Origin of the sequence: Cellulomonas sp. HD19AZ1, assembly GCF_004535805.1 — a bacterium.
In the GTDB taxonomy this organism is placed as follows: domain Bacteria; phylum Actinomycetota; class Actinomycetes; order Actinomycetales; family Cellulomonadaceae; genus Cellulomonas; species Cellulomonas iranensis.
This window is the reverse complement of record NZ_SPHX01000001.1, coordinates 343456-401126: the sequence shown is the minus strand read 5'-3', so window position 1 is coordinate 401126 and position 57671 is coordinate 343456. Positions and strand designations below refer to the sequence as shown.

General features: G+C 76.0%; 53 protein-coding genes and 2 tRNA genes (2 of these 55 only partly in view). 24 read left to right on the top strand and 31 right to left on the bottom strand.

Annotated elements, in window-relative coordinates; translation table 11 throughout:
• Positions 1-77, top strand: partial view of a PLP-dependent aspartate aminotransferase family protein gene (locus tag E4A51_RS01820; protein WP_233421183.1) — the 3' portion only. The gene continues 1162 nt to the left of window position 1, outside the view; 77 of the gene's 1239 nt are visible here — the last part of the coding sequence; the start codon falls outside the window, past its left edge; the stop codon is at positions 75-77.
• A gap of 54 nt (positions 78-131) precedes the next feature.
• On the opposite strand, the gene E4A51_RS01815 is transcribed toward E4A51_RS01820, so the two are convergent.
• From E4A51_RS01815 to leuC, 5 genes are all read right to left on the bottom strand, one after another.
• Complete coding sequence (locus tag E4A51_RS01815; protein ID WP_233421185.1) at positions 132-1151, bottom strand: NAD(P)H-dependent glycerol-3-phosphate dehydrogenase; 1020 nt, start codon at positions 1149-1151, stop codon at positions 132-134.
• Positions 1148-1897 (bottom strand): 1-acyl-sn-glycerol-3-phosphate acyltransferase, encoded by a 750-nt coding sequence (locus tag E4A51_RS01810; protein WP_070320337.1) that lies wholly within the window; start codon positions 1895-1897, stop codon positions 1148-1150. The genes E4A51_RS01815 and E4A51_RS01810 overlap by 4 nt, the downstream gene beginning before the upstream one ends.
• A 47-nt stretch (positions 1898-1944) precedes the next feature.
• Positions 1945-3276 carry a UDP-N-acetylglucosamine 1-carboxyvinyltransferase gene (gene murA, locus E4A51_RS01805; protein ID WP_046528734.1) on the bottom strand — a complete coding sequence of 444 codons (1332 nt, stop codon included), beginning with the start codon at positions 3274-3276 and terminating at the stop codon, positions 1945-1947.
• A gap of 158 nt (positions 3277-3434) precedes the next feature.
• Complete coding sequence (gene leuD, locus E4A51_RS01800; protein ID WP_134850717.1) at positions 3435-4103, bottom strand: 3-isopropylmalate dehydratase small subunit; 669 nt, start codon at positions 4101-4103, stop codon at positions 3435-3437.
• A gap of 33 nt (positions 4104-4136) precedes the next feature.
• Complete coding sequence (leuC, locus tag E4A51_RS01795) at positions 4137-5600, bottom strand: 3-isopropylmalate dehydratase large subunit (protein WP_046528736.1); 1464 nt, start codon at positions 5598-5600, stop codon at positions 4137-4139.
• 119 nt (positions 5601-5719) lie between these two features.
• Here leuC and E4A51_RS01790 point away from each other — a divergent pair, with 119 nt between their 5' ends.
• Positions 5720-6439: an IclR family transcriptional regulator gene (locus E4A51_RS01790; protein WP_013117541.1), complete on the top strand. Its 720-nt coding sequence runs from the start codon at positions 5720-5722 to the stop codon at positions 6437-6439.
• A gap of 239 nt (positions 6440-6678) precedes the next feature.
• Here the strand turns inward: E4A51_RS01790 and E4A51_RS01785 are convergent.
• From E4A51_RS01785 to E4A51_RS01765, 5 genes are all read right to left on the bottom strand, one after another.
• Positions 6679-6751, bottom strand: a tRNA-Glu gene (locus tag E4A51_RS01785).
• Between the two features lie 144 nt (positions 6752-6895).
• Positions 6896-6967 (bottom strand) — tRNA-Gln (locus tag E4A51_RS01780).
• A 165-nt stretch (positions 6968-7132) separates the two neighbouring features.
• The gene (locus E4A51_RS01775) at positions 7133-7591 is read right to left on the bottom strand and encodes a hypothetical protein (RefSeq protein WP_134850716.1); all 459 of its coding nucleotides are present in this window, start codon (positions 7589-7591) and stop codon (positions 7133-7135) included.
• 25 nt (positions 7592-7616) lie between these two features.
• Positions 7617-8834 (bottom strand): hypothetical protein, encoded by a 1218-nt coding sequence (locus tag E4A51_RS01770; protein WP_233421186.1) that lies wholly within the window; start codon positions 8832-8834, stop codon positions 7617-7619.
• 25 nt (positions 8835-8859) lie between these two features.
• Positions 8860-9510 (bottom strand): hypothetical protein, encoded by a 651-nt coding sequence (locus E4A51_RS01765; RefSeq protein WP_070320341.1) that lies wholly within the window; start codon positions 9508-9510, stop codon positions 8860-8862.
• 180 nt (positions 9511-9690) lie between these two features.
• On the opposite strand from E4A51_RS01765, the gene E4A51_RS01760 reads away from it, so the two are divergent.
• On the top strand, positions 9691-9915 hold the full coding sequence (locus tag E4A51_RS01760; protein ID WP_046528740.1) for a helix-turn-helix domain-containing protein: 225 nt from the start codon (positions 9691-9693) through the stop codon (positions 9913-9915).
• Positions 9916-9995: 80 nt separating this feature from the next.
• Here E4A51_RS01760 and E4A51_RS01755 read toward each other — a convergent pair whose 3' ends face one another.
• A complete protein-coding gene (locus E4A51_RS01755) occupies positions 9996-10553 on the bottom strand; it encodes a hypothetical protein (RefSeq protein WP_240696337.1) in 558 nt (185 codons plus the stop codon).
• A 100-nt stretch (positions 10554-10653) separates the two neighbouring features.
• Here E4A51_RS01755 and E4A51_RS01750 point away from each other — a divergent pair, with 100 nt between their 5' ends.
• The gene (locus E4A51_RS01750; protein WP_070320343.1) at positions 10654-11595 is read left to right on the top strand and encodes a LysM peptidoglycan-binding domain-containing protein; all 942 of its coding nucleotides are present in this window, start codon (positions 10654-10656) and stop codon (positions 11593-11595) included.
• On the top strand, positions 11592-12236 hold the full coding sequence (locus E4A51_RS01745) for an Rv3235 family protein (protein ID WP_134850715.1): 645 nt from the start codon (positions 11592-11594) through the stop codon (positions 12234-12236). The genes E4A51_RS01750 and E4A51_RS01745 overlap by 4 nt, the downstream gene beginning before the upstream one ends.
• A 59-nt stretch (positions 12237-12295) precedes the next feature.
• Here E4A51_RS01745 and secA read toward each other — a convergent pair whose 3' ends face one another.
• The 7 genes from secA to mtrA all read right to left on the bottom strand — a co-directional run bounded on the left by secA (position 12296) and on the right by mtrA (position 22581).
• Positions 12296-15109 (bottom strand): preprotein translocase subunit SecA, encoded by a 2814-nt coding sequence (secA, locus tag E4A51_RS01740; protein ID WP_134850714.1) that lies wholly within the window; start codon positions 15107-15109, stop codon positions 12296-12298.
• 121 nt (positions 15110-15230) lie between these two features.
• Positions 15231-16520, bottom strand: coding sequence for a winged helix-turn-helix domain-containing protein (locus E4A51_RS01735; RefSeq protein ID WP_134850713.1), 1290 nt, complete (start codon positions 16518-16520; stop codon positions 15231-15233).
• A 94-nt stretch (positions 16521-16614) separates the two neighbouring features.
• The gene (gene hpf, locus E4A51_RS01730) at positions 16615-17247 is read right to left on the bottom strand and encodes a ribosome hibernation-promoting factor, HPF/YfiA family (RefSeq protein WP_046528745.1); all 633 of its coding nucleotides are present in this window, start codon (positions 17245-17247) and stop codon (positions 16615-16617) included.
• A 160-nt stretch (positions 17248-17407) separates the two neighbouring features.
• Positions 17408-18331: a ComF family protein gene (locus E4A51_RS01725; protein ID WP_240696336.1), complete on the bottom strand. Its 924-nt coding sequence runs from the start codon at positions 18329-18331 to the stop codon at positions 17408-17410.
• A 112-nt stretch (positions 18332-18443) separates the two neighbouring features.
• A complete protein-coding gene (locus tag E4A51_RS01720) occupies positions 18444-20117 on the bottom strand; it encodes an LpqB family beta-propeller domain-containing protein (protein WP_070320948.1) in 1674 nt (557 codons plus the stop codon).
• Positions 20114-21901: an MtrAB system histidine kinase MtrB gene (gene mtrB / locus E4A51_RS01715; RefSeq protein WP_082740345.1), complete on the bottom strand. Its 1788-nt coding sequence runs from the start codon at positions 21899-21901 to the stop codon at positions 20114-20116. The genes E4A51_RS01720 and mtrB overlap by 4 nt, the downstream gene beginning before the upstream one ends.
• Positions 21898-22581, bottom strand: a complete 684-nt coding sequence (gene mtrA / locus E4A51_RS01710; protein ID WP_046528747.1) for an MtrAB system response regulator MtrA — start codon at positions 22579-22581, stop codon at positions 21898-21900. The genes mtrB and mtrA overlap by 4 nt, the downstream gene beginning before the upstream one ends.
• 224 nt (positions 22582-22805) lie before the next feature.
• On the opposite strand from mtrA, the gene E4A51_RS01705 reads away from it, so the two are divergent.
• Genes E4A51_RS01705 through E4A51_RS01680 form a run of 6 tightly spaced genes read left to right on the top strand, consistent with a single transcriptional unit; the run spans position 22806 to position 29648 of the window.
• Positions 22806-24059 (top strand): hypothetical protein, encoded by a 1254-nt coding sequence (locus E4A51_RS01705; RefSeq protein WP_134850712.1) that lies wholly within the window; start codon positions 22806-22808, stop codon positions 24057-24059.
• Between the two features lie 43 nt (positions 24060-24102).
• Positions 24103-24720 (top strand): DUF4129 domain-containing protein, encoded by a 618-nt coding sequence (locus E4A51_RS01700; RefSeq protein WP_046528749.1) that lies wholly within the window; start codon positions 24103-24105, stop codon positions 24718-24720.
• Complete coding sequence (locus E4A51_RS01695) at positions 24717-25925, top strand: DUF4350 domain-containing protein (protein WP_134850711.1); 1209 nt, start codon at positions 24717-24719, stop codon at positions 25923-25925. Before E4A51_RS01700 ends, E4A51_RS01695 begins: the two co-directional genes overlap by 4 nt.
• Positions 25922-27127, top strand: a complete 1206-nt coding sequence (locus E4A51_RS01690; protein WP_134850710.1) for a MoxR family ATPase — start codon at positions 25922-25924, stop codon at positions 27125-27127. The genes E4A51_RS01695 and E4A51_RS01690 overlap by 4 nt, the downstream gene beginning before the upstream one ends.
• Before the next feature lie 3 nt (positions 27128-27130).
• Entirely contained in the window at positions 27131-28447 is a 1317-nt protein-coding gene (locus tag E4A51_RS01685; protein WP_046528751.1) for a DUF58 domain-containing protein, read from the top strand.
• A 34-nt stretch (positions 28448-28481) separates the two neighbouring features.
• Positions 28482-29648, top strand: a complete 1167-nt coding sequence (locus tag E4A51_RS01680) for a winged helix DNA-binding domain-containing protein (protein WP_134850709.1) — start codon at positions 28482-28484, stop codon at positions 29646-29648.
• Between the two features lie 46 nt (positions 29649-29694).
• On the opposite strand, the gene E4A51_RS01675 is transcribed toward E4A51_RS01680, so the two are convergent.
• On the bottom strand, positions 29695-30684 hold the full coding sequence (locus E4A51_RS01675) for a stage II sporulation protein M (RefSeq protein ID WP_134850708.1): 990 nt from the start codon (positions 30682-30684) through the stop codon (positions 29695-29697).
• A gap of 63 nt (positions 30685-30747) precedes the next feature.
• Here E4A51_RS01675 and E4A51_RS01670 point away from each other — a divergent pair, with 63 nt between their 5' ends.
• The 4 genes from E4A51_RS01670 to E4A51_RS01655 all read left to right on the top strand — a co-directional run bounded on the left by E4A51_RS01670 (position 30748) and on the right by E4A51_RS01655 (position 35201).
• Positions 30748-31593 (top strand): RDD family protein, encoded by an 846-nt coding sequence (locus tag E4A51_RS01670; RefSeq protein WP_233421220.1) that lies wholly within the window; start codon positions 30748-30750, stop codon positions 31591-31593.
• 430 nt (positions 31594-32023) lie between these two features.
• Entirely contained in the window at positions 32024-33319 is a 1296-nt protein-coding gene (locus E4A51_RS01665) for a glycine betaine/L-proline ABC transporter ATP-binding protein (protein WP_134850707.1), read from the top strand.
• Complete coding sequence (locus tag E4A51_RS01660) at positions 33316-34185, top strand: proline/glycine betaine ABC transporter permease (RefSeq protein WP_070320681.1); 870 nt, start codon at positions 33316-33318, stop codon at positions 34183-34185. Before E4A51_RS01665 ends, E4A51_RS01660 begins: the two co-directional genes overlap by 4 nt.
• A 74-nt stretch (positions 34186-34259) precedes the next feature.
• Positions 34260-35201, top strand: a complete 942-nt coding sequence (locus E4A51_RS01655; protein ID WP_134850706.1) for a glycine betaine ABC transporter substrate-binding protein — start codon at positions 34260-34262, stop codon at positions 35199-35201.
• A 74-nt stretch (positions 35202-35275) separates the two neighbouring features.
• Here the strand turns inward: E4A51_RS01655 and E4A51_RS01650 are convergent, their stop codons facing one another.
• Positions 35276-35482, bottom strand: coding sequence for a Trm112 family protein (locus tag E4A51_RS01650; protein ID WP_070320683.1), 207 nt, complete (start codon positions 35480-35482; stop codon positions 35276-35278).
• A 97-nt stretch (positions 35483-35579) separates the two neighbouring features.
• Here E4A51_RS01650 and galE point away from each other — a divergent pair, with 97 nt between their 5' ends.
• Entirely contained in the window at positions 35580-36578 is a 999-nt protein-coding gene (gene galE, locus E4A51_RS01645; RefSeq protein WP_070320686.1) for a UDP-glucose 4-epimerase GalE, read from the top strand.
• A 49-nt stretch (positions 36579-36627) separates the two neighbouring features.
• Here galE and E4A51_RS01640 read toward each other — a convergent pair whose 3' ends face one another.
• Both E4A51_RS01640 and E4A51_RS01635 read right to left on the bottom strand, forming a co-directional pair.
• Complete coding sequence (locus E4A51_RS01640; protein WP_070320684.1) at positions 36628-36879, bottom strand: hypothetical protein; 252 nt, start codon at positions 36877-36879, stop codon at positions 36628-36630.
• Positions 36876-37265: a DUF3499 domain-containing protein gene (locus E4A51_RS01635; protein WP_070320687.1), complete on the bottom strand. Its 390-nt coding sequence runs from the start codon at positions 37263-37265 to the stop codon at positions 36876-36878. The genes E4A51_RS01640 and E4A51_RS01635 overlap by 4 nt, the downstream gene beginning before the upstream one ends.
• Positions 37266-37399: 134 nt before the next feature.
• Between E4A51_RS01635 and E4A51_RS01630 the strand changes: the two genes are divergently transcribed.
• Together E4A51_RS01630 and E4A51_RS01625 are read left to right on the top strand one after the other, a co-directional pair.
• Positions 37400-37927, top strand: coding sequence for a metallopeptidase family protein (locus E4A51_RS01630; protein ID WP_167748796.1), 528 nt, complete (start codon positions 37400-37402; stop codon positions 37925-37927).
• A gap of 26 nt (positions 37928-37953) precedes the next feature.
• Positions 37954-38850, top strand: coding sequence for a glycosyltransferase family 2 protein (locus tag E4A51_RS01625; RefSeq protein WP_070320685.1), 897 nt, complete (start codon positions 37954-37956; stop codon positions 38848-38850).
• 43 nt (positions 38851-38893) lie between these two features.
• Here the strand turns inward: E4A51_RS01625 and E4A51_RS01620 are convergent, their stop codons facing one another.
• From E4A51_RS01620 to E4A51_RS01610, 3 genes are all read right to left on the bottom strand, one after another.
• A complete protein-coding gene (locus E4A51_RS01620) occupies positions 38894-40483 on the bottom strand; it encodes a DUF5719 family protein (RefSeq protein ID WP_134850705.1) in 1590 nt (529 codons plus the stop codon).
• Complete coding sequence (locus E4A51_RS18905; RefSeq protein WP_134850704.1) at positions 40480-44148, bottom strand: glycosyltransferase; 3669 nt, start codon at positions 44146-44148, stop codon at positions 40480-40482. The genes E4A51_RS01620 and E4A51_RS18905 overlap by 4 nt, the downstream gene beginning before the upstream one ends.
• Before the next feature lie 82 nt (positions 44149-44230).
• The gene (locus E4A51_RS01610) at positions 44231-44560 is read right to left on the bottom strand and encodes a WhiB family transcriptional regulator (RefSeq protein ID WP_046528761.1); all 330 of its coding nucleotides are present in this window, start codon (positions 44558-44560) and stop codon (positions 44231-44233) included.
• Between the two features lie 259 nt (positions 44561-44819).
• Here E4A51_RS01610 and E4A51_RS01605 point away from each other — a divergent pair, with 259 nt between their 5' ends.
• Entirely contained in the window at positions 44820-45536 is a 717-nt protein-coding gene (locus E4A51_RS01605; protein WP_134850703.1) for a TIGR03089 family protein, read from the top strand.
• A gap of 84 nt (positions 45537-45620) precedes the next feature.
• Positions 45621-46493 carry a glucose-1-phosphate thymidylyltransferase RfbA gene (gene rfbA, locus E4A51_RS01600; RefSeq protein WP_134850702.1) on the top strand — a complete coding sequence of 291 codons (873 nt, stop codon included), beginning with the start codon at positions 45621-45623 and terminating at the stop codon, positions 46491-46493.
• Between the two features lie 69 nt (positions 46494-46562).
• Here rfbA and E4A51_RS01595 read toward each other — a convergent pair whose 3' ends face one another.
• From E4A51_RS01595 to E4A51_RS01580, 4 genes are all read right to left on the bottom strand, one after another.
• Positions 46563-48626 carry a DUF2142 domain-containing protein gene (locus tag E4A51_RS01595; RefSeq protein WP_134850701.1) on the bottom strand — a complete coding sequence of 688 codons (2064 nt, stop codon included), beginning with the start codon at positions 48624-48626 and terminating at the stop codon, positions 46563-46565.
• Positions 48627-48767: 141 nt separating this feature from the next.
• Positions 48768-50318 (bottom strand): DUF2142 domain-containing protein, encoded by a 1551-nt coding sequence (locus E4A51_RS01590; RefSeq protein ID WP_070319450.1) that lies wholly within the window; start codon positions 50316-50318, stop codon positions 48768-48770.
• A gap of 88 nt (positions 50319-50406) precedes the next feature.
• A complete protein-coding gene (locus tag E4A51_RS01585; RefSeq protein WP_070319451.1) occupies positions 50407-50790 on the bottom strand; it encodes a DUF2304 domain-containing protein in 384 nt (127 codons plus the stop codon).
• 4 nt (positions 50791-50794) lie between these two features.
• On the bottom strand, positions 50795-51475 hold the full coding sequence (locus E4A51_RS01580) for a glycosyltransferase family 2 protein (RefSeq protein ID WP_070319452.1): 681 nt from the start codon (positions 51473-51475) through the stop codon (positions 50795-50797).
• An 83-nt stretch (positions 51476-51558) separates the two neighbouring features.
• Here E4A51_RS01580 and E4A51_RS01575 point away from each other — a divergent pair, with 83 nt between their 5' ends.
• Positions 51559-52587: a hypothetical protein gene (locus E4A51_RS01575; RefSeq protein WP_134850700.1), complete on the top strand. Its 1029-nt coding sequence runs from the start codon at positions 51559-51561 to the stop codon at positions 52585-52587.
• 19 nt (positions 52588-52606) lie between these two features.
• Here the strand turns inward: E4A51_RS01575 and E4A51_RS18510 are convergent, their stop codons facing one another.
• A complete protein-coding gene (locus E4A51_RS18510) occupies positions 52607-53395 on the bottom strand; it encodes a GNAT family N-acetyltransferase (RefSeq protein ID WP_070319454.1) in 789 nt (262 codons plus the stop codon).
• A gap of 3 nt (positions 53396-53398) precedes the next feature.
• Positions 53399-54547 (bottom strand): dTDP-4-amino-4,6-dideoxygalactose transaminase, encoded by a 1149-nt coding sequence (gene rffA / locus E4A51_RS01565; protein WP_134850699.1) that lies wholly within the window; start codon positions 54545-54547, stop codon positions 53399-53401.
• A 94-nt stretch (positions 54548-54641) separates the two neighbouring features.
• On the opposite strand from rffA, the gene E4A51_RS01560 reads away from it, so the two are divergent.
• The 3 genes in view from E4A51_RS01560 to E4A51_RS01550 are tightly spaced (at most 35 nt apart) and all read left to right on the top strand, a layout consistent with a single transcriptional unit that may run on beyond the window.
• A complete protein-coding gene (locus E4A51_RS01560) occupies positions 54642-55052 on the top strand; it encodes a GtrA family protein (RefSeq protein WP_070319456.1) in 411 nt (136 codons plus the stop codon).
• Positions 55053-55087: 35 nt separating this feature from the next.
• Positions 55088-56053 carry a glycosyltransferase family 2 protein gene (locus E4A51_RS01555; protein WP_070319457.1) on the top strand — a complete coding sequence of 322 codons (966 nt, stop codon included), beginning with the start codon at positions 55088-55090 and terminating at the stop codon, positions 56051-56053.
• On the top strand, positions 56050-57671 hold the 5' portion of the coding sequence (locus E4A51_RS01550) for a hypothetical protein (protein WP_134850698.1). The gene runs 742 nt beyond the window's last position; only the first 1622 of its 2364 coding nucleotides appear in the window; the start codon lies at positions 56050-56052; its stop codon lies beyond the right edge, outside the window. Before E4A51_RS01555 ends, E4A51_RS01550 begins: the two co-directional genes overlap by 4 nt.

Here is a 57671-nt window from a genome sequence, read left to right as displayed (position 1 = left end):
TCGGCGTCGAGGACGTCGAGGACCTGTGGCGCGACCTCGACGCCGCGCTCGCGGCGGCGGTGCCGTCGGCCGGCTGAGCCTCCCGGCCGGACGGCCCGGGCGCGCCCTGCCGAGCGGCCGTCGGCCGGCCGCTAGACGCCCTCGGCCCGGTGCGGGCGCGCCAGCAGCAGCCCGGCGAGCTCGTCGACCGGCAGGCCCTGGTGCAGCACCTGCACGACCGCCGACGTGATGGGCATCTCGACGCCCAGCGACGTCGCGAGCTCGAGCACCGACCGGCACGACTTCACGCCCTCGGCGGTGCCGCCGGTCGCGACGACCGCGTCGTCGAGGGACATGCCACGGCCGATGTGCACGCCGAGCGTGTGGTTGCGCGAGTCGGGCGACGCGCACGTCGCCATGAGGTCGCCCATGCCCGCGAGGCCCGGGAAGGTCTCGGCGTCGGCACCGAGCGCCAGGCCGAGCCGCGTGATCTCCACGAGCCCGCGCGTGATGACCGTGGCCATCGTGTTGTAGCCCATGCCGCGGCCCTGCGAGATGCCGACCGCGAGCGCGATGACGTTCTTCACGGCGCCGCACAGCTCGACGCCCACGACGTCGGGGTTGGTGTACGGCCGGAAGTACGACGACGCGCACGCGCGCGCCACGAGCTGCGCGGTGTCGGCGCTCGTCGAGGCGACGACCGTCGCCGTCGGCTGGCGCAGCGCGATCTCGCGCGCGAGGTTGGGCCCCGACAGCACGGCCACGCGGGCGGGGTCGATCGTGAGGCTCTGCGCGACGACCTGGCTCATGCGCTGGTCGGTGTCGAGCTCGACGCCCTTCATGAGCGACACGACCACCGCGGCGTCGGGCAGCGCGTCGGCGAGCGGCGCGAGCACGTCGCGCGCCCGCTGCGACGGCACGGCGACCGCGACGACGTCCGCGCCGGCGACCGCGGCGCGCGGGTCCGTGGTCGCGGACACGCCCGCGGGGAGCTCGACACCCGGCAGGTACCGCGAGTTGCGGTGCTCGTGCGTGATCTCCTCGACGGTCGCGGCGTCGCGGCCCCACACCGTGACCGCGCAGCCCGCGTCGGCGAGCACGGCGGCGAAGGTCGTGCCCCAGCTGCCGGAGCCGAGCACGGCGGCCCGCAGGGGTGCGGCCGGCGGCGTCACGCCGCACTCCCCTCGTCGTGCGCGCCGCCGCCCGGAGCGGGCCGCCGGTGCATGTCGTGCCGCTCGGCGGGCGGCTCCTCGCCGCGGATGTCGGCGAGCATCGTCGTGATCGCCGCCATGAGGCGCTCGGTGGCCTCGCGCAGCGTCGCGGCGTCCTGGGGGCGGTCGTACAGGTCCGACAGGTCGACGGGCGGCCCGGCGACGACCGTGACCTTCTTGCGCGGGAACGGGCGCAGCAGCTTGCCGTAGCGCGGCAGCAGGTCCTGCGGCCCCCACTGGGCGACCGGGACCAGCGGGACGCGCGTCGTGAGCGCGAGCCGCGCGGCACCCGTGCGCGCCTTCATGGGCCACAGGTCGGGGTCGCGCGTGAGCGTGCCCTCGGGGAAGACCGCGACGCACTCGCCCGCCTCGAGGGCCGTGACCGCGGACCGCAGCGAGTCGCCCGCCGCGGCCGTGTCGCGGTGCACCGGGATCTGGCCCGTCGCGCGCAGGACCGGGCCGACCACGGGCACCGAGAACAGCGACGCCTTGGCGAGCACGCGCGGCACGTGGCCGTTGTCCCACAGGTAGTGGGCGAACGTCAGCGGGTCGACCTCGGTCATGTGGTTCGCGGCCGCGACGAACCCGCCCTCGACGGGCAGGTGCTCGGCACCGTGCCAGTCGGGTCGGGTCGTCGCGAACAGGAACGTGCGCACGACACGGGCGACGTTGCGGTAGGCGCGGTTGGAGCGCGACGGCGACGGCACGGGAACCGATGGTAGCCGCGTGCCGCCGCGCCCCGGACGGGCGTCCGTCAGCGGCGGACGTCGGCCTCCCGGCTGAACTGCGCGCCGAGCGCGTCGAGCTTCTCGGTGAAGTGCTCGTAGCCGCGGTCGATGAGGCTGATGCCGCGCACCGCGGACTGGCCCTTGGCCGCGAGCGCGGCGATGAGGTGGCTGAAGCCGCCGCGCAGGTCCGGCACCTCGATGTCGGCCGCGGACAGCGGCGTCGGGCCCGAGATGACGGCCGAGTGGTAGAAGTTGCGCTGCCCGAACCGGCACGGCCGCCCGCCCAGGCACTCCTTGTAGACCTGGATGGTCGCGCCCATGCCGCGCAGCGCGTCGACGAACCCGAAGCGGTTCTCGTACACGGTCTCGTGGACGATCGACAGCCCGCGCGCCTGCGTGAGCGCGACGACGAGCGGCTGCTGCCAGTCGGTCATGAAGCCCGGGTGCACGTCGGTCTCGAGCTGGATCGAGTTGAGGTCGCCGCCGGGGTGGAAGAACCGGATGCCCTCGTCGTCGATCGTGAACTCGCCGCCGACCTTGCGGAACGTGTTGAGGAACGTCGTCATCTCGGGCTGCGTCGCACCGCGCACGTAGACGTCGCCGCCGGTCGCGAGCGCGGCCGCGGCCCACGACGCGGCCTCGATGCGGTCGGACAGCGCGGTGTGCTGGAACCCGACGAGCCGGTCGACGCCCTCGATGCGGATCACGCGGTCGGTCGCGACCGAGATGATCGCGCCCATCTTCTGCAGGACGTTGATGAGGTCCATGATCTCGGGCTCGATGGCCGCGTTGGACAGCTCGGTGATGCCCTCGGCACGCACGGCGGTGAGCAGCAGTTGCTCGGTCGCCCCGACGCTCGGGTACGGCAGGGCGATCTTGGTGCCCTGCAGGCGGTGCGGGGCACGGATGTGGATGCCGTTGTGCGTCTTGTCCACGACCGCGCCGAACTGCCGCAGGATGTCGAGGTGGTAGTTGATCGGCCGGTCGCCGATCCGGCAGCCGCCGAGGTCGGGGATGAACGCCTCGCCGAGCCGGTGCAGCAGCGGGCCGCAGAACAGGATCGGGATGCGGCTCGAGCCGGCGTGCGCGTCGATGTCCGCGACGTGCGCGGACTCGACGTCCGTCGGGTCGAGCCGCAGCGTGCCGGCGTCGTCGTCGATGTCGACGCTCACGCCGTGCAGGCGCAGCAGCCCGGAGACCACGGCGACGTCACGGATCTGGGGGACGTTGCGCAGCTCGCTCGGCGTCTCGCCGAGGAGCGCGGCGACCATCGCCTTGGAGACGAAGTTCTTGGCGCCCCGGACGGTGATCTCACCGCGCAGCGGGTTGCCGCCGTCGACGTACAGCAGGTCGGTCATGTGCACATCGTCCCTCACGCGCGGGCGTGGCGACGCCATCGCGCCCCCTCGCGTCCAGCGTCCACCCAGAACCCTCACATCGCACCTCGGCGGGCGCACGGTCGTCCGTGCGCCCGCCGAGGGGTCGGGCCGCTGGTCACGCGGCCCCGGGGGCCGTGTCAGGCCGTCTGCGTGGGACCCAGGCCGAGCGGCACGACCGGGCGCGCGGGACGCACCGGCACCGGCGGCAGGTGCTTGGCCGGCAGGGTCGCCGGGCGCCACGCCTCGCGGCGCTGCTCGAACTGCGTGATCTCGTCGGCGTGCTGCAGCGTCAGGCCGATGTCGTCGAGCCCCTCCATGAGGCGCCACCGCGTGTAGTCGTCCACCTGGAACGGCACGACGACGTCGTCGCACGTGACCGTCCGCGCGTCGAGGTCGACCGTCACCTCGGTGCCCGGACGCGTCTCGAGGACCTTCCACAGCAGCTCGACGTCCTCCTGCGCGACCTGCGCCGCGAGGAGCCCCTGCTTGCCCGAGTTGCCGCGGAAGATGTCCGCGAACCGCGAGGAGATCACGACGCGGAAGCCGTAGTCCTTGAGCGCCCACACGGCGTGCTCGCGCGACGAGCCGGTGCCGAAGTCGGGGCCGGCCACGAGGACCGACGCCGACCGGTAGGCGTCCTGGTTGAGGACGAACTCCGGGTCGCCGCGCCACGCCGCGAACAGCGCGTCCTCGAACCCCGTGCGCGTGACGCGCTTGAGGTAGACGGCCGGGATGATCTGGTCGGTGTCGACGTTGCTGCGGCGCAGCGGGACGCCGACCCCGGTGTGCTGGGTGAACTTCTCCATGATGAGCCTGCCTGTCGGGGGGTCGCGGGGGCGTCAGACGGTCTGCAGCGTGGCGTCGGGCGCCAGCGGGCTGCCGTCGGGCACGGGCACGTCGTCGCCGAGGTCGGCGACCGAGGACAGCGTGCCGCGGATCGCGGTGGCGGCCGCGACGAGCGGCGACACGAGGTGCGTGCGCCCGCCCTTGCCCTGCCGGCCCTCGAAGTTGCGGTTCGACGTCGACGCCGAGCGCTCCCCCGGTGCGAGCTGGTCGGGGTTCATGCCCAGGCACATCGAGCAGCCGGCGTTGCGCCACTCGGCACCGAAGTCGAGGAAGATCTTGTCGAGCCCCTCGGCCTCGGCCTGCAGCCGCACGCGCGCCGACGCGGGCACGACCAGCACGCGGACGTCCTCGTGCTTGGTGCGGTCCTTGACGAGCTTGGCGACGGCCCGCAGGTCCTCGATGCGCCCGTTGGTGCACGAGCCGATGAAGACCGTGTCGACCTTGATGTCACGCAGCGGCTGCCCGGGCGTCAGGCCCATGTACTCGATCGCGCGCTCGGCGGCGACGCGCTCGTTGGCGTCGGCGATCTCCTCGGGCACGGGCACGCGTCCCGACAGCGGCAGGCCCTGGCCGGGGTTGGTGCCCCACGTGACGAACGGCTCGAGGTCGGCGGCCTCGAGCACGACCTCGGCGTCGAACTGCGCGTCGTCGTCGGTGCGCAGCGTGCGCCAGTACTCGACCGCGGCGTCCCAGTCGGCGCCCTCGGGCGCGTGCGGGCGGCCCTGGAGGTACTCGAACGTGGTCTCGTCGGGCGCGATCATGCCCGCGCGCGCACCGGCCTCGATGGACATGTTGCAGACCGTCATGCGGCCCTCCATCGACAGGCTGCGGATCGCCTCGCCGCGGTACTCCAGGACGTACCCCTGCCCGCCACCGGTCCCGATCTTCGCGATGACGGCGAGGATGATGTCCTTGGCCGTCGCGCCGATGGGCAGCGCGCCGTTCACGGTGATCGCCATGGTCTTGAACGGCGCGAGCGGCAGCGTCTGCGTCGCGAGCACGTGCTCGACCTCGGACGTGCCGATGCCGAACGCGAGCGCGCCGAACGCGCCGTGCGTCGACGTGTGGGAGTCGCCGCAGACGACCGTGAGGCCGGGCTGCGTGAGCCCGAGCTGCGGGCCGACCTGGTGCACGATGCCCTGGTCCGCGTCGCCGAGCGAGTGGATGCGCACGCCGAACTCGGCGGCGTTGGCGCGCAGCGTCTCGATCTGCGTGCGGCTCGTCGCGTCGGCGATGGGCCGGTCGATGTCGAGCGTGGGCGTGTTGTGGTCCTCGGTCGCGAGCGTGAGGTCGGGGCGCCGCACGGGACGACCCGCGAGCCGCAGACCCTCGAACGCCTGCGGGCTCGTGACCTCGTGCACGAGGTGCAGGTCGATGTACAGCAGGTCGGGTGCGCCGTCCGTGCCGCGCCGCACGACGTGCGCGTCCCAGACCTTCTCCGCGAGCGTGCGGGCCATGTCAGTTCGTTTCCTCTCGTCCGGGGCGGGGGCCTCCCGGTGTGGCTGTCGACCTCGTCGCCGGGGGGTGTGTCGCCCTCCGGCTTGCATCTCAGCCTGCGAGACGCCAATATCGACCTATGGACAACTCTAGCGGAGTCGGCGTCCTGGACAAGGCCGCGTCGGTGCTGAGCGCTCTGGAGGCCGGACCCGCGACCCTCGCACAGCTGGTCGCCGCCACCCATCTTGCCCGCCCGACGGCCCACCGGCTGGCCGTCGCGCTCGAGCACCACCGCCTGGTCGCCCGCGACCTGCAGGGTCGGTTCGTGCTCGGGCCCCGTCTCTCCGAGCTCGCGACCGCCGCGGGCGAGGACCGGCTGCTCGCGGCCGCGGGCCCCGTGCTCACGCTCCTGCGCGATCACACGGGCGAGAGCGCGCAGCTCTACCGCCGCCAGGGCGACCAGCGCATCTGCGTCGCCGCCGCCGAGCGGCCGATCGGGCTGCGCGACTCGATCCCCGTGGGCGCGACGCTCACGATGCAGGCCGGGTCGGCCGCGCAGGTCCTGCTCGCGTGGGAGGAGCCCGACCGGCTGCACCGCGGCCTGCAGGGCGCCAAGTTCACCGCGACGATCCTGTCGGGTGTGCGGCGCCGCGGCTGGGCGCAGTCGGTGTCGGAGCGCGAGGTGGGCGTCGCGTCGGTCTCGGCGCCCGTGCGCGGCCCGTCGGGGCGCGTCGTCGCCGCCGTGTCCGTGTCGGGCCCCCTCGAGCGCCTGTCGCGCCAGCCGGGCCGGCTCCACGCCGCCGCGGTCGTCTCGGCCGCCAACCGCCTCACCGAGGTGCTGCGGCGCACCGCCGACTGAGCACGTCGCTACCGGCCCCGTCGCGGGCGTCCCGACCACGGTCGGAGCGCCCTCGGCGGGGCCGGTCCGTCCTCGGGCGGCCCGGACGTGGGACACGACGCGTCGCACCCCGCGGGAGAGGCACGCCCCCGGGGTGCGACGTCACGGGACACGACGCCCCGAGGGCGCGCAGCACCCGGCACGCAGTGAAGCGGACACGAAGAAGACCCGGTCACCTGTGGTGACCGGGCCTTCGACCGTACCCCCGACCGGATTCGAACCGGCGCTACCGCCGTGAGAGGGCGGCGTGCTAGGCCGCTACACAACGGGGGCCTTGCTCACGTCCCGAAGGCCGTGTGCCGAGTGAGCACTCTACCCGATGACCTCGCCGAGTCGAAACTCGCCGTGGCCCACGGACCCACCACCAGGATGGACGCGCTCGTGCAGCACGAAGAGCCGAAGCTCTCCGTGCAAACGCTGGGGTACCAGGACTCGAACCTAGACTAACTGAACCAGAATCAGTCGTGCTGCCAATTACACCATACCCCAAGGGCTGTGACCTGCCCCGACGGGGAAACCACGGCTCCTGCGGTGCGCGCCTCGCGGCCTCGCACCGGCCGTGAACATTACCCGAGCCGAGGGCGTGCGGTCCAACCGGCCCGGGGTGGTGCGGATCACGTCACGGGACCGTCCGTCACCGGGCCGCGACGCACGTCACACCGACGGGATGTCGGCGACCTCGGAGACGTCGTACCAGAGCAGGTCGCGTTCCTCGAGCCGCTCGAGCGCCGCCTCGTCGCCGTCCACGACGGCCCGCACGTCGGCGGCGGCCTCGGGCTCGTCGACGTGCACGCTGACGACCGCCGCAAGGTCCACGGCCGCCGTCAGCTCGACCGCCGACGGCACCGGAGGATCGGTCAGGGCGCGCACCGCGGCGTCGGGCACGTCGGCGGCCACGACCACGCGCAGCGGCGGCGCGTCCGGGCTGCCGGCGACACGCACGAGGGAGTCGTCGGCCGCGCCCGCCTGCGCGGCGTACTCCCACCCTTCCTCGTCCTCGTCGGGCCACGTCGCGCGCAGCTGCGGCGTCACGGCGTGCGCGACGCGCGGGGTCAGGAGCACGGGCGACCCGTGCTGCAGCTCGTCGAGGGTCACGGGCAGGTAGACGCGCACGGGACCAGTGTGCCGCCGCGCGGCGTCAGGCGACGGGGACGCGCACCTCCGGCGCGTCGACCGTCAGCCCCGCGACGACCTCGGCCGCGAGCGCCGCGACGCTGCGCCGCGCGGGCGACCCGGGCGCCACCTCGCGCAGCGCTCGCCCCTCGAGCATCGCGGCGTCGACCGCGGCACGGTCCTCGGGCACGAGCACGACGTCCTGCACACCGGCGTACCGCGCGAGCGCCGCCGCCACGGCCTCCCCCGGTCGCGCACCGGCCACCGTCGGGCGCACGCGGTTGACGACGACGCGGCGCGTCGTGGCGAGCCCGGCGTCGGCCGCGTCCCCGAGCGCCCGCACGAGGCGCTGGACGCCGACCGGGTCGGCCGCGCCGACCACGACGACGAGGTCCGCCTGCTCGAGCGCCGTGAGCGTGGCCGCGTTGCGCGCGGGTGCACGCGTGTCGTAGCTGAGCACCTCGTCCTGCTCGAGGCAGAACCCGGTGTCGACCACCGTCAGGTCGGCGAGACCACGTGCCTGGCCGAGGACGACCTCGAGCGAACTGCCGGGCAGCTCGGGCCACCGGTCGGCCCGGGCGATGCCCGACAGCAGGCGCAGGTCGGGCAGCACGACGGGCGCGAGCCGCGCCAGCGTCGGCAGGTCGAGCGCGCCCTGGCCGGCGGCGCGCGCCGCCGCCGCGAGCCCGGGCGCCTCGTCGAGGACGCCGAGCACCTGCCCCACGACCCCGCCGTACGTGTCGGCGTCGACGAGGAGCGTGGCGCGCCCCAGCGCCGCGATCTCGGCCGCCAGGTTCACCGCGACGAACGTCCGCCCGGGCGCGCCGGTGGGCCCCCACACCGCGACGGTCGCACCGCGGCGCGTCGCCGCGACGGGCACGGGCTCGGCGACCACGGGCGGGCCGTCCCCCAGCACCCCGAGCGCACGGCTCACGACGTCGGCGCCGTCGTCGTCGGCCGCGACGTCGACGACGACGTCGGCGCCGTGCGCCGCGAGCCGCTCGGCCAGCCAGGGCCGCGCCGGGTCGCCCAGGCCGACGACGCGCACGCCGCAGCGGTGCAGCACCGCGACCGCCTCACGGTCGAGCCGGTCGAGGTCGCCCGACACCACCGCGAGACCGCCGAGCCCGGCCTCGGCGGCCGCGAGCAGCTCGGTGAGGTCGGCGCAGCGCCGCGTGACGGACAGCAGCCCGCCCGATCCCTCGACGGCCTGCACGATCGCCGTCTCCGCGGCCCCCTGCACCGCGCACAGCACCCCGACGCCCACGTCAGGCCCCCGGCACCGGCACGACGCCGACGGTGCCCTCGCCGGCCAGCGCGCCCAGGACGGTCGAGAGCTCGGAGCGCGGCACGAGGACGTGCACGGTCCGTGCCCCGCCGGCGGCGAACGCGCCGTCCGACGTGCTGAGCTCGGCGACCGTCAGGCCGTCCGCTAGCTGCTCGGGCGCCGCCCTGCCCGTCTCCGCGACGTCGGCCGGCGTCCACCACAGGTCGACCCGCCCACCGGCGACCAGCCCGCTGGGCGCCGGCCCCGTGAGCGGCACGGGCACGGCGCGCACGTCGAGCTCGGCGGCCGCGCCGACCGCGGCCGACGGCACGAGCTCGCCGCCGCCGACGGTGCGCAGCAGCACCGCGTCGGGCGGCAGGGGGCGGTCGGCACGCAGGTAGGCCTCCACGTCGTCGCCGAGCCGGACGTCCGCGACGACCATCGCGTCGGCCGTCAGCGCGGCGCCCGGCACGAGCGCGTCGCGGGCGACGTACACCGGCACGGTGCGCTGGGCGTCGGTCACGACCCAGCTGCCCAGCGCGACCGATCCCGCGATGAGCGCGATCCCCACGAGCAGGCGCGGGTCGCGCCAGCCCGGCCGGCGGACGCGCGCGGCGACGGGGGTGGGCAGGTCGAGCACGGAGGTGTCCACGGCGGCTCCTGGTCGGTCGGGTCGAACGGGTGGCGCACCCGCGCCCTCGGCGCCCGGGCACGGACGGCGAGGAGCGGCGGATGAGGGTCGAGTGTGGCGCGTCGGCGCGGCGCCCGGGGATGCGGAGGCCAGGCCTGTGGACGACTGCCGATCGGCGCGTGCCCGTGCGAGACTGCCGCCATGGCACCGCGGTTCCTCACGCTCGCCGACGTGTCCGAGATCCTCAACGTCTCGGCGCCGCAGGCGTACGCGCTCGTGCGGTCGGGCGAGCTGCCCGCGATCCAGATCGGCGGCCGCATGCAGTGGCGCGTCGAGGCGTCCGAGCTCGAGCGGTACATCGAGCGCATGTACGCCGAGACGCGCGCACGCAACGCGCACGGCGCGACCTCCGACGGCGCCGTCTGACCCGTTCACGCGCTCGGAGGCTGCCTCCCCGGGCCGTCGTCGCGCGGTCCCCCCGGCCGAGCCCGCGCGCCCGTGCGGCCTCATCGCGAGACGACCGCCAGCACCGCGCCGAACGGCACCACGGCGACGCGCGAGGCGGGCGCCTCGAGCGCGACGTCGACGTGGTCCGCACCGACCCTCTCGAGGCGGCCGACGAGGGTGGCCGCCTCGGTGCGGACCGACGCGACGACGCGGTCGCGCGCCAGCGCCCGCAGCACGTGGCCGAGCCCCAGGGCTGACGCGGTCCGCGTCGCGGGCGGGGCGACGTGGGCACCCACGCCCTCGACGACGCGGACGGCCGCCGTGGGCACGACGGCGCGCCGCCCGACCCCGAGGTCGACGAGCAGCCACTCGTCCGCGGCCTCGACGAGGAGGCCGTCGACGGCGTCACCGCCCCCGGTCACGACGCGCACCCCGCTCCCCACCGAGGCGCGCAGGCGGTCGACCAGCCGGACCCGTGACCGCTCGGCACGCGTGAGCTCGGCGACGTCCCAGCGGGCGTCCTGCTCGCGGCCGGCCGCGAGCTGCGCCTCGAGGTCGGCGAACAGCTGCTCCCAGCGACCTGGGAGGGGCTGCCGCACCGGGTGGTCGCTCGTCACGCGCCGGACCTTACTGGACATATCCCCCCGCATGGACTACACCTAACGGCACCTCGCTTCATCAAACGACATCAAACGACACCATCAGGGGAGATGCCACGTGGAGACGACGACGACACCCACCCGATCGGGCGCCCGCCGTCCGGTCGTCGCGGCGACGACCCTCCTGCTGACGGGGACGGCCGCGCTCGCCGTCGCGCTGCTCCTCGCGTGGTGGTCGCTCGACCAGGTCACGAGCACGCGCCTGTGGCGGGTCGAGTCGTTCGTGGGCCCGGGCGTGGTGACGGCCGGGGCGGCCGCCGCGGCGTGGGTGGGGGCCTCCGCGCTGGCCGCCGCCGTCTGCGCGCTCGCGCGGGCGACGGGTGGCGTCTGGCGCTCCGGCGAGCGCGTGGTGCAGCGCTGGGCGCCCGGGCTCGTGCGCCGTTCGCTCGCGCTCGCCGTGGCCGCGGGCGTCGGGCTCGGAGCCGCCACCGGCGCGCACGCGACCACCGACGCCGCTCCCCCGGCCGCCGCCGTCACGACCGTCGTCGACCTGGGGTGGGCACCCACGGACGCACCGGGCACCGTCGGTGCGCCTTCACGGACCCACGACGCCACGCAGGGGCGCACGCCGTCCCCTCCGGCGCCCGCGAAGCGCGCGGACGGCGACGACGCGTCCCCCGCGCACGGCCGCACCGCCACGCACGACGACCCCGACGAGGCTCGCTCCGACGCACCGGCCGCCGTGGCCGGGAACGCGCGTGACGCGGCGCCCAGCGCCACGGAGGCGTCGGACGGGCCGTCCGGCGCCTCGCCCGGGGACCCGTCAACGCTCACTACCTTCGAGCACGACACGGAGGGGACGGTCGTCGTGGCCGTCGGTGACAGCCTCTGGGCCGTCGCGGCACGTCAGCTCGGGCCCGGCGCCACGGACGCGCAGATCGCCGCGGAGTGGCCGCGCTGGTACCGCGCCAACGAGGCCACGATCGGGCCGGACCCCGACGTCCTGCGTCCCGGCCAGGTGCTGCGCGCCCCCGGCCCGCTCGAGGGGGCCGCCCGATGAGCGAGCTCTCGCACGACGACCTCCCGACGCCGCTCGAGGCCGTCTTCGCCGCACGGGACACCGCGCGGGCCGCGCACCTGGTCGCGCCCGCCCCGGACGTGACCGTCGCCCACCGGGCAGGACCGCCGCCCGACGCACCCGGCGCCGCCCACGGGTCTCGACCCCGCCTGCGCCTGGTCCCGGCGCCCGAGCCCGCCGCCGTGCGTGCGGCACCGCGGGCCGAGCCGCCGCCGACCCTGACCGAGCGCGTCCGGCGACTCTCGGTCGTGGACCGCTCGCTGGTGGTCGACGAGGACGACAGGGGCGCGCCTCCCACGACCGACCCACGGCGGTTCGCGCACGGGGTGGGCATCGCGTGCGTGGAGGCGGCGCTCGGGCGGCGCCCGGCGGCCCAGCTCGCGCGATGGGTCGCGCCGGGCGTGCTGGACTCGCTGCAGCGGCGCGCCGACCTCGTGCGCCGCACCGGCGTGCTGACCCACGCGCGCCAGCCGGCGGCTCGCCGGGTGCGCGTGTGCGCGGTCGACCCGCACGCGGCCGAGGCGTGCCTCGTGGTCGACGACGGCGTCCGCGTCCGCGCCGTGGCGCTGCGGATCGAGGCGCACCGCGGGACGTGGCGCGTCACGACGCTCGACATCGGCTGACCCGCCCGAGCACGACGACGCCCGCCGCGGGTCTCCCCGCGGCGGGCGTCGTCACGTGGTCAGCGCTTGCGCTGGCCCTTGGCCTTCTTGCGACGGTCCGCGCGGTTGCCGTCGCCCGAGGCGGCGCTGCGGGCGGGGGCGCCGTCCTCGCCGCTCGTGACGACCGCGCCGTCACCGTCGGCCGACGGGGCCGTGTACTGCAGCGGCGTCCGCTCGGCCGGGCCGTCGAGCCCCTTGGCGACCAGTCGCCCCTCGCCCGCGTCCGCCGGGGCGGGCCGCTGCGCGGCCGCCGCGGCACCCGCAGAACCCGCCGCGAGCGCGGCCGAGTCGGCGCTGACGACCGGCGCACCCGGCGTCGCGGCGTCCGTGGGCTCCTGGACCTGCACCTCGAGGTTGTAGAGGTACTGGACCGACTCCTCCTTGATGGCGTCGGTCATCGCGTTGAACAGCTGGAAGCCCTCGCGCTGGTACTCGACCAGCGGGTCGCGCTGCGCCATCGCCCGCAGCCCGATGCCCTCCTTGAGGTAGTCCATCTCGTAGAGGTGCTCGCGCCACTTGCGGTCGAGGACCGACAGCACGACGCGCCGCTCGAGCTGGCGCATGTTCGCCTCGCCCAGCTGGGCCTCGCGCTCGGCGTACGCGTGCTCCGCGTCCGAGAGCACCTCACGCAGGATGAGCTCGGACGACAGGCGCGTCTCGCCGCCGGCCTGCTCGACGACCTCCTCGGGCGTGATCGTGATCGGGAACACGCCCCGCAGCGACGTCCACAGCGCCTCGAGGTCCCAGTCCTCGGGGCGCCCCTCGGCGGTCGCGAGCTGCACGTAGTCCGTCAGCACGTCGGTGCGGAAGTGCGCGACCTGCTCCTGCAGGTCCTCCCCCTCGAGCACGCGCCGCCGCTGGTCGTAGATGACCTCGCGCTGGCGGGACATGACGTCGTCGTACTTGAGGACGTTCTTGCGGATCTCGAAGTTGCGCGCCTCGACCTGCGACTGCGCGGACTGGATGCCCCGCGTCACGATCTTCGACTCGAGCGGCATGTCCTCGGGGAAGCCCGCGCGCGTCATCATCGACTCGGCCAGCCCGGAGTTGAACAGGCGCATGAGGTCGTCCTGCATCGACAGGTAGAACCGCGACTCGCCGGGGTCGCCCTGACGGCCCGAGCGGCCGCGCAGCTGGTTGTCGATGCGGCGCGACTCGTGGCGCTCGGTGCCCAACACGTACAGGCCGCCGAGCTCGGTGACCTCCTCGTGCTCGGCCGCGACCGACGCCTTCGCCTTCTCGAGCACCTCGGGCCACGCGGCCTCGTACTCCTCCGCGTTCTCGGCGGGGTCGAGACCGCGCTGCGCCATCTCCGCGATCGCGGTGAACTCGGCGTTGCCGCCGAGCATGATGTCGGTGCCTCGACCGGCCATGTTCGTGGCGACCGTGACGGCGCCCTTGCGGCCGGCCTGCGCGACGATCGCGGCCTCCCGGGCGTGCTGCTTGGCGTTGAGGACCTCGTGCGGCACGCCCTGCTTCTTGAGCTTGGCGGACAGCAGCTCGGACTTCTCGACGCTCGTCGTGCCCACGAGGACGGGCTGACCCTTGGCGTGCCGCTCGACGATGTCGGCGACGACCGCGTCGAACTTGCCCTCCTCGCTCTTGTAGACGAGGTCCTTCTGGTCGATGCGGACCATGTCCCGGTTGGTGGGGATCGGGACGACGCCGAGCTTGTAGGTGCCCTGGAACTCGGCCGCCTCGGTCTCGGCGGTACCCGTCATGCCGCCGAGCTTGCTGTAGAGGCGGAAGTAGTTCTGCAGCGTGATCGTGGCGAGCGTCTGGTTCTCGGCCTTGATGGCCACGCCCTCCTTCGCCTCGATGGCCTGGTGCATGCCCTCGTTGTAGCGACGGCCGGGCAGGATGCGGCCCGTGTGCTCGTCGACGATGAGCACCTCGCCGTTGAGGACGACGTAGTCCTTGTCGCGGCGGAACAGCTCCTTGGCCTTGATGGCGTTGTTGAGGAACCCGATGAGCGGCGTGTTGAGCGACTCGTAGAGGTTGTCGATGCCGAGGTAGTCCTCGACGCGCGCGATGCCCGGCTCGAGCACGCCGACCGTGCGCTTCTTCTCGTCCACCTCGTAGTCGCGCTCGCGCTCGAGGCGGCGCACGACCTTGGCGAACTCGCCGTACCAGCGGTTCGCGTCGCCCGACGCCGGGCCCGAGATGATGAGCGGCGTGCGGGCCTCGTCGATGAGGATCGAGTCGACCTCGTCGACGATCGCGAAGTGGTGGCCGCGCTGCACGAGGTCGTCGACGCTCCACGCCATGTTGTCGCGCAGGTAGTCGAAGCCGAACTCGTTGTTCGTGCCGTACGTGATGTCCGCGGCGTACTGCTCGCGGCGCTGCGCCGGCGTGAGGTTCGACAGGATCGTGCCGGTCGTCAGCCCGAGGAAGCGGTAGACCCGCCCCATGAGGTCGGCCTGGTAGCCGGCGAGGTAGTCGTTGACCGTGACGACGTGCACGCCCTTGCCGGTCAGCGCGTTGAGGTAGGCGGGCGCGGTCGCGACGAGGGTCTTGCCCTCACCGGTCTTCATCTCGGCGATGTTGCCGAGGTGCAGCGCGGCGCCGCCCATGAGCTGGACGTCGAAGTGCCGCTGCCCGAGCGTGCGGCGCGACGCCTCGCGCACCGCGGCGAACGCCTCGGGCAGCAGGTCGTCGAGCTTCTCGCCGTCGGCGAGCCGGGCGCGGAACCGGTCGGTCTCCTCGCGCAGCTCGGCGTCGGACAGCGACAGGAAGCTGTCCTCCAGCGCGTTGACCTGGGCGGCGATGCCGGACAGCTTCTTGAGGATCCGCCCCTCGCCCAGCCGGAGGACCTTCTCGAGGATCGCCGTCACGCAACTCTCCCGACGTCGTTGGCGCCCGTCCGCTCGCGGCATCGGGGCGGCGCATGTCACCCGACCGCTCGGCCGGGGCCCGACCATCGTAGGCGAGCCGCGCGACCTGCGTGAGCGTCCCTCAGGGCGCGGTCGGCCGGAGCGCGCCGGCGAGGGGTGCGACGAGGTCGCCCGCCGCGTCCGGGCCCGTGCGCACGTCGTCGAGCCCGAGCCACCGCACGACCGACCACAGCTCGGCGGCGAGCTCGTGCGCGACCTCGCCGTCGGCGGGCGCACCGGCGGCCACGTCGCCCGCCGGGCCGGGCGCACGGTGGGCGGCGTGGACGCGCAGCACGCCGTCACGCCGGTCGGCCTTGAGGTCGACGAGCGCGACGAGCCGGTCCCCCAGCAGGAACGGCAGCACGTAGTAGCCCCACACGCGCGCGTGCGCCGGCGTGTAGATCTCGATGCGGTACCGCAGGCCGAACAGCGACTCGGTGCGCGTGCGCTCCCAGACGAGGGGGTCGAACGGGCTCAGCAGCGTGCGGCCCTGCGCACGTCGCGGGACCGTCGCGTCGCGGTGGCGGTACAGCGGCCCACGCCAGCCCGCCACCTCGACCGGGACGAGCGTGCCGTCGTCGACCAGCTCGGCGACCACCGCGTGCGTCGGGGCGAGCGCCGTGCGCCAGTGGTCCGCGAGGCAGCGCACGCTCGCGACGCCGTGCGCGCGCGCCGCCTGCTCGACCAGCCGTCGGCGCGCGGTGGGCTCGTCGACCGGGGGCGCCGCGAGCACGTCGGGCGGGAGCACGCGGTCGGGACGGTCGTAGCGCCGCTCGAACTGCGCGTTGCGTCCGGCGCTGGTGAGCTCGCCGACGAGGAACAGGTGCTCGAGGGCGCGCTTGGCGTCGGTCCACGCCCAGCCCCACGCCTGCGCGCGGCGGCCGTCGCCGCCGAGCACGGCCCGCACCTCGCGCGCGGTCAGGGGCCCGCGCTCGTCGATCACCGCGCGGACGCGCGCGACCTCGGGCGCGTCTGCGATGGGGACGCCGTGCAGGGCGTCGCCGCGGCGCTCGACGCGCGCACGGTTCGCGGCCTGCTTGAACGCCAGGTCCCGGAACGTCGCGGGCGGCACGAACGAGGCCTCGTGCGCCCACGTCTCGACCAGCCGGCGCGGCGGGCGCGACGTCGCGCGGTCGAGCGCCGTGACGTCCCACGGGCCGACCCGCGCGTAGACCGGCATCAGGTGCGCGCGCGCGAGCACGTTGACCGAGTCGATCTGCAGCAGCCCCAGCCGGTCGACGACCTGCTGGAGCGCGCGCGTGCCGGCGGGCGTCGGGCGCTCGGGGCGGCGGCGGTGCAGCCCCGACGCGCGCAGCACGGCCCGGCGGGCCTGCGCGGGCGTGAGCCGCTCGGTCGGTGGCACGCGGGTCATGCGCCGATCCTGCCGGTCACCACCGACACCGGGCCGGGCGCACGTGCGGGGACGGTCGGCGACCGTCCCCGCACGTCGCGCGGCGCAGCCCGCGTCAGCCCGCGGCGGCCTGCGTCGTGGCGACCGGCACGTCGAGCTTGATCACCCCGTAGCTCCAGCCGCGCCGACGGTAGGCCACCGACGGCTGCGCGGTCTCGGCGTCGACGAACAGGAAGAAGTCGTGCCCGACGAGCTCCATCTCGTACAGCGCGTCGTCGACCGTCATCGGCTCGGCCCGGTGGACCTTCTCGCGGATCAGCACCGGCGAGTCGCCGAGCGGCGTCTCGACGACGCCGTCCGGCCCGGGCTCGGGTGCGGCGTCCGCCTCCTCCTGCGGGGGGCTCGGCGGACGCACGTCGACGGGCGTCAGCGGAGTGTGGTTGCGGTGGTCCTTGCGCCGGTCGCGCGCGCGCCGCAGCCGCTCGAGCAGGCGCCCCATCGCGATGTCCAGGGCCGCGTACGCGTCGTCCGCGCACGCCTCCGCCCGGATCACGGGCCCCTTGTCGATCACCGTGAGCTCGACCTTCTCGCTGCTGCCCGACTGCTTGTGGCTCGCCTCGTGCGAGACGAGCACGTCGACGCGCTGCGCGCGGGGGGCCAGCTGCTCGATCTTCGCGAGCTTGTTCGCGAGGTGCTCGCGGTACCGCGTCGTCACCTCGGTGTGCCGGCCTGCAACCACGATCTCCATGTGGGCCTCCTGAGAGGTCGGGGGCGGGCGCCGCCCGCCCGGACGAGTACGTCTGCGGCCCCACGACGGGGGCACGGGCGGCATCACCTCCTCCGCGCGCACGCACCACCGCTCGACTGCTGCGGCGGGCGCCTCGCGGCGTCGTTCCCAGGACCCCACGCTATCCCGAGCGGGCACCGGAACGCACATGCGCCACGGCCGTCCGGGGGACCCTCGCGGCCGCCGGGTCGTCCGGCGACGGCGTCGCGGCGAGCGTGCACGCGGCCCGCACGCGGGCGCTGGCGGCGACGAGCGCGGCGTGGCACGCGGCGAGGGTCGCACCCGTGGTCAGGACGTCGTCGACCAGCACGACCTCCCGCCCCCGGACCGCCCTCGCCCGGCGCACGCGGACGCGCCCGACGAGCGCCGCGCCGCGCGCCCGCGCCCCGAGGCCGGCGAGGTCGGGGCCCGCTGCCCGCACGAGGGGCGCGGCGCGGCGCGCCTCGACGCCGACGTCGCGCAGCCCCGCGGCGACGGCGCCCGCGAGCACGTCCACGGGGGCCCGGCCGCGGCGCCGGCGCGCCGCGGCGGACGACGGCACCGCGACGACGAGCACGGCACCCGCCACCCGCCGGGCACCGGCCTGCGACGCCGACGCCCGGCGTCCCGACGGGCGCGACGCCGACGGCACCGACGGGTCCGACCCGCCGCGGTCCGCCGCGCCGCCGAGGTGCCGACCCGTCCGGCGCAGCGCCGCCGCGAACGGACGGTCGAGGTCGGCGCGTCCGCCGTCCTTCCACGCGGTCACGGCGTGCCGGACCGGCCCGGCGAACGCCGCGGGCGCGAGCACCGGCAGCAGGGTCCGCCCCTCGAGCAGGTCGAGCCGCCCCGCGCCGTGGTCGCGGCGGACCGGCGGACCGTGCAGGTGCGCGGCGCACGCGTCGCACCACGGCACGTCGGCGAGCCCGCAGCCGGCGCACGCGACGGGCACCACGAGCCGCACGAGGTCGCGCGCGGCCGCGACCGCGAGCGCCACGCAGACCGTGGCGCTCGACGCGGGCTGCGCGGCCGGGTCGTGGCGCGTCCGCCGGGGTTCGTCGTGCACACCGGCAGCCTCCCGTGCCGACGGCGGCCGACGACCCCGGGACCCCCGTCGTCGGGGACCGACGCCGGGGGTCCCGGGGCCGTGGGCGGCTCGGCCCGGGCCCGGCCGCACGTCAGCCGGGGAACGCGACCCCGGTCACGTCGAGGTCGCCCGTCACGCCCGGGACTGCGACCCACGTGCCGCCCTGGTGACGCAGCAGCTCCCCCTCCGCGGTCACGACGTACAGCGTGCGCTCGCCCCGGTCCGCCGCGAGCGCGACCGCGTCGGCGACCGCCGGCAACGACGTGCTGCGTCCCGCGACCGTCACGAGGTACGGGGCCGCGCCGGCGTCGCCGTCGGCGAGCACCGCGAGCGTCACGTCGTCGACCCACACGACCGGGCCGGTCGGCGTGAGCGGCGCCCCGACGCGCAGCGCCGGGCCGATCGCGACCGGGGCGCCGTCGTCGTCCCGCACGACGCCCGCGACGTCGAGCGTGGTCCCGTCGGGACCGTCCGAGACGATCGCCACGCGCGAGGCGTCGCGCGACACGCGCACCGCGCGCACCGTGCGCCCGAGCAGCCACTCGGCCGCCACCTCGGTGGTCGTCCCGTCGAGCCGCACGGTGTCGAGGCGCCCCGGCGCCGAGACGCGCGCGGTCCACACCCAGCCGAACCGGTCGACCGACGGTGCCGCGAGCCCCGCTCCCGTCAGCAGCGTCCGCTGCGCGGCGGCCCCGACCGGCAGGGCGACGAGCGTGCTCGCGTCGGCGAGCGCGACGCGCACGGACCCGTCCGCCGACCGCGCGATCGCGCGCGGCGCCGCACCGGCCACGGCCCCCACGCCGTCCACGGGAGCGGCGACGCCGTCGACGAGCGCGAGCGTGCGGCCGTCGACGAGCAGCTCGAGCTCCCCCGGGTCGGGCGTCACCAGGTCGGCGGCACGGCCCTCGAGCGGCGCCCCCGTCGCGCCGGCCTGCACGTGGACCGTCGTGATGCCGAGCGCGCGGAGCGACGCCTCGAGCTGCGCCAGCAGCAGGCCACGGTCGGCGTCCTGCACGGCCTGCGCGGGCTCGAGCGTCAGCTCGGCGACCCCGCCCTGCTCGAGCGTGACCGCCTCGGGCTTGAGCTCGGCGCCCGCGGGCACCGCGGTCGTCACCGCGTCCCGCAGCCACGGCGACGGGCCGGCGAGCAGAGCCCGGACCACGGCGGTCGGGACGTTGCGGTCGCGGAACCATCGGACCTCGGGGACGAGCATCTTCTCGTCCGGCGACAGGAAGTACAGCGAGGTGGCGCGGAACTGCTGCTCGAACCGCCGCGCGGTCACCACGACGCCGTCGGGTGCGTGCGCGATCCGCCAGTGCCCGCGCGCGTCCTGCACGAGCTCGTAGCGCAGGGTCTCGCGCGCGTCGGCGGGCGCCTCGGCGTACCGCCCGTCGGCGTCGAGCCGTGCGGACACGTCGACGGACACCGTGACCTGCGCCTCCCCCGTCTGCTCGACCTTGGTGCGGCTCGCGACGACGGTCGACGCGCCCGGGTCCCACTCGGTGCGCTCGTCCGCCGCGAGGAACTGCCGCGTGACCTCGAAGTCGCCCGTGACCTCGGCGTCGCTCGCGAGCAGGAAGCCCTCGACGATGGCCGCCGGGTCGGCGTCCGCCTGCGGGCCCTGCGCCAGCACCACGACCCCCTCCTGCTCGCGCACCACGCCGTCGCCCTCGGTCACGGGCCCCGACGTGGGGATCGCCGCGCACCCGACGAGCACGCCGACGACCAGCACGACGGCCGGCGCCGCGCCCCGGACCCGGCTCACGGCTGCCTCCGTCCGTGGGCCGGCACGTCGGCCGTGTCGTCGAGGCGCACGTCGGTGCGCGCCGGGTCCGACGCGTTGCTCACGATCGCGATCTCCCCCGTCATGGGCGGCAGCTCGGGCAGCGCCGCCGGGTCCGTGCTGCGCAGCGGCGCCGCGTCGGCGACCGGGGCGTCGGGGCCGGGGACGAGGGGCAGCGGCGAGCCCGAGAGCCGGATGCCGGCGCGTCGGGGCAGCGTGAGACGGAAGCAGGCACCGCGCCCCGGCCGCCCCCACGCCTCGAGCGTGCCGCCGTGCAGGTGCGCGTCCTCGAGCGAGATCGCCAGGCCGAGCCCCGTGCCGCCGGTCGTGCGCGCCCGCGCGGGGTCGGCGCGCCAGAAGCGGTCGAACACGTGCAGCGCCTCGTCCGCGGTCATGCCGACGCCGTGGTCGCGCACGGTCACCGCGACGGCCGTCGGGTCGACGCCCACGCGCACCTCGACCGCCGAGCCGTCGGCGTGCTCGATGCCGTTGACGAGCAGGTTGCGCAGGACGCGCTCGACGCGGCGCGGGTCGACGTCGGCGTCGGCGCGCTGGTCGGGCAGCTCGACCTGCAGCCAGGACCCGCGGCGCGCGGCGAGCGGCACGGCGTTGTCGACGGCCTGCATGACGATGTCCCGCAGGTCGCGGCCCTCGGCGTCGAGGACGGCGGCGCCCGCGTCGAAGCGGCTGATCTCCAGGAGGTCGGCGAGCAGGTCCTCGAAGCGGTCGAGCTGCGTGGCCAGCAGCTCGGCGGAGCGCTTGACGGCGGGGTCGAACTCGTCGCGCGCACCGTGGATGACCTCGCCCGCCATGCGGATGGTCGTGAGCGGCGTGCGCAGCTCGTGCGACACGTCGGACACGAAGCGGCGCTGCAGCGTCGAGAGCTCCTCCATGCGGTGGATCTGGTCCTGCAGGCTGCCCGCCATCTCGTTGAACGACCGCGCCAGCGTCGCCATCTCGTCCTGCCCGTGCACGGCCATGCGCTCCGACAGGTGCCCGTCCGCGAGGCGCTCGGCGACGTGCGCGGCGCGGCGCACGGGGTGCACGGTGCGGCGCGTCACGAGCCACGTCATGCCGCCGAGCAGCACGACCAGCGCGGCGGCCGCGAACCCGAGCGTGCGCAGCAGGAAGTCGAGCCGGTCCTGCTCGGCCTGCAACGAGTACAGGAAGAACATCTGGTACGTGCCCGCGGTGGGCACCTCGACGTCCTGACCGACGACGATCCCCGGCTCGACGCGGTCGCCCACGGGGATCGCGACGGACTGCCACTGCTGGCCGTCGCCCGCGGTCGCCTGCTTGAGCTCGCGGCTGACGAGGTCGACGAGCGTGAGGTCGCTCGCCGTCGCGCCGACGCCGAACCCCGCCTGGCCCGGCGCGCGCAGCAGGAACACGTCACGGTCGCCCGACCCGCCGGCGCGCTGCGCGTTCGTCACGTCCTCGAGCAGGATCGCGACGTCCCCGGGCGTGCTCGCGGTCGACGCCGCGAGCGAGTCCTGCGCCTGCTGCGTGCTGCGCGCGCTCTCGGCGAGCACCTGGTCGCGGCGCGCCTCGAAGAGTCCCGCGCTCATGCGGTCGCCGACGTAGACGCCGATCAGCGCGAGCGCGACGAGCCCCAGCCCGAGCGTCGAGACGAGCACGCGCAGCTGGAGCGACGAGCGCCAGCGGCCCGCCAGGGCGCGCAGACGACGCCCGGCGCGTGCGCGGCCGAGCCGGCGCCACGCCCCGCGGCGCGGCGTGCGCTCGACCGTGGCCGGGGACGCGCTCACGCGCCGCCGACGCCCGCCTTGTAGCCGACGCCACGCACCGTCACGACGATCTCGGGACGCTCGGGGTCGGTCTCGATCTTCGAGCGCAGGCGCTGCACGTGGACGTTCACGAGCCGCGTGTCGGCCGCGTGCCGGTAGCCCCAGACCTTCTCCAGCAGGACCTCGCGCGTGAAGACCTGCCAGGGCTTGCGCGCGAGCGCGACCAGGAGGTCGAACTCGAGCGGCGTGAGCGCGATGGGGCGCCCCGCACGCTCGACGCGGTGGCCCGGGACGTCGATCGACAGGTCGCCGATCGCGAGGTGCTCGGGCGCCGGCTCGTCGCTGCGCCGCAGCCGGGCGCGCACGCGCGCCACGAGCTCCTTGGGCTTGAACGGCTTGGAGATGTAGTCGTCGGCGCCCGACTCGAGGCCCAGCACGACGTCGACCGTGTCGCTCTTGGCCGTGAGCATGACGATCGGCACGCCCGACTCGGCACGGATCAGCCGGCACACCTCGTTGCCGTCCTTGCCGGGCAGCATGAGGTCGAGCAGCACGAGGTCCGGCTGCGACTGCCGGAAGACGCCGAGCGCCTCGTCCCCGTCCTCGCAGAAGACGGGGTCGAACCCCTCGGAGCGCAGCACGATCCCGATCATCTCGGCCAGAGCGGTGTCGTCGTCGACCACCAGGACGCGTCCCTTCATGGTGATGATCCTCTCATCGTCACGGCACTTCCCGGGGCGCCCCGCGGCGCGCACCCGGGTGACGCGGACCGCGGTGCGGGCGCCACCGCCGGGACCGCGCGGACGCCGTGCCCGCCGCGGCGCCGCGCACCGGTCGTCGCAGGGGTGCCGCGTGGCACGATGGGCCCCGACCAGCAGCGGCGCACCGCCGCGCGGCCGACACGGACACCCGAGGAGCCGGACGCATGACCGCACCGCAGGACGACGCCCCGCCGCCGGCGCCCTGGGCGAGCCCCGCCGGTGCGTCGAGCCACGGTCCGGCGTCACCCCCGCCCGCCGCACCCCCGCCCGCCGCACCGCCGGGCGGCGCCCCCGTCGCACCGGGCGCGCCCGCGTGGGGGCCGGCGCCCGGGGCCGCCGGCGCGTGGGGTGCGCCCCCGCCGCCCGCGAGCGGGTGGGGCGCCGCGCCGACGCCGCCCGCCTGGGGCGCGGCGCCGCCCCCGGCCGGTCCCGGCTGGCAGGGCGGCGCACCGGGCGGCGCGGGCGCCACGGGGTGGCGCGCGCCCTCGCTGCAGCCCGGCATCGTCCCGCTGCGCCCCCTGGGCCTCGGCGAGATCCTCGACGGCGCGGTGCGTGCGGTGCGCGCGAACCCGTCGGTGATGTTCGGGCTCTCGGCGGTCGTCGTCACGGTGGCCGTCGCGATCCAGACCGTCGTGCAGCTGTACGTGACCGGCCTGCTGAGCGGCGCGATCGGCGACGCGTTCCGGATGGACGGCGTGACGCCCGCGGAGTCCGCGGCGCTGTCCGAGATGCTCTCGACCAACACCGGCGCCGCGCTGACGGCCCCCCTGCTGGTCCCGGTGACCTCCGTCCTGACGGGTCTGCTGATCGTGTCGGTCAGCCGCTCGGTGATCGGGCAGCGGGTCGCGCTGCGCGAGGTGACCCGCACGCGACGCGTGTGGCTCGTCGTCGGCTCCGGGCTGCTGCAGCTGCTCGCGTCGGTCGTCGCGGTCGGGCTGTGGATCGGCGGGGTCGTGGGCCTCGCCGCCGCCGGCACCCCCGGCGGTGCCGTGCTCCTCACGCTCGTGGGCGGTCTCGCGCTCGCCGTCGGGACGGTCTGGGTGACGGCCCGCACGCTGCTGGTGCCGCCCGCCCTCATGCTCGAGGGCCGCCGCTTCTGGCCGACCGTCGCGCGCGCGTGGCGGCTCACGCGGGGCTCGTTCTGGCGCCTGCTCGGCATCTACCTGCTGGCGAGCGTCCTGGTGTCCGTCCTCATGTACCTGTTCGTCCTGCCGGCGGGCGTCGTGGCGGGCCTGGTGTCCGCGGCGACGGGCTCGCAGGCGGTCCTGGTGCTGGTCACCGCGCTCGGTCAGATCGTCGGCATGACGCTGTCGACCACGTTCATGGCGGCCGTGGTCGCGCTGCTCTACGTCGACGTGCGGATCCGCCGCGAGGGCCTGGACCTCGAGCTCGCGCGCGCGGCGACGGCGGACGCGTGACACGGGAGGCCCCGCGGCGGGCGCGACGTCGGGTCGGCACCGCATGAGGCTCGGCGTCCCGGTCGAGCCCGACGCCGCCACCGCGCGCGGCTGGGCGCGTCAGGAGCTGCTCGACCCCGTCTACCACCAGCGGCAGTCGCTGCTCGAGCGCGTGATCGGCTGGATCCGGGAGCAGCTCGAGCAGCTGCCCTCGATCGGCATGTCGGGCGGGACGTGGTTGCTGGTCGTCACGGTGGTGGTCCTCGTCGTGGTGCTCGTCGCGCTGCGCGTCGCGGGGCCCGTGCGCCGCGCCGCGCGGCGGCGCAGCGCACCGCTGCGACGCGGTGACGACCGCCGCACGGCCGACGAGCTGCGGGCGGCGGCCGACGCGGCAGCGCGCGAGGGCGCGTGGTCCGCGGCCGTGGCGGACCGCTACCGCGCCGTGGTCCGCGGGCTCGAGGAGCGCGCCCTGCTCGACGAGCGTCCGGGGCGTACGGCGCACGCCGCCGCGCGGGACGCGGGTGCGGCGCTGCCCGCGCACGCCGCGGCGCTGGCCCGCGGCGGCGACCTCTTCGACGACGTCGTGTACGGCGAGCGGCCGGCCACCGCCGAGGACGACGCCACGATGCGTGCGCTCGACACGGCCGTCGCCGCGGCCCGCCCGGTGGCGGTGGACGCGTGAGCGCGCCCCCGACGACGCTCCCCGGCCTCACCACCGGCGAGGTGCTGGGCGACGGCTCGACCGCGCGCAGCCGCGGCGCCGAGCGCTGGCGCCGGTGGCGCCCGTGGCTCGTCGTGCTCGCGGTCGCGGTCGTCGGCGCGCTCGTGCTGGCCCTGCCCTCGCCCCCGACGAGCACGACGCCCGGGGCACCCGACAACCCGACCGCGTCCGGTGCGCGCGCGGCGGCCCGCGTCCTCGAGCGGCAGGGCGTCGACGTGCGGTACGTGACGACCACGCGCGCGGCCGTCGGCGCGGCCGCGTCGGGCGGCACCGTCCTCGTGGTCGGCGACCAGTGGCTGTCGGCGCAGCAGGTCGACGCGCTCGCGGCGCTCGACAACGACCTCGTGCTGGTCGACGCCGGGTGGGCGCTCACCTCGCTCGCCCCCGACGTGGTCGCGACCGGCGCCGCAGCGCCCCGGGCCGCCCGGCAGGCCGCGTGCGACGACCCCGACGCGACGGCCGCGGGCACGATCACCGCCGCCGGCGGCTACGAGGACGTCACCGGCTCCGCGGTGCTGTGCTTCCCGTCGTCGCCGGGCGCCGGCGACGGCGCGTACGTGGTGGTCGAGCAGGACGGCCGGCGGCTCGTGGCCCTCGCGGACATGGAGCCGCTCACCAACGAGGCGCTCGCCGACGAGGGCAACGCGGCGCTCGTGCTGCGCATGCTCGGACGCACGGACCGACTCGTCTGGTACGTCCCGAGCCTCGACGACGCCGGTCTCGTGCCCGACGGCGCGGCCGGCGCCTCGCTCACGGACCTCGTGCCGTGGGTGGGGCCGGTCCTCGCGTGGCTGCTGCTCGTGCTGGCCGTCACGGTGGTGTGGCGCGGACGACGGCTGGGCGCGGTCGTGGCCGAGGCGCTGCCGGTCGTCGTGCGCTCGGCCGAGACGACGCGCGGGCGCGGGCGCCTGTACCGCCGGGCGCGCGCACACGGCCACGCGGGAGCGGCGCTGCGCGCGGGCACGGCGGCGCGGGTCGCGCACCGGCTCGGCCTGCCGCGCTCGGCGGACGCCCCCACCCTGATCGACGCGCTCGTGCGGGCCACCGGGCGCGACGCGCGCGGTGTCGAGACGCTGCTGTACGGCCCGCCCCCGACCGACGACGCGGCCCTGCTGCGGCTCGCCGACGACCTGCACCACCTGGAGAGCGAGGTACACCGACCGTGACCGACGAGACGCCGTACCCCCCGGCCACGCCCGCTCCCGGGCCCGAGCGGCCGCCGGCGCCCTGGCCGGGCCACGACGCCGGCGGCGACGCCCCGGCGCCGACCCCGGCGCACGCCGCACCGGCGGGCCCGCAGCCTCCCGCGGACGCCTCGCCGTACGCGCCGCCGACGGCCGCGCCGTCGCCCGCCCCGGCACCGGCCTCCCCGACCCCGCCGGCGCACGTCGCACCGCCCGCCCCTGCCGCGGCCCCCGGCGACGACCTGCGCACGGCGCTCGCGGCGGTGCGGACCGAGGTCGGCAAGGCGGTGGTCGGGCAGGACGCCGCCGTCACGGGCCTCATCATCGCGCTGCTGTGCCGCGGGCACGTGCTGCTCGAGGGCGTCCCGGGCGTCGCCAAGACGCTGCTGGTCCGCTCGCTGTCGGGTGCGCTCGAGCTCGGCACGACGCGCGTGCAGTTCACGCCCGACCTCATGCCGGGCGACGTCACGGGCTCGCTCGTGTACGACGCGCGGACGGCCGAGTTCTCGTTCCGCGAGGGCCCCGTCTTCACGAACCTGCTCCTCGCCGACGAGATCAACCGGACGCCCCCCAAGACGCAGGCGTCGCTGCTCGAGGCCATGGAGGAGCGTCAGGTCACGGTCGACGGCCAGCCGCGCCGGCTGCCCGACCCGTTCGTGGTCGTCGCGACGCAGAACCCGGTCGAGTACGAGGGCACCTACCCGCTGCCGGAGGCGCAGCTCGACCGGTTCCTGCTCAAGCTGCTGCTGCCGCTGCCCGAGCGCGCCGACGAGGTCGAGGTGCTGACCCGCCACGCCGCGGGCTTCGACCCGCGGGACCTGCGGGCCGCGGGCGTGCGCGCCGTCGCGGACGCCGACGCGCTCGCACGCGCCCGCGAGCAGGTCGCGCGCGTGCAGGTCGGGCCCGAGGTCGTCGGCTACGTCGTCGACCTGTGCCGCGCGACCCGCACGTCGCCGTCGCTGAGCCTCGGGGTGTCCCCGCGCGGCGCGACGGCCCTGCTCGCGACGTCGCGCGCGTGGGCGTGGCTCTCGGGCCGCTCCTACGTCACGCCCGACGACGTGCAGGCGCTCGCGCACCCCACGCTGCGGCACCGCGTGCAGCTGCGGCCCGAGGCGGAGATCGAGGGCGTCACCGCCGAGACCGTGCTCGACACGGTGCTCGCGTCCGTCCCGGTCCCCCGCTGACCCGTGGCGCTGACCTCCCGCGCGGTGCTGGTCGCGCTCGCCGGGCTCGTCCCGGTGGCGCTGCTGCCGGCACCGATCACGGTCGTCGCGTGGGCCGTCGTCGTGGCGGCACTGTGCGCGGTCGACGTCGCCCTCGCGGCGTCGCCGCGCGAGCTCGCCGTGTCCCGGCGGCTGCCGGCGTCGGTCCGGCTGACCGGAACCGCCGACTCGGTGCTGACGCTGCGCAACGTCGGGCGCCGCACGGCGCGCGTCCTGGTGCGCGACGCGTGGCCGCCGTCGACCCTGCCCGGCGGCGACGCCCCGACGGGTGCGCGCACGCCGCGGCACCGCGTCGACGTGCCCCCCGGCGAGGCCCGCCGCGTCACGACGACGCTCGTCCCCACGCGCCGCGGCGACGCCGAGGCCGGCAGCGTCACGGTGCGCACGGTCGGCCCCCTCGGCGTCGCGGGGCGGCAGGCCTCGCTCGACGTGCCCGGGCGGCTGCGCGTGCTGCCCGAGTTCGCGTCGCGGCGCCACCTGCCGTCCCGGCTGGCCCGGCTGCGCGAGCTCGACGGGCGGGCGGCCGTGCAGGTCCGCGGCGGCGGCACCGAGTTCGACTCGCTGCGCGAGTACGTCGACGGCGACGACGTGCGGTCCATCGACTGGCGCGCGACGGCCCGCCGCGACGAGGTCGTGGTGCGCACGTGGCGCCCCGAGCGCGACCGGCACGTGCTGCTCGTGGTCGACACGTCCCGCACGAGCGCGGCGCGCGTGCTCGACGGCACGCGCCTGGAGGCGTCGGTCGAGGCGGCGCTGCTGCTGGGCGTGCTCGCGGCGCACGCGGGCGACCGCGTCGAGCTCGTCGCGTACGACCGCCGGGTGCGTGCCCGTGTCGCGGACAGCCACGCGTCGCGCGTGCTGCCGGCGCTCGCGGACGCGCTCGCGGTGGTCGAGCCGGCGCTCGTGGAGACCGACTGGCCGGGTCTGGTCGGGCAGGTGCGCTCGCGGCTGAGCCGGCGCGCGCTCGTGGTGCTGCTGACGTCGCTCGACCCGGCGTCCGTCGAGCAGGGGCTGCTCGACGTGGTCGGGGGCCTGACGCGTCGGCACCAGGTGGTCCTGGCGGCGGTCGCGGACCCCGAGCTCGAGCAGCTGCGGGCGGCGCGCTCGACGGTCGACGAGGTGTTCGACGCCGCGGCGGCCGAGCGCACGGCGCTCGAGCGGGCGGCCGTCGGGGCGCGGCTGCGGCAGCGCGGCGTCGAGGTGGTCGAGGCGCTGCCGGACGACCTGGCGCCACGGCTCGCCGACACGTACCTCGCGCTCAAGGCCCAGGGACGGCTGTAGGCGGGACGTGGGTGGTCGCCGCTAGCGTCGTCCCGTGCTCGACGACCGCGGCCTCAACCGCGCGCTGCTCGCGCGCCAGCACCTGCTGACGCGCACGTCCGACGCGCTGCCCGACGTCGTGGCGCACCTGCTCGGCCTGCAGGCGCAGAACCCGTGGTCGCCGTTCCTCGGGTTGTGGAGCCGGGTCGAGGGGTTCACGACCGCCGCGCTGGACGCGGCGCTGCTGGACCGCACGGTGCTGCGGATCGCGTGCCAGCGCTCGACCGTGCACCTGGTGACCGCGCGGGACGCGCCGGTGCTCGCGGCCCTCGCGCTGCCGGTGATGGCGCGCGAGCTGCGTGCGAACGCACGCCGGCGCGCGTCGGCCGACGCGACGGACCTCGAGCGGCTGCGCGAGGTCGCGGCCGCGTACGTGCGGGCCGAGCCGCGCGTCACGACCGACCTGGGTGCGCACCTCGCCCGCTCGTGGCCGGACGCGCACCCGCAGGACCTGTCGGCGTTCGCCCGCGCGCTGCTGCCGCTCGTCCAGGTCACGCCGCGCGGCCTGTGGCGCCGCTCGGCGCCCACCACGTGGACGACGCTCGACGCGTGGGTGCCGGACGCGGTGGCCGCGGCGGGCGACCTGGGGGACGACGCCGTGCGCGGCCGCGCGCTCGAGGCGGTGGTGCTGCGCTACCTCGCCGCCTACGGGCCCGCGAGCGTCGCCGACGTGCAGGCGTGGTCGGGGCTCACGGGTCTGCGCCCGGTGGTCGACGCGCTGCGCGACCGGCTCGTGGTGGTGCCCGCGGCGCCGGTGCGGCCCGGCGGGCGCGTGCGCGAGCTGCTCGACCTGCCCGACGCGCCGCGTCCCGACCCCGACGTCCCGGCTCCCGTGCGGCTGCTGCCCGACTTCGACGACCTGTGGCTGTCGCACGCGCAGCGCACGCGCGTGATCGACGACGCGCACCGCACGCGTCTGCAGACCCCGAACGGGCGGATGCCGGCGGCGGTGCTGGTCGACGGGCGCGTGCGCGCGACGTGGGAGGTGGCGCGCACCGTCACGGGTGCGCGAGGTGCACGCCGCACGACCGCGACGCTCACGGTACAGCCGCTCGAGCCGTTGACGCGCACCGAGCGGCGCGACGTGCTCGCGGAGGGCGAGCGGGCGGTCCGGCTGGTCGCGGACGACGCCGACGCGTGGGCCGTGCGGCTGACCGACTGACCGGCTGACGCGGGCTCGTCCGTGCCGGCGACGGCCGGTGAGGGGCTCAGCCCGCCGTGGCGACCGCGTAGCCCGCGCGGTCGGCGTCGAGGTCGCCCGTCTCCCCCGCCGCGACGGCGCGCCGGCCCAGCACGAGCACGTACGCCCAGAAGGCCGCGAGCGCGACGACGCCGACGCCGACCTTGAGCGGCCAGGGCAGCGCCGTGCCGGTGACGAACCCCTCGACCAGGCCGGACACCGCGAGGACGCCCACGAGCCCGAGCGCGACCGTGAACAGCGCACGTCCCTCCTGCGCGAGCGCGCGTCCGCGCGGGCGCGGGCCGGGGTCGACCCACGTCCAGAAGAGCCGCAGCCCCGCGGCGCCGGCCACGAAGATCGCGGTGAGCTCGAGGAGCCCGTGCGGCGCGATGAGCTGGAGGAACACGTCGAGCCGCCCGTGCGCGGCCATGAGCCCGCCCGCCGCACCCACGTTCACGGCGTTCGTCAGCAGCATGTACGCGGGCAGCAGGCCGGTGATGCCGGTGCCGACGCACACGGCCGCGATCCACGCGTTGTTGGTCCACACCATCGCCGCGAAGCCCGCGCCCGGCGCGTAGTACGCCTCGAAGGCCTCGTTGACGTAGGCCTCCTGCTCGGCCGCCGTGCCCATGAGCGCGAGCGCGTCGGGCGACGTCGCGACGAGCACGCCCGTCGCGACCGCGACCACGAGGAACGCGACGGTCACGCCGACGGTCCACCACCGCACCCGGTACAGCGCGGCGGGCAGCCGGACGGTCACGAACGCCGCGACCTCGCCGAAGGACGGCACGTGGGTCCCCGCGAGGCGGCCCCGGGCGCGTGCGAGACCGTGCGACAGCCGGGTCACGGTCGCGGGGTCGGGCGCCGCCGAGCGCACGGCGGACAGGTCGGTCGCGGTCGCCTGGTACAGCGCGACGAGCTCGTCGGCCTCGGCGCCCGTGAGCGAGCGACGCCGCGTGAGCTCGTCGAGCCGCTGCCAGGTGGGCGTGCGGGCCCGGGTGTACGCGTCGAGGTCCACGCCCCCAGCCTGCCACCCGTGGCGTGCGCGCGGGGCCGACGTGCCGCCGGTTAGTCTGCGCGGGTGGCAGCCACCGCACGCGCGACGCACCTGGAGGACGGGGTCGTCATCGGCGAGGGCGTCGTGCTGGACACCCGGCCGGCGTCGGTCGCGTCGCGCCTGCTCGCGGCGATCGTCGACCTCGTCGTGCTGTTCGTCGCCGGGATCGCCGCGATCCTCACGCTCGGGGGGCTGGACGTCCCGCTCGACGAGCACTCGGGACGCGTCCTCGGGATCGTCGCGGTCGCGGTCGTGACGCTCGTGCTGCCGACGACCGTCGAGACGCTCACGCGCGGGCGGTCGGTGGGCAAGCTGGTCGCGGGCGTGCGGATCGTGCGCGACGACGGCGGCCCGATCACGTTCCGGCAGGCGTTCGTGCGCGCGCTGACGGGCGTGGGCGAGCTGTGGCTGACCGCCGGCTCGGTCGCGCTGCTGTGCTCGCTGTTCCACCCGCGCGGCAAGCGGGTGGGTGACGTGCTCGCGGGGACGTACGGCTCGCGCGTGCGCTCGGCGCGGCCCGACACGGGGTCCGCGGTGATGCCGCCGCACCTGGCGGGCTGGGCGACGCACGCGGACGTCGCGCGCCTGCCCGACGGGCTCGCGCTCGCGGTGCGGCAGTTCGTCGCGCGTGCGCCGCGGCTGCACCCTGCGTCGCGGGCCGAGCTCGCCGTGCGGCTCGCGGGCGACCTGCAGCCGTTCGTCAGCCCGCCGCCGCCCGCGGGCACGCACCCCGAGGCGTTCCTGGCCGCGGTGCTCGCGGAGCGCGGCCGCCGGGAGGGTCTGGTCGAGCTCGAGCGCGTGCGCCGCGAGCAGGCGGAGGCGGTGCTGCTGCGGCGGCTGCCGCACGGCGTCCCCGACCCCGAGGTGTGACCTGCACGGCACCGGGCGCGTGATCCCCGTCACGTCCTGAGGGTCGGACCGCCGACGCGCCCACCTCTCGGCGCGTACGTTCGATCACGATTCGATAACGACGCCCAGCCTGCACGAGTCCCCTGGTCACATGCGGTTTTTGCCATCTCTTTGACGCATCCTGACCCCGGAGGACCCGGACATCCGACCAACGGCACGTTTGCGGCATCCGAGCACGCCGGGCAGGGTGGATCGGTCCCGGTCCACCGGCCGGGACCGGCTCCCGAGGTGCGCCCTGTGGCGTCCTCGCTCCCGTCACCACGTGCCGGGACGGCTGTGCCCGCACGAGCGGGCCGGGAGCTGCCGTGGAGGGCCCGAGACCGCGGAGCGCCCAGCGCGCCCCGCGGACGCCGAGCGCGCAGCGCACGGCCCGGGCCCGTGGACGCACGAGGTGGATGTGACAGCACTACGCGCCGAGGGCGTGTTCAAGGTCTTCGGACGGCGCCCGAACGAGGCCGTCCGCCGGTTGCGCGAAGGCGCGACCCGCGAGGACGTCCGACCGTTCGGGACGGCCGCCGTGATCGACGCCGACCTCCGGGTGGAGTCGGGCGAGACGTTCGTCGTGATGGGCCTGTCCGGGTCCGGCAAGTCGACGCTCATCCGCATGCTCAACGGGCTGTGGCGGCCGACCGCCGGCAGCGTCGTGATCGGCGACGACGACCTCGCGACGGTCGACGACCGGCGCCTGCGTGACCTGCGCCGCCGCCGCGTCAGCATGGTCTTCCAGCACTTCGCGCTGCTGCCGCACCGCACCGTGCTCGACAACGCCGCCTACCCGCTGGAGATCCAGGGCGTCGACCGCACCGAGCGCCGGCGCCGCGCCGGCGAGGCGCTCGAGCTCGTCGGGCTGTCGGGCTGGGGCGACTCGCTTCCCTCGCAGCTCTCGGGCGGCATGCGCCAGCGCGTCGGCCTGGCGCGCGCGCTCGCCGCCGACACCGACGTCCTGCTCATGGACGAGGCGTTCAGCGCGCTCGACCCGCTGATCCGCCGCGAGATGCAGGACCAGCTCCTCGACCTGCAGCAGAACCTCGGCAAGACGATCGTGTTCATCACGCACGACCTCAACGAGGCGATGTACCTGGGCGACCGGATCGCCGTCATGCGCGACGGCCGGATCGTGCAGACCGGAACGGCCGAGCAGATCCTGTCCGACCCCGCCAACGACTACGTCGCGCAGTTCGTCGCGGACGTCGACCGCACGCGCGTCCTCACGGCGTCGTCGGTCATGGTCGCGCCGCGCGCGGTCGTGCCGCACGCCGGCGGACCCCGCCAGGCGAGCCGCACGATGCGCGAGGCGCAGGTGTCGGCCGCGTACGTCGTGGACCGGCAGCGTCGGCTCACGGGCATCGTGCGTGACGAGGACGCGGTCGCGGCCGTCCGCGCGGGCCGCGAGACGATGGACGGGCTCGTGCACGAGGGCGTCGCCCCCGTGAGCCCGGACACCGCGCTCGCGGACGTCTTCGCGCCCGCCGCCGAGTCCGCGCTGCCCGTGCCCGTGACCGACGAGGCCGGCCGCCTCGTCGGCGTCGTGCCGCGCGTCACGCTGCTCGAGGCGATGGTCCCCCCGGAGACGACCGGGACCACGGACGACGACGCCCCGGTCGACGCACCCACCGACGCCGCGCCCGCCGCCGAGGTGCTCGACGCCGTCGACGCGCACGCCACGACCGCGGGAGGTGCCCGATGACCGACACGCTCGTGCCCCGCGTCCCCCTCGGCCAGTGGGTCGACGGCGGCGTCGCGTGGGTCACCGACACGTTCCGCCCGCTGTTCTCGTTCATCAAGGACGTGCTCGTCGGCATCTACGACATGCTCGACGTCGTCCTGTCCGGCCCGCCGTTCTGGGCCGTCGCGCTCGTGCTCGCAGGCCTCGCGTTCCTCGCCAAGGGCTGGCGCCTGGCCGTCGGCTCGCTCGTCGGCTTCGTCGTCATCGCGTCCGTCGGGCAGTGGGGCAACGCGATGGACACGCTCGCGCTCGTGATCCTCGCGTCGGCGATCGCGCTCGCGATCGCCCTGCCGCTGGGCATCTGGGCCGCGCGGAACGACCGCGTGTCAGCCGTCGTGCGCCCCGTGCTCGACTTCATGCAGACCATGCCGGCGTTCGTCTACCTCATCCCGACGGTCGTCATCTTCCTCACCGGTCCCGTGCCGGGCATCGTCGCAACCGTCATCTTCGCGCTCGCCCCCGGCGTGCGGTTCACCGAGCTCGGCATCCGCCAGGTCGACCCCGAGGTCGTCGAGGCCGGGCACGCGTTCGGCTCGACGCCCGGGCGCATCCTGCGGCAGATCCAGCTGCCGCTCGCGCTGCCCACGATCATGGCGGGCGTCAACCAGGTCATCATGCTCGCGCTCTCGATGGTCGTCATCGCCGGCATGGTCGGCGCCGACGGCCTGGGCTCCGACGTCGTCGCAGCCCTGCAGCGCGTCAACGTCGCGCTGGGCTTCGAGGCCGGGCTGGCGGTCGTCATCCTGGCGATGTTCCTCGACCGCGTGACCGCCGCGCTCGGCACCCGGTCCCCCGTGTCCCGGGCCCTCGCCGCCGCGAAGGCCTGATCCGGCCCCCTCGCGGGGCTGCACGACCCCTCCCACCCCGGCGACGGCACCGTGCCGCCGCCACGAAAGGAAGCATGACTCCCGCACTCTCGCGCTCCACCGCCCGCCGCCGCACCGTGGCCGCAGCCGCCGCTGCCGTCCTCGGCCTCACGCTCGCCGCCTGCGCGTCGGACGCCGACGCCGGTGCCACCCCGGACGCGACCGGGGACGGCTCCGACGAGACCAAGGTCTCGATCGGCATCCCGTCCGGCTGGGACGAGGGCATCGCCGTGTCGCACCTGTGGCAGGCGGTCCTCGAGGACGAGGGCTACGACGTCTCGACGCAGACCGCCGACATCGGCATCCTGTTCACGGGTCTCGCGGGCGGCGACTTCGACCTGATGTTCGACGCCTGGCTGCCGCTGACGCACGAGTCGTACTTCAAGAAGTACGGCGACGACCTGACGGACCTCGGCGTCTGGTACGACGACGCCAAGCTGACGATCGCCGTCAACGAGGACTCCCCGGCCCAGACGCTCGAGGACCTCGCGACCATGGGCGACGCGTACGGCAACCGGCTCGTCGGCATCGAGGCGGGCGCCGGCCTCACGCAGGTGACCCAGGACGCCGTGATTCCGGAGTACGGCCTCGAGGGCCTCGACTACGTCACGTCGTCGACGCCCGCGATGCTGGCCGAGCTGAAGGGGGCGACCGATGCGGGCCAGAACGTCGCGGTGACGCTGTGGCGCCCGCACTGGGCGTACGACGCGTTCCCGATCCGCGACCTCGAGGACCCGAAGGGTGCGCTCGGCGAGGCCGAGCAGATCCACACCTTCGGCTCCGGCGACTTCGAGGAGCGCTACCCCACGCTCACCAAGCTCGTGGGCGCGTTCACGCTGACCGACGAGCAGCTGTTCTCGCTCGAGAACATGATGTTCAACTCCGACGAGCACGCCGACGAGCAGGCCGCCGTCCAGGCCTGGCTCGAGGCGAACCCGACGTTCGTCGACGACCTCAAGGAGAAGGCGGGCGTCTGACGCACCCGCGCACGACGGAGGCCGGCACCCTGCGGGGTGCCGGCCTCCGTCGTGCGTACGTCGTCCGTGCGCCGTCAGACGGGGCGTGCCTCGTCGACCAGCAGCACGGGGATGCCGTCGAGCACCGGGTACTCCACGGGCCGCTCCGGGTCCGTCGACCGCAGCACGGGCGAGCCGTCCGCCGCGACGGCGTCGACCAGCTCGGCGCCCGTCAGCGGGCACCGCAGCAGGGCGCGCGCCCAGGGCTCGAGATCGGTCGCGGTCGTTCGGTCTCCAGGCACGTGCGGTCTCCTCGGGTGGTCGGCGGCTCGATCGTAGCCCGGCCCGCCCGACCGACGGCGCGGCACCCGTCCCGGGCGCCCGGCTACAGTGGCACGCGTGTCTGTCGCGGTGGTCGGAGGGGCCGGGTACATCGGTGCCCACGTGGTCGACGTGCTGCGCGCCCGCGGTGAGCACGTGCTCGTGGTGGACGACCTCAGCACGGGTGACGCCGACCGCGTTCCCGGGCTGCCGCTGACGCGCATCGACGTCACCGACCCCACGCAGGTGGCCCCGCTCGCGACGGCCTTCCGGCAGCACGAGGTCGACGCCGTGGTCCACCTCGCGGCGCGCAAGCGCGTGGACGAGTCCGTCGCGCACCCCACGCGCTACCTGCGCGACAACGTCGCCGGTCTGGCCAACGTCCTCGACGCCGCGACGGCGGCGGACGCCAGGACCGTCGTGCTGTCCTCGACGGCCGCCGTCTACGGCACGCCGGACGCCGCGGGCGCCCCGGTGGACGAGAGCACGCCCCCGCGCCCCGAGAACCCGTACGGGACGTCCAAGCTCGCGTGCGAGTGGCTCCTCGAGGCGCACGCGCGGGCGCACGGCGTGGCGGCGACCAGCCTGCGCTACTTCAACGTGGCCGGCGCCGCCCGGCCCGTGCTCGCCGACCGCGGCACGTCCAACCTCGTCCCCATCGTGCTGGACCGCCTGCGCGCGGACCGCGCGGTCGAGGTGTTCGGCGGCGGTCTGACCACGCGCGACGGCACGCCCGTGCGCGACTACGTGCACGTGGTGGACGTCGCCGAGGCGCACGTGGTCGCGCTCGACGCGCTCCGCTCGGGCCGTGACGTGCCCGCGGTCGTCAACCTCGGCACGGGTGAGGGCTCGACGGTCCTGGAGGTCGTCCGGGCGGTCGCCCGCGTGCTCGGCGTCGAGCCGCGGGTGGACGTCGTGGCGCGCCGCGCCGGCGACCCGGTCAGCGTGGTCGCCGACGTGACGCTGGCAGGCACCGCGCTGGGCTGGCGCGCACGCCTGCGCCTCGAGGACATCGCGGCCGACGCGGTCCGCTGCGACGCCGGCCTCACGCCGGAGCTCACCGACTCCTCGCGCTGACGTCGCGCGCGACCTCCGGCTCAGCAGCCTGGGCTCAGCGGCCTCGGGCTCAGCGGGGCGTGCCGTCGGGCCCCAGCGCCCTGCCGTCGCCACCCACCACGTACCAGGCGGTCGTCTCGCAGGCGGCGCACGCGGCGAAGACCGCGGGGCGACCGTCGGGCAGCGCGACACGCACACGCGTGAGGTCGGTGTCGGCGCACCGGTGGCACGCGGGCGCCGTCGCCGAGTCGTCCACCACGGGCCGCACGACGGAGCCCAGCGGCTCGTCGGGCGGCGGCCGGCGGCCCCGGGGCGCGCTCACGCGCCGCCGTCGGTCGCGGCGCCGGGCACGATCCGCAGGTGCCCCCGACGGCGGGCGGCGTCGACGCCGGCGGGTGCGGCCGGTGCGAGGTCCGGCACCGGGTCGGGTGCGCGCCGGCGCCCCGCCTCGCGCACCGCCTCGGCGAGCGCGACGAGGTCGTCGTGGCTCGGGGCCGCCGCCTGCAGGTCGGGCAGCAGCCGGACGACCTCCCACCCGCGGGGAGCCGTGAGCCGCTCGGCGTGCTCCACGCACAGGTCGTACGAGTGCGGCTCGGCGTGCTGCGCGAGCGGCCCGAGCACCGCGGTCGAGTCGGCGTAGACGTAGGTGAGCGTCGCGACCGCAGCGTGCGGGCACGCCGTGCGCGAGCACTGCCGGACGGATCTCACGTGCAGACCGTACCCCCCCGGCACGCACCCGGTGCGGCGCGTCGGGGCCGCGTGTCGGGCGGCGCGCGACCCGGGTGCCGCTCCCCCGGCCGGCCGTCGCCGCGTCGCACCGGGCCGCTGGCTAGAGTGGCGACGTGAGTCCGTCCGGCCCGCAGCGCCCCGCCCCGCCCGACGGCTCGCGGCCGCCCGCAGGGCGGCGCCACGGTGCCGGGACCGACGACCCCGCACCCCTCGGCCGCCCCGCGGTCGCCGTTCGGCGTCGGGACCGCCGCGGGCGCGGGCCCCGCGGTCCCGTGCTGCCGCTGGGCGTGCCCGCGTACCGCACGCGCGCGGAGCGCTTCGACGACCTCGTGCTCGACACCGTGGAGGACCTCGAGCGCCGCTGGGCGCGCGAGCTCGAGGGCGCCGAGTTCGCGGTCGAGGACGTACCGCCGTCCAACCCCGCGCCCTGGGAGCACGGCGGCGTCCCGCTGGGTCGGTACTTCCCCGCCGACGCCGGGCTGCCCCCGCGGATCGTGGTGTACCGCCGCCCCGTCGAGGCGCGCGCCAACGACGACCACGACCTCGCGGACCTCGTGCACGAGGTCGTGGTCGAGCAGGTCGCGGACCTGCTCGGTCGCAGCCCGCAGGACGTCGACCCCGGCTACGACGACGGGCACTGAGCTGCGCGCACTAAGGTGAGCGGACGATGAGCACGCCGCCCTCTCCCGGTCCCGCCCCGGCCCACCCCGCCGACGACGAGGCCCCTCGCGTCCGCGTGGTCTGCGTCGTCTACCACCCCGGCGAAGAGCTGGTCCGCTTCGTCCGCACGCTCGCGGGCGCGTCGACGCACCCCGTCGAGCTCGTCGTCGTCGACAACGGCACCGACCACACCGTCGCGCAGGCCGCCGCCGACGAGGCCGGCGGTCGGCTGCTGGTGCCGGGGCGCAACCTCGGCTACGGCGCAGCGGCGAACCGCGGTGCCGCGGGTGCGGGCGCACCGTGGCTGGTCGTCGCGAACTCCGACATCGAGTGGACCCCCGGGTCGCTGGACCGCCTCGTCGCCGCGGGCGACGAGCAGCCCAGTGCCGGGTCCCTGGGGCCGATGCTCCTCAACACCGACGGCACGATGTACCCGTCCGCCCGAGCGCTGCCGTCGCTGCGTCAGGGCGCGGGGCACGCGCTGTTCGGCCGCGTGTGGCCCGGCAACCCGTGGACCCGCGCGTACCACGCGCGCCAGGAGTCCGTGGGCGGCTACCTGCGCGAGGCCGGGTGGCTGTCGGGCGCCTGCCTGCTGCTGCGCCGCAGCGCGTTCGAGCAGGTCGGAGGGTTCGACGAGTCGTACTTCATGTTCTTCGAGGACGTCGACCTCGGCGAGCGTCTCGGGCGCGCCGGCTGGGAGAACCTGTACGTCCCCGACGTGCAGGTGACGCACGTCGGCGGCACCTCCTGGCGCGACCGGCCGGCACCGATGATCCGCGCGCACCACGCGAGCGCCCGTCAGTACCTCGAGCGCCGGTACGCGCACTGGTACCAGGCACCGGTCCGCCTGGCGCTGCGGATCGGCCTCGCGCTGCGCGAGCGGCTGCAGCTGCGCGCCCCCTGACGCGTCCCGCGCGTGCGGCGTGCGGGACGTCCCGCGCGCCGCGTCAGCCGCGCGCGGCGGCCGGGTCCTCCCGGACGGTGCGGTCCTTCGCCCGGCCGTTGACCGGCACGGGGTCGAGCACCGCCACCAGGTCGCCGTCGGCCTGCGCGACCGTCAGCGTGACGCCCCACGCGAGCGGCGTGCCGCCGTCCGGCTCGAGCTCCAGCGCGACCGCACCCGCCGCGACGTCGGCGACGTCCCACGCGCCCGTCGTGCCGGCGTCGACCGTCACCGGGACCTCCGACAGGACCGCCCCGTCACGGTCCAGAGCACGCAGCGTCGCGCGCGTCCTGCTGCGGTCCTCGTCGTCCTGACCGACCGCGGCCACCACCAGCCGGGCCGCGATCCCCCGGGGCAGGGCGACGACGCCGTGCACGTCCGTCGCCGTCGACGCCGACCACGCGCGCTCGACACGCGCCTCGTCGTCCAACGCGCCCGGCACGCCCGACCTCGACACGACCGCCGCGGCCACGACCGGGACGTCCGCGTCGACCACCGCGGTCCAGGTCCCCGCCGGCAGACCTCCGAGCGGCACGTCCACGACCTCGCCGGGCGCGAGCGGCACCTCGTCCGCACCGGGCAGCGCGACGGGCCCGTCGGCGCCCAGCAGCGACACGCGCGCCGTCGTCGCCGCGTCACCGGGAGCCAGCAGGCGCAGCACCGGCGCGTCCGACGCCCCCACGGCCGAGGCCTCCACGTCGAGACCCGTGACGACCTGCCGCGCGGCGGGTGCGGCCCCCGGGACGACGAGGTCGGTGCCCGCCGGCGTGAAACCGAGCACCGCGGTGTCCTGGACGCGCGCGGCGACCTGCCCGCCGGCCACGGTGACGTGCACCACGAGGGCCGACTGCCCCGCGGCCGTACCTCCGAGGTCGACCGTGCGGGTCGCGCCCGGCCCCACGACGTGCTGCGCGGTCGTCTGCTCGACCGGTCCGTTCGGACCGAAGACCTCGAGCGTGACCTGGGCCGCGGTGAGACCCGGGTTGCTCAGCACGAGCGTCGACGTGGACCCGATGCCGGTCGCGCCGCCGACGAGCCAGTCGTCGGAGGACGGCGCCCGGCACGAGGCGGCCGCGAGACCGCGCGCGTCGCCGTCCGTCACGACCGACGCGCCGGTCGCGGCCGCCACGGGCGCGTCGTCCCGCGGCTCCGCGCGCACGACCAGCGGACCGGCGACGTCGGCGAGGTGGGCAGCGCCCCCGCCGGCCACGAGGTCCGCGAGCGCGGTGCCCCCGCCCAGCGGCGCGACCGCCAGCGCACCGGCGCCCGAGCCCTCCGCCGTGACGGCGTCCACCGTGACCACGGGTGCCACGGGGGCCGGGTCGAACGCCGCGTCGCCACGGACCGTGCGCTGCGGGAGCAGGACCGGCCCCGGGCACTCGAGCGTGACGGGGGTCGGCGCCACCTCGACGTCCACCGCGGGCAGGGCGCGCGCGTCGGCCGTGCCGAGCTGCGTGCCCGCGACGACGGCGCCGGCGGTCAGGCCCAGCACCGCGACGCCGGACACGATGCGCAGGGCGCGCCCGCCCCGCCGGGCAGGACGCTCGCGGCGCGTCGTGCCCTCGGGTTCCGGTGCGGTGGTCTCGTGCGTCACGTCCGCACCCCTCGACGTCGTCGTAGCGGCAGCGCGAGCAGCAGGGTCACCAGCGTCGTCGCCCCGAGGGCCAGGAGCCACGGGGTGCGCAGCGGGGTGACGTGGCGGATCTCGAGCGTGCCTCCGTCGGGACCCAGCGCGAACGCCTGCCGCCAGCCCGCGTCGGCCGCCGGCAGCGGACGCCCGTCGAGCCACGCGCGCCAGCCCGCGTCGGCGCGCTCGGCCAGCACCAGGACGCGGTCGCCGTCGCCCGCGGGGAGCGTCGTGCCGCCCCGACGCGCGTCCGCCGCGACCGGCTCGGCGACCGGGTCGACGACGTCCGCCCCCGCCGGGAGGACACGCGCCCAGGAGGCCACGGCGGTCCCCTCGGCCGCGCGGACACGCCACAGGGTGCCCGAGCCGTCGTGCGTGACGCGCTCGAGCCCGGCGGTGGCGTCGAGGACGCCGACGAGCCTGGACCGCGCGGCCCGTGCCGCGGGTGCGTCCTCGCGCACCCCCGGGACGAGCACGTCGGCGACGCCGAGCGCGGCGACGTCGGGGGCGACGTCGCCCGCTGCGCCCTGCGCGAGCCGCGCCGCCAGCGCGTCGACCTCGGTCGCGGCGTCGTCGCGCTCGACGGCGGACGGCGCGTCGAGCGGCCCCGTGACGCCGCGGGTCGCGACGGCCGCCGCGTGGTCGACCTGCTGGTCGCCGTCGGCGCGCAGGAGCGCCCAGCCCACCGTGCCGTCCGCACGCGCCTCGAGGGACAGGATCCGTGACGCCGCGTCGGACTGCGCGCCCTGCTGCCCCACGACCGGGACCACCGGTGCGGACAGCGCGCGCAGGGTCGCCGCGTCGCTCATGCGGGCCGACCAGCCCCACCCGACGAGCGCGGTGGTCACGGCCACGACCCCGGCGGCCGTGCCCAGGGCGACGACGGCCTGCCGCCACCCGAAGGTCTGGCGGGCGAGCCGGTCGGTCATGCCGTCCGCACCGAGAACGGCGGCGCCGAGCAGCCCCAGCAGCGTCAGCGACACGGTCGCACCCGTCCAGGCCGGCGCGACGGCGTCCGCGGTCACGGTGGCGGGCAGCGCCTGGACCAGCACGCCGGCACCGACCCCGACGGCGGCGACGGCCCAGCACGTGCGCACGCCGCGCGCGACCGCACGGCCGCGCAGCAGCGCCGCGGCGGCCAGGGCGAGGAGCACCGCTCCGCCGAGGTACGGCCAGACCTGCGCGAGCACGCCGGGGAGCGCGGCGGGGACGAGGGCCGCGGGGTCGGTCGGCACCCCGAGGAGACGTTCGAGCGTGGTCGCGGGCGCCGCCGCGGCGGCCGGACCGGGGTCGGCGAGCAGCAGCCGGACGCCCTCGACGCCTCGTGCGCCGGCCTCGGCGAGGAGCGGCGCGAGCAGCACGAGCGACGGCACCGCCGTGGCGAGCACGCGCAGCCGGGCCCGCGGCACGACGGTCGCGACCAGGACGAGCAGCACGAGGGCGGGGACGAGCAGGACGGGCGCTGCAGCCGTCACCACGGCGAGCGCGAGCGCGGCACCCGCGGCGGCCGCCACCGAGCCCGTGGGGTCGGGCGCACCCACGAGCGCCGGCGCGCGCTCCTCGTCGGTCGACGCGGGCGCGGGGTCGTGCGTGACCGGCGCGGCAGCGACGACGGCGCCCGAGACGGGACCACGGGGTGCCGGCACCTCGGGCACGCCGCGCACCGGCGTCTCGACGTGCGCCTCGTCCCCCGGGGGCGGGGAGGGCGGCGCGGCGGTCGCGGGACCTGCCGTGGGGTCGGTCGACCGACCGCCGCCCACGCGTGCGTGGGACGCGGTGTCCCAGCGCTCCGCGGCGGCGGCGGCCCGGGCCTCCGCCTCGGCGTCCGCGTCGAGGCGCTCGTCACGCCGCGCGGTCGAGATCCCCGACAGCACCTGGTCGACGCGCTGCACGCCGACGGCGCGCGCGAGGCCGAGCGCGACCCACGGCAGCGCGGCGTGCGCGAGCACGGCACCGACCCGGCCGTCCCCGACCGCGAGGAGCAGCGTCGGGGCCGAGGCCCACACGAGCGCGGCCCACGCACGCACGCCGACCGAGCGCGTCGCGGCGCCGGCCGCGAACCACGCCCCGACGCCCGCGATCACGGCCCCGCCCAGCACGACCGTCGCGAGCGCGGCACCCGGGTCACCGCCCAGCACGGCGGCCAGCGCGGCCAGCACGACGACGAGCGGGTCCGCCGGCCCCGGGGAGCCCACGCCGCCCGAGACCCAGCCCGAGGTCGCGGCGTCCCACACGTCGCCGAGCGAGGTCGTGGCACGCGCGAGCGCGTCGCCCACGAGCGGGGCGCCCGCGACCACCGGGCCGACGAGCCGCCCCAGCGCCACCGCCGAGGCCGCGACGAGCAGCACCAGGACGACGGCGGCCGTCACGCGGCGGCGGGTCGCGAGCGCCGCGAGCTCGCGCAGCTCGAGCTCGCTGGGCGCCGACGTGACCCGACGCGCCTCGCGGCGCGCCAGCCGGCGGTCGCGGGACTGCCGCCAGACGTCGCGCCACCCGGCCTGCAGCGGCCGCAGCGTCCGGCGGGAGACGGCCCGGCTCGCCCGCGCCCGGCGTCGCGCACGGACCACGGGCATCGGCCGGAGCAGCACGAGGAGCGCGACCCGCACCTCGGCGAGCGCGAGCCGGGGCCGCTTGAGCGCGATCTGCCCGAGGCACCGCAGCGCGGCGGCCGCGACGACCATGACCACGACCGCGGGGAGCAGCGCGAGCGGGGCGCCCGCGAGCCGCGAGTGCAGCAGGGCGTACCGGCGCGCCGCGAACGACCGCGTCGGGTCCGCCGAGTCGGGCTCGCCGTCGCCGTCGAGGTCCACCTCGGGAGGGGCGGGCCCGTCGCCGTCGCGCGCCCCGCCGCGGGCGGGCCGGAGCCCGTGGTACGCGGCCTGCGCGTGCCGGACGACGGCCGTGGGGACGACCACGACCCGGTGGCCCGCCAGCCGGGCTCGGCGCGACAGGTCGAGCCCGTCGCCGAACGGCCCCAGCGCCGGGTCGGTGCCGCCCAGCGCGTCCCACACGTCGCGGCGGACGAGCGCACCGGCCACGCCGACGCCCAGGACGTCGGTCCGGCCGTCGTGCTGCCCCTGGTCGAGCTCTCCCGGTTCGACGTCGGCGTGCCGGCGGCCCGAGCGCGTCGTGCGCACACCGACCTCGAGCAGGCGCTCGGGCTCGGTCCAGGTGCGCTGCTTGCAGCCCGCGACGGCCACGGACGGCGCGTTGGAGACCGTCCGGACGAGGCGCGCGAGCGCCTCGGGCGCGGGGGCGCTGTCGTCGTGCAGCAGCCACAACCACGGCGTGGGCCGCTCGTCGACCGCGTCGGCGAGCGTCGTCAGGCCCGCCGTCACGGCCTCGCCGAACGTGCGCGCGTGCGGGGCGCGCACGGTCGCCAGGCGCGGCACCGGCTGCGGGGCGGTCGCGAAGACCTGGTCGAGCACGAGCCCGACGTGCTGGTCCTCCCCCGGCGCGACGTCGACGAGCAGCACGCGCATCGGACGCCGCGTCTGCGACGCGAGGGCCCGCAGCGTCGTCGTGAGGTAGCCCGTGCGTCCGCGGGTGACCACCACGGCGGTCACGGGTGTGGTCACCGGTACCGCAGCGGTCGTCAGGAGGGGGTCCACGGGGGACAGCGTGTCAGTCATGCTCGCGCCATGATGCGCGACGGCGCGGGTCCACGACGGCAGGTCGCCCCGGCGTGGCGCGACGTGCCGTGCGTGCGGGCCGTCAGACCACGCGCCGCTTCAGCTTGCGGCGCTCGCGCTCGGACAGGCCGCCCCAGATGCCGAAGCGCTCGTCGTTGGCCAGGGCGTACTCGAGGCACTCGGACCGCACGTCGCACTGCGTGCAGACCTTCTTCGCCTCGCGCGTCGAGCCGCCCTTCTCGGGGAAGAACGCCTCGGGGTCGGTCTGCGCGCACAGGGCGCGCTCCTGCCACCCCATGGGGCCGTCGTCCTCGGGCGTGCCGAACAGCGACAGCACGTTGCCGTTCGCGGGCGCGGGAGCAGGGGTCGCGGCGTCGGTCGGGAAGCTCTCGTCGTCGAGCAGGTGCCACATACGTGCCTCCGCGGGTGTTCGTGCTCGGTGCTGCTCGTGCTGGCCGGCTGCCAGGGTCTCGTCCCTGATCCGACGGACCGGCCGGTGCGGCCCGGTCCCTCGGACGGCCGCGTCCGACGTGCTCCATGAGTCAGTTCTCAGGGAATTACACGCGTGTCGTTCGCGATCGTCAACCGGAGGCGTGCTAGATGCCCGAGTTGTCCGGGTGAAAGTTGCGTGCGTACGGCGTGGCGTCCACGCGTGTCTAGATTGAGGGCCCATGGAGACACCAGCCGCACCCGCCCCGTCCGACGTCGCGACGCTGCTCACGCAGCTGCAGCGCGAGCCCGGCCGCCCCCGGATCACGTGGTACGGCGGCCTCGGCGAACGCGTCGAGCTGTCGGGTGCGGTCCTCGCGAACTGGGTGACGAAGACGACCAACCTGCTCGTCGAGGAGTTCGACGCCGGGCCGGGGACCCGGGTGCTGCTGGACCTCCCGCCGCACTGGCGGACCCTCGTGTGGGCCCTCGCGACGTGGCGCACGGGGGCCGGCGTCGTCGTCGCGCCCGCACCGGCGCCCGACGTGGTCGTCACCGACCGCCCGGAGACGCACGCGGCCGCCGCCGACGTCGTCGCCGTCGCGCTCCCCGCGCTCGCACGCCGGTTCGACGGCGCGCTGCCGCCGCGTGCGGTCGACGCCGCGGCCGCGGTCATGACGTACGGCGACGCGCTCGGCTGGGTGCCCGAGCCCGACGCGGCGCACGACGCGCTCCCCGGCGTGCCGCACGCCCGCCTCCTGACGAGCGCCGACGGCCACGTCGCGCCCGGCACGCGGCTGCTGCACCACGTGCCGGCCGGCGCCGTGACGCCCGCCGAGCTCCTGCGGGAGGTCGCGGTGCTCGCCGCCGACGGCTCGCTCGTGCTGCTCGCGCCCGACGCGGGTGTCGACGTCGAGCGTGTCGCCGCGTCCGAGCGCGCCACCACCAGCGCCTCCTGACGCGTCCCGTCCCGCGGCGACCGGGCGGGACGACGACCGGAACGCGCGCCCCGGCCGGGGCACCGATGCGCCAGACTAGGCCGCATGCGAGGAATCATCCTGGCCGGTGGATCCGGCACGCGACTGCACCCGATCACGCTCGGCGTCAGCAAGCAGCTGGTGCCGGTGTACGACAAGCCGATGATCTACTACCCGCTCTCGACGCTCCTCCTCGCGGGCATCCGGGACGTCCTGGTCATCACCACGCCGCACGACGCGGAGCAGTTCCAGCGCCTGCTCGGCGACGGCTCGCAGTTCGGGATCTCGATCTCGTACACCGTGCAGGCCGAGCCCAACGGGCTCGCCCAGGCCTTCGTGCTCGGCGCCGACTTCGTCGGCTCCGACGCCGCGGCGCTCGTGCTGGGCGACAACATCTTCTACGGCCCCGGTCTCGGCACCCAGCTGCAGCGGTTCGACCGGATCGACGGCGCGGCCGTCTTCGCCTACCGCGTCGCGGACCCCACCGCGTACGGCGTCGTGGAGTTCGACGACCAGGGCCGCGCGCTGTCGCTCGAGGAGAAGCCGGCGCACCCCAAGTCGTCGTACGCCGTGCCGGGCCTGTACTTCTACGACAACGACGTCGTGGAGATCGCGCGCGACCTGCAGCCGTCGGCGCGCGGCGAGTACGAGATCACCGACGTCAACCGGCACTACCTCGAGCAGGGCCGCCTGCAGGTCGAGGTCCTGCCGCGCGGCACGGCCTGGCTCGACACGGGCACGTTCGACTCGCTGCTGGAGGCGTCCGACTACGTGCGGACCATCGAGAGCCGCCAGGGCCTGAAGATCGGCTCGCCCGAGGAGGTCGCCTGGCGGCGCGGCTTCCTCTCAGACGACGAGCTGCGCGTGCGCGCGGAGAAGCTCGTGAAGTCCGGCTACGGGAGCTACCTGCTGAGCCTGCTGGAGTCGGGCGACCGCTGACCTCGGGCGGTCCCACGGACGTGGCGGCCCGGCTCGGCACCGACGGTGCCGGGCCGGGCCGCCCTCGTCTCAGAGGTAGTACTTCTGCGCGATCACCAGCACGCTCGTGACGTGCAGCGCGAGCACCCCGACGGCCACCACCCAGGCGGCGACCGCCGCGGCCGGCCGACGACGGCTCAGCCGCTCCGCCAGCAGCGGCGGCAGCGCCAGCAGCGCCGGCACGATCATCAGCAGGTACCGGCCCTGCAGCAGGTTCGTCAGGCCCGTCGACCGGAAGTACCCGTACTCGACCACGTACATGCCGAGCAGCGCCCCGAGACCCGACAGCACGCACAGCGCGACCATGCGGTCGATCCCCCGGACCTCCTCGTCCACGACCCCGCGGCGACGGTCCCGCACCAGCAGCACGAGCCACGTGATCGTGGCCACCGCGAGGAGCAGGTACGACGCCCAGATCACCTGCTGCGCGCCGAACGGCAGCGGGGTGTTGACCCAGCCGAAGTTGCCCCACATCTGGTCGACCCAGAGCTGACGGAACTCCGCGAGGTCGGTGCTGACCTGCGTCCGGACGTAGTCGAGCACGCCGCGCGGACCGTCGGGCGCGCCCTGCGGGAAGCCCAGCCCCGTGTCGATGCCGAGCACGCGCGCAGCGACCAGCCACACCCCGTAGGTCAGTGCCACGCCGACGGCGGCGAGCAGCGGCTCGACGAGCAGCACCCGCCAGTCGCGCACCCGGTAGCGGATCTTGCCCAGGAACCAGCCGAGGGCGATCGGGAGGACCATGAGCGCCGCGAACGGCTTGCCGAGCGCGGCGGCGCCCGCGACCGCTCCCGCGGCGAGCATCCACCACGGGCCGCGCGCCGTGCGCACCAGACGTGCGCCGATCCACAGGGCCGCGAAGCCTGCGGCGATGACCCAGCCGTCGTTGTTCACGAGGGCGAACTGGTGCGCGAGCATCGGCTGCAGGGCGATCGCGGTCACGAGACCGGCGCGAGCCGTGCGTCGGCCGGGCAGCACCTCGCCGGCGAACAGCCAGGCGAAGACGATCGCGGCGACGCCGAGGAGCGCCGACCAGAGCCGGACGGCGTGCACCTGCGCGACCGTGTCGTCCGGGGCCAGCTGGTAGAACAGCGCGCCGATCGCGTAGTACGGCGGCGGGTAGGACGCCGCCGGGCCGGTGCCGTCGGAGTCGGTGCCGGCCGCCGCGTCCTCGCGGCGCAGCCGCTCGACCGACGCGTCGTCGTAGTCCGGGCGGTCGGTGGGCGCGAACCGCGAGACCCGCATCTCCTGGGCCGCCGCGCCGAGCGAGTCGGAGTAGGCCTGCGAACGCTCGTCGGTGTTCCAGTTGGGGAGCCGCCCCTCCTCCGCGATGAACTGCACGTTCGCGAAGTGGGCGGGTTCGTCCATGCCCTGCAGCGGGGGGATCAGGACCGACCAGAGCAGCCCTCGCGCCAGCACCAGGACGATCACGGTCACCAGTCCCCAGCGTGGGCGCAGCGCGAGCAGCGCCACACCCGCCAGGACGAGGGCGGCCAGGGTGACGACCCACGCGGGCGATCCCCACACGGGCGCGTAGGCCGCCACACGGTCGAGGACGTCGTCGACCACCGAGAGCATCGGGCGGTCCCGCTCGCCGTACAGCGCGACGGCGGCGGGGTTGCCGTCGAGCGTCTCCCAGATCGCCGGGGGAAGCGGGGAGTCCTCCGTCACGCTGAGCGTGACGGTGAAGTCCTCGCCCTGCGAGTCGGGGATCGGCTCGAACTCGACGAGCGGGGTGAGGACCGTGTCGGGGAGGTCGTCGCACGCGGTGTCCTGCGACGCGAGCTGCTCGCCGTCCCGCTCGATCGTCGTCGTCAGCGTGCAGTCGGCCGAGTCCATCCACGTGCCGAGCACCATGCCGACCGCGCTCAGGTCGTCCTCGGTCGCCGTGAGGTCGAACGAGAACGGCTCGCCCGTCGCGAGCACGCCGTCGCCCTCGGTCAGGGTGAACCCTTGCGTGACCGCGCCCTGCTGCGGGCCGACACGCGCGGACAGCGCCAGCACCAGACCGAGCAGCACGACCGCCGCGCAGAGCACCGGTGCCAGCCACCGGCGCGCACGGACCGCCCACCGACCGCCTTCACGTCGTCCCACGCTGCCCACCGTGCCCTCGTCAGCGGTCGCCGACACCTTGCCTCCTCACGTGCGGCACCCGGCGGCGCACACGGCCAGCCATGGTGCCACACGCTCCATGGCGCGGAGGCCGGGAGTCCGTCGGCAGGGACGCGCGCGGGCTCAGGTGCGAGACGCGACCGAGGCGTCCTGCTCGCGGGCGAGGTTCTCCGCCGCGGGCTCGGGCGACGCACCGGCACCGACGGGCCGGACGTCGACGGCCGGCGCCGGCACCGGATCGGCCTCGCGCGCCACCCGTGCCAGCAGCACGACCCAGGCGAGGACCGCCAGCACGGCCCCGCCGACCAGCACGGCGACGGGCAGCGGGGGCTGCCACGGGTCCACCACCGGCTCGAACCACGGTGCCGACGTCCCCGCGACGTACCGGCGCAGGTTCTCGCCGAAGGCGAGGACCTGCACGACGCCCACGACCGCCAGCAGCAGCGACGACACGCGACGCGCGGCCGCGCCCGTGACCGGTGACCGTGCGTCGAGCAGCACGCCCGCGAGGAGCGGGACCCCGACCGAGACGGCCATGAGGTACCGCCCCTGCCAGGGCAGCCCCACCTGGGTGGCGTTCGGGACCTGGAGCACGACCGGGAGCGCGACGACCAGAGCGGCGACGCCGGCGAGCGCCAGCGCCTCCCGTCCCCGCGCGACGGCGAGCGCGAGCAGGACGAGGAGACCCAGCGCGGCGGCGAGCAGCAGGTAGACGCTGCCCGGCGAGGGCGTGTCGTGCCACCCGAACCGGCCGAACTGCTGCTCGACGTACGACGAGGTCAGACGCAGCACGTCGTTCAGCGCCTTCGCCGTGGTCAGCTCCGGGTAGGCGATGATGCCCGCCCCGGACACCGCACCCGCGCGCAGGATCCAGAGCACGGCTGCGACCGAGCCGACGACACCCAGGCCCAGGCCGGGCCACGCGCGCGCGTCCACGAGAGCGGCGCGCACGCACCGCCAGCCGGCGAGCACGGCCGCCGCGAGCACGATGATCGCCAGGAACAGCGGGGAGAACGCCTTCGCGTTGACCAGCAGGACCACGAGCACGCCGGCACGCCACCAGCGGCGGGACACCAGCCGGTCGTCCGGTTCGCGCAGCGCGATCGTCAGCGTGAGCCACAGACCGATCCCGGCGGCGGCCTCCACCGCGTTGGGGTTCACGGTGCTGTTCATGAAGACGACCATGGGCGTCGTGGCGACGGCCACGGCGGGGACGACCCAGCGGCGACGCGCCGTCTCGGCGACGGACCGCAGGCCGAGCGCGATGCAGAACCCCCCGAGGAGCGCGCTCATGAAGCGCATGAGGTAGAGGGTGCCGAGCCTCGGCTCGAGCACCGTCGGCAGCCCGACGACGGCGTAGTAGAGCGGGTTGTAGTTCCCGGCCGAGGTCGTCGCGCCCTGCGGCGCGGACACGTCCCCCCAGTCGGCGTCCCAGCACGAGGCCGGCTCGCTGGACCTGAACGCGAAGCAGCCGGGCATCTCGCCGGTCAGGCCGTAGATGCGAGGCAGCTCCGCCCGCCAGACCCCGACACGGGCCTCCTCCAGCGGCGCGCCGCGCACGAGCGCGGCCGCCCTCACGATGTGCGCCGGCTCGTCGGGGCCTGCGGCCATGGGGCTCGCGAGCGCCCAGACCCCGCCCAGCGCGGTGAGCACCGCCCACGAGAGCCAGAACACCGCTCGGGGGGACCACGGCGACCGGGCGCGCCGACGTGGGCGTGCGGACCGTCCGGCACCGACGGGGACCGACGGCTCCGGCTGCTGCTCAGCGCTCGTCGGCATCGCGTGCCCCTTCGTCGAGGGGGACGGGCGCCACGGCGGGGCGCGGCACGGCCTCGTCGACGGCGATCCGTCGCGCGAGCGACGTGATCTGCTGCTCCATGTCCCGGAACCGGCGGTAGGTCGTCACCATGTACAGCAGGAACGCGATGATCAGCCCGTACAGCAGCAGGTCGGTGCCGCGGCCCACGCCCACGAACTCGGCGATGAGGTTCCAGGTGTCGGGGAAGATCACCGACAGCGTCGCGAGCAGCGCCGCGAGGACGACGGTCACACGACGCAGCGCGAGGTGACGCGCACCCGAGGGCGGGCGCAGCCCCAGGACGAAGACGGCCGCGATCGCGACCACGAGCAGCAGCTTGATCAGCACGCGATTACCTGTAGATCATCTCGGTCAGGATGTTGACGGCGTTGAACACCGACTGCCCCTTGGAGCGCGAGTAGTCGGTGTAGAGGATGTGCACCGGGTGCTCGACCCAGCGCAGACCCGCGCGACCGACCTGCTCGATGATCTCCGAGGCGTGCGCCATCCGGTTCTGGCGGATCCGCAGCGTCGCGGCCGCCCGTCGGTTGAGGGCCCGCAGGCCGTTGTGCGTGTCGGTGAGGCGGACGCCCGTGGTGGCGTTGGAGTACACGATCGCCGCACGCAGCACCGCGCGCTTGACCGCTCCCGGCCGTGTCCGCGCGTCGAGGAAGCGCGACCCGAAGACGACGTCGGCCTCGTCCGTCCGCAGCCGCGACACCATCGCCACGGCGTCCTCCCGCTGGTGCTGACCGTCCGAGTCGAACGTCACCACGTACTGCGCCCCGAGCCGCAGCGCCGTCTCGAGGCCCGTCTGCAGCGCGGCACCCTGGCCCAGGTTGATCGGGTGCTCCACCACCAGCGCCCCGGCGTCGCGCGCGACCGCGGCCGAGTCGTCGGTGCTGCCGTCGTCCACGGCGACGACGAGGGGGAACGACGTGCGCAGGTCCCGGATCACGTCCCCGACGACCGCGCTCTCGTTGAACAGGGGCACGACCACGCACGTGTCGTCGTGGAGGGCCTGGTGGGCCACGGTGCAGACTCTTCCCTCGGACGGAGCGGACGGCACAGCCTACCCGTGCCCGACCGGGAAGCCGAGCCTCGTAGGCTCGGTGCGTGGAGTCCCAGAATCACTACTACGGCCACAGCAGCGCGCTCGCGCGGTACGCCGGGCTGCCAGGGCCCCGGCACCTGCCCGGCCTCGTGCAGCACGGCTGGACGGCGACGTCCCCGCTCGAGACGCACTTCCGGGACTTCCCGGCGGTCGGCGCCCCGGGCGGTCGGCGAGGACGTTCCCTGTTCGTGTGGTCCCACACGTCGCGCGCGTGGGACCCGCGCACCGCCCGCCGGCGCAGCGTCGCGATCGGCGCCCCGTGGCACTACCTGTGCGCGACGCTCGGGCCGCGGCCCGCCGGTTCGGGCACCGTGATCCTGCCGGTGCACGGGATCGCCACGCAGCCGCTGCTCGGCGACCACGCCGCGGTGGCTCGCGCGTGGGCCGAGACCGAGGGCCCGGCCACCGTGTGCCTGTACCACGTCGAGGCCGACGACCCCCGCGTGGTCCGCGCCTACGCGGACGCAGGTCACCGGGTGGTCACGCTCGGGCGTCGCACCGACCCGGCGTTCCTCGGACGGCTCCACACGTTGCTGACCGGTGCAGCACGCGTGGTGTCGAACCGGTTGTCGACCCCGGTGGTGTACGCCGCCGCTGTGGGTGTCGACGCCGTGGTCTCGGGTGACGCCATGCGCCTGGCCGGTGAGCGCCCGGACGACGCCGCCGCCGTGGCGGCCCGCTGGCCCGAGTTCTACGAACGGGGCAGCACGATCGCCGAGCGCACGAGCGTCGCCCGCGACGAGACCGGCGCCGACGCCGTGCTCACGCCCGACGACCTTCGCGCCCTGCTGGGCTGGGACCGCCGACGTCCCGGCCCGTGGCTGGACCACTGGCTGCGGGCGCCGGCGCACCGCGCCGCGACGCAGCTGGGCAGGCGGGCGTCCGGCTCGGCCTCCGACGCTCCCGCCGGGGACGCACCCTCGCTGTCCTTCGGGCGGTGGTTCGCCGCCGCGACGGAGTACCTGCCGCGCCCGCTGGGATCCGCCCCGGCGGTACCCGGGGAGCCGCTGGCGGTGCCGGTCCCCGACTGACGGACGCGCGCCGCGGCGGTCAGCCGCGCGCAGTCGCCGCGGCCAGCGCCGCCCGGCGCACGAGGTGCACCGTCTCGACCGCCGCGAACGGGCGCAGGCCGCGGCGGGCCCACGCGCGCTGCACGCGCACGTTCTGCACCTGCGTCGAGATCACCAGCCGCGCGGCGCCGGCCGCCGCGGCCCGGTCCTCGACGGCCGCGAGCAGGTCGCCGTACAGCCCTCGGCCCTGCGCCGACGGGACGAGACCCGCCAGCAGCACCTCGACGTGGTCGTCCCCCTCCGCCAGGGTGGCGACGCCCACCGGCTCCCCGTCCAGCATCTGCACGAGCACGTCGTCGGGGCTGCGGCGCACGGTGCCGGTGGCCCACTCCTCGTAACCCGCGAGGGCCGCGTCCGGGTCGAGCAGCGGGTCTGCCGTGTAGTGGTTGCCGTAGGCGGTGAACGAGGCCCGCACGACCGACCGCACCGCCGCCTCGGCGGCCGCGCGGTCGAGGTCACCCGACGGGACCACGTCCGTCCGCGTCGGCGGGTCGCCGCCGACGACGGGCTTCTCCCAGTACGTGAGCGCCCCGGCCGGCAGCACCGCGCGCGAGGTCGAGGCCAGCAGCGCCGGGACGTCCTGGCGCGCGACGTCGTACCGGGCGACGAGCACGTCCGCGGTCGAGGACTCGACCAGGTCGACCAGCTCGGTCCCCCGCACCTCCCCGGGCCCGACCGTCAGCCGGTGCACCTCGACGCCGAACCGGGCGGTGTCCGCGGGCGAGGGCGCGCAGACCACGCCGGGTGCGGCGAGCGCGTCCCAGGCCACGGGTCAGGCCGCCGCGGGGCGGAACGCCACGACGGCGTCCCGCACGCGCTCGACCGAGGAATCCGGCATCCCGGCCCACAGCGGCAGCCGCACCAGGCGCCCCGCGAAGTCGTCGGTCGCCGGGCACGGCGCGGGCGTGCGGCCGAACCGCCGGCCGGCGATCGACGAGTGCAGCGGGATGTAGTGGAACGTCGCGCCGACACCGGCCGCCCGCAGGTGGTCCAGCATCGCGTCGCGCGAGCCCCTGCTCGGCGCCAGCAGCCAGAACACGTGCGCCGGGTGCTCGGCCTCCGCCGGCGGTGACATGAGCGTGCCCCCGGAGGCGTCCGCCCAGTCCGCCAGGCCCTCGGCGTAGGCGTCCCAGATCGCGTGCCGACGCTTCTGGACGTCGTCGAACGCCTCCAGCTGGGCGGTGAGCACCGCCGCCGTCAGCTCGCTCGGCAGGTAGCTGGAGCCGCGGTCGATCCAGGAGTACTTGTCGACCTCACCGCGCAGGAACCGAGACCGGTCGGTGCCCTTCTCGCGCAGCACCTCGGCCCGCGGGCGTAGCGCGAGGTCGTTGATCAGCAGGGCACCGCCCTCGCCGCACTGGATGTTCTTCGTCGCGTGGAAGCTCTGCGCCGCCAGGACGCCGAACGTCCCGCACGACCGACCGGCCCAGCGGGCGCCCAGCCCGTGGGCGTTGTCCTCCACCACGGCGATGCCGGCCGCGTGCGCGATCGCGAGCACCCGGTCCATGTCCGGCGCGACGCCGCCGTAGTGCACGACCGAGACGGCCCGGGTGCGCTCGGTGACCGCCGCCTCCATGGCGTCGACGTCGAGGCTCCCGGTACGGGGGTCGATGTCCACGAAGACCGGCGTGGCGCCGGTCATGATGATGGACGCGGCCGTCGTGGAGAACGTGAAGCTCGGCACGACCACCTCGTCCCCGGGGCCGAGGTCGAGCAGCCAGCTCGCCAGCTCCAGGGCGTGCGTGCCCGAACCGGTGAGCAGGGCGTGCGGGGAGCCGGTGATCGACTCGATCCCGCGGGCGGCCCGGGAGGTGAACGGGCCGTCGCCGTGGGTGTGGCCGCTCTCGAGCACCGCGTCCAGGTACTCCAGCTCGCCAGGCGCGCGGAACGGCTTGGAGAACGGGATCCAGGCGTCGGTCATGGTTGACGAGGATAGGCCCCCGCAGGCGGGGGCTCCCGTACACTCGGCGCGTGCCCCTCAGCTCGTCCGCGCGCGTCTTCGCGCGCCCGCTCGCGTGACCGCGACCCTCGGGGGGCTCGTCCGGAGCGCCCTCGGCCACGAGCAGGTCCGCTACCTGCTGGTCGCGGGGACGACGACGCTGGGGTACCTCGCGCTGCTGGCCGGCCTGCTCGCCACCGGGCTGCCGTACATGTACGCGATCCTGCTGGCGCAGGCCGTCACCATCTCCGTGGCGTTCCCCACCTACCGCCGGCTGGTCTTCCGGTCCACGAACCCGTGGCGCCGCGACCTGCCGCGGTTCGTGGGCGTGTGGGGCGGCGGCTTCGTCGCGGGCGTCGTCGCGACGCCCGCGCTCGTCGAGCTCGCCGGCGTCCCGCCGCTCCCCGCCCAGGTGATCGCCGTCGTGGTGGTCGCCGTGCTGTCCTACCTGGGCCACCGGTACCTGAGCTTCGGCGGCCGCCGGTGACCGGGGCGGACGCGTCGGTGCGGCATCCTGGTCCGGTGCAGGTCAGCGTCGTCATCCCGTGCTACCGCTCGCAGGACACGGTCCCCCACGTCGTGGCCGACGTCGTCGAGCTGCTCGGCTCCCCTGGCTCGGGCGTCGACGACTTCGAGGTCGTCCTCGTCGTGGACGGCAGCCCCGACGGCACCGCCCGCGTCGCGCGCGACCTCGCGGCGGCCCGCCCGGACCGGGTCCGCGCGGTGGAGCTGCGGCGCAACTACGGCCAGCACAACGCCCTGATCGCGGGCATCCGCCGCGCCCGCTTCCCGGTGGTCGTGACGATGGACGACGACCGTCAGCACCGCGCCGACCAGATACCGCTGCTGCTCGCCGCGCTCGGCGACGACGTGGACCTCGTCTACGGGGTCGCGGTCGAGGAGGAACACGGCGCGCTGCGCTCGCTCGCCTCCCGCATGGTGAAGCGCACCCTTGCGATGGCGGGCGTTCCCAAGGCCGACGACGTGTCCGCGTTCCGCGCGTTCCGCACCCCGCTGCGCGACACCTTCCGGCACGTGACCGACCCGTACTCGTCGCTCGACGTGCTGCTGTCCTGGGCGACCACCTCGATCGGCCGGGTCGTCGTCCGCATGGACGAGCGCACGGTCGGCACCTCGTCGTACACGCTGCGCTCGCTCGTGCGGCACGCGCTCAACATGGTCACCGGGTACAGCAACGTCCCGCTGCGGATGGTGGCGTGGCTCGGGTGGTTCTGCGCCGCGCTCGGCGTGGTGCTGGGCGCCGTCGTGGTGTGGAAGTTCGCGGCGGGCGACACGACCGTCGCGGGCTTCACGACGATCGCCGCGATGGTCGCGCTGTTCTCCGGCGCGCAGATGCTCTCGCTCGGCGTCATCGGCGAGTACCTCGGCCGGCTGCACACCCGGAGCATGGGCAAGCCGACTTACGCGGTCCGGCGGGACACCGGGCCCGCGCCTGCAGACGAGGACCTCCAGGGGCGCGACGCATGACCCTGGACCGGTCCACCGAGGTCCTGCCCTCCCCCGGGGCGGGTGCCACGCGCCGGTCCCGGCGCAACGCCGCGCCCCGCACCGACGGGCTCCCGGCGCTGGCGCTCGCGCTCCTGCCCGCGGTGGTGGCCTTCGCCGGCATCGCGGCGGTCCTGCACCGCTACGGCACGCCGGTGCCGGTGACCCTCGGCTACCTCGCGTACCTCGGGCTGGCGGCGACGCTGCCCGGCGCGCTGGTCTGGCGCGCCGTGCGCGGCCGACGGGTCTCGCTCACCGAGGACCTGGCGGTCGGCACCGCGATCGGCCTCGCCGCGCAGGTCCTGCTGGCGTTCGCTCTGGCGCCCCTGCACCTCTCGACCTGGTCCTGGCTGTGGGCGCCGGCCATCGTCGTCGCGTCGGTGGCCGTGCCCGGCTGGCGAGCGCGCGCCTGGCGCCGTCCCGCCACCCCCTCGACCGCGACGTGGTCGGCGTGGGTGCAGGCGGCGACCGTCCTGGCCGCCACCGTGTGGCTCGGCGCAACCGCCCTGGCCGCGAACCCGGTGACCTACGTCGACGGCTGGGGCCCGTGGAGCCGGGCGGTGCCCGTCTCGGTGTACGTCGACCTCCCGTTCCACCAGGCCATCGCCAGTGGCGTGGACGCCCACTACCCGCTCGTCTACCCGTACCTGTACGACGAGCCGCTGCACTACCACCTCTTCGTGTACGAGCACCTCGCGGCCGCCTCGCACGTGGCCGGGCTCGACCTCACGTGGCTGCTGTACCGGCTCGCCCCCACCGCGCTGCTGGCGCTGGGGGTTGTCCTGGTCGGCGTGCTCGCGCGCCGGCTCACCGGGTCCGCGTGGTCGGCCCCGCTCGCGGCTGCCGTCGTCACAGCCTCCTCGGCCGCCAACGTGTACGGCTGGACGCCCTTCCCGTTCCAGAACCCCGGCTTCCTGCACTTCGCCGTGTACCGGAGCCCCACCCAGACATTCGGCCTCACCCTGTTCCTCGCCGCGATCACCGCGGCCGTCGTCCTGCTGCACGAGGGAGGGCTCCGCCGCCACCTGCCGCTGGTCGCGGTCTTCACCGTCCTCGCCTGGGGCGCGGGCGGGTCGAAGTCGACGTTCCTGCCGGTGCTCGGTGCCGGCCTGGGGCTCGCGCTCGTCGCGGCCCTCGTGCGGCGGGACCGTGCCGCACGCGTCGCCGCGGCGCTGCTGGGGCTCTGCGTCGCCGGGTTCGGCCTGCTGCTCGTCGTGGTCCTCGGTGGGCAGTCGGGCAGCCTCGCGATCACGCCGCTGACCACGACGCGCGCGTTCGCGGCTGCCCAGCTCGTCGCCGACCCGGCCAGCACGCGCCACACCCTGCTGATCACGGGGCTCGGCCTGGCGTCGTGGCTGTGCGCGAGCGCGGGAGTGCTGCTGCTGGCCCGGCGCGAGACGCTGCGCGACGTCACGTTCTGGCTGCTGCTGGGGGTCGCAGGCTCGGGCATCTGCGCCTGCCTGCTCACGACGGCCAACGGGCTGAGCCAGCTGTACTTCCTGTACGCGTCCTGGCCGGCGCTCGGCATCCTCACGGCGTGGGGCGTGGTCGCCGCCACCCGCACCTGGCCCCGGTGGACGCGCACGCTCGTTCCCGTGGG

Coding starts and splice junctions, on each gene's coding strand:
- murA (WP_046528734.1), bottom strand. CDS start 3,276: ATGACCGACCTGCTGTACGTCGACGGCGGCAACCCGCTGCGCGGTGAG.
- E4A51_RS01625 (WP_070320685.1), top strand. CDS start 37,954: ATGAGCACGCCGCCCTCTCCCGGTCCCGCCCCGGCCCACCCCGCCGAC.
- E4A51_RS01655 (WP_134850706.1), top strand. CDS start 34,260: ATGACTCCCGCACTCTCGCGCTCCACCGCCCGCCGCCGCACCGTGGCC.
- E4A51_RS18905 (WP_134850704.1), bottom strand. CDS start 44,148: ATGACTGACACGCTGTCCCCCGTGGACCCCCTCCTGACGACCGCTGCG.
- E4A51_RS01705 (WP_134850712.1), top strand. CDS start 22,806: ATGACCGCACCGCAGGACGACGCCCCGCCGCCGGCGCCCTGGGCGAGC.
- hpf (WP_046528745.1), bottom strand. CDS start 17,247: ATGGAGATCGTGGTTGCAGGCCGGCACACCGAGGTGACGACGCGGTAC.
- E4A51_RS01610 (WP_046528761.1), bottom strand. CDS start 44,560: ATGTGGCACCTGCTCGACGACGAGAGCTTCCCGACCGACGCCGCGACC.
- leuD (WP_134850717.1), bottom strand. CDS start 4,103: ATGGAGAAGTTCACCCAGCACACCGGGGTCGGCGTCCCGCTGCGCCGC.
- leuC (WP_046528736.1), bottom strand. CDS start 5,600: ATGGCCCGCACGCTCGCGGAGAAGGTCTGGGACGCGCACGTCGTGCGG.
- rfbA (WP_134850702.1), top strand. CDS start 45,621: ATGCGAGGAATCATCCTGGCCGGTGGATCCGGCACGCGACTGCACCCG.
- E4A51_RS01700 (WP_046528749.1), top strand. CDS start 24,103: ATGAGGCTCGGCGTCCCGGTCGAGCCCGACGCCGCCACCGCGCGCGGC.
- E4A51_RS01790 (WP_013117541.1), top strand. CDS start 5,720: ATGGACAACTCTAGCGGAGTCGGCGTCCTGGACAAGGCCGCGTCGGTG.
- rffA (WP_134850699.1), bottom strand. CDS start 54,547: ATGACCGACGCCTGGATCCCGTTCTCCAAGCCGTTCCGCGCGCCTGGC.
- E4A51_RS01745 (WP_134850715.1), top strand. CDS start 11,592: ATGAGCGAGCTCTCGCACGACGACCTCCCGACGCCGCTCGAGGCCGTC.
- E4A51_RS01735 (WP_134850713.1), bottom strand. CDS start 16,520: ATGACCCGCGTGCCACCGACCGAGCGGCTCACGCCCGCGCAGGCCCGC.
- E4A51_RS01660 (WP_070320681.1), top strand. CDS start 33,316: ATGACCGACACGCTCGTGCCCCGCGTCCCCCTCGGCCAGTGGGTCGAC.
- E4A51_RS01605 (WP_134850703.1), top strand. CDS start 44,820: ATGGAGACACCAGCCGCACCCGCCCCGTCCGACGTCGCGACGCTGCTC.
- E4A51_RS01760 (WP_046528740.1), top strand. CDS start 9,691: ATGGCACCGCGGTTCCTCACGCTCGCCGACGTGTCCGAGATCCTCAAC.
- mtrA (WP_046528747.1), bottom strand. CDS start 22,581: ATGAAGGGACGCGTCCTGGTGGTCGACGACGACACCGCTCTGGCCGAG.